At 70.3% G+C, this 57,671-nt stretch carries 45 protein-coding genes, 3 pseudogenes and 2 CRISPR repeat arrays (2 of these 50 cut by a window edge); of the genes and pseudogenes, 25 read left to right on the top strand and 23 right to left on the bottom strand.

The window, feature by feature from the left end; all coding sequences use genetic code 11:
• The 11 genes from ACSU53_RS30195 to ACSU53_RS30145 all read right to left on the bottom strand — a co-directional run.
• Positions 1–234: the start of a hypothetical protein gene (locus ACSU53_RS30195; protein WP_437032934.1), read on the bottom strand. Its footprint begins 276 nt before the window's first position; the window shows 234 of its 510 coding nt (coding positions 1–234); it begins with the start codon at positions 232–234; its stop codon lies beyond the left edge, outside the window.
• Positions 235–255: 21 nt separating this feature from the next.
• Entirely contained in the window at positions 256–1,326 is a 1,071-nt protein-coding gene (locus ACSU53_RS30190) for a MerR family transcriptional regulator (protein ID WP_437032932.1), read from the bottom strand.
• 147 nt (positions 1,327–1,473) lie between these two features.
• Positions 1,474–2,112: direct repeats of the CRISPR family, unit length 29 nt; unit sequence CGGAACACCCCCGCGTCGGCGGGGAGGAC.
• 17 nt (positions 2,113–2,129) lie between these two features.
• The gene (gene cas2e / locus ACSU53_RS30185; RefSeq protein WP_437032930.1) at positions 2,130–2,447 is read right to left on the bottom strand and encodes a type I-E CRISPR-associated endoribonuclease Cas2e; all 318 of its coding nucleotides are present in this window, start codon (positions 2,445–2,447) and stop codon (positions 2,130–2,132) included.
• Positions 2,447–3,382, bottom strand: coding sequence for a type I-E CRISPR-associated endonuclease Cas1e (gene cas1e / locus ACSU53_RS30180; protein ID WP_437032928.1), 936 nt, complete (start codon positions 3,380–3,382; stop codon positions 2,447–2,449). The genes cas2e and cas1e overlap by 1 nt, the downstream gene beginning before the upstream one ends.
• Before the next feature lie 56 nt (positions 3,383–3,438).
• The gene (gene cas6e, locus ACSU53_RS30175; protein WP_437032926.1) at positions 3,439–4,089 is read right to left on the bottom strand and encodes a type I-E CRISPR-associated protein Cas6/Cse3/CasE; all 651 of its coding nucleotides are present in this window, start codon (positions 4,087–4,089) and stop codon (positions 3,439–3,441) included.
• Positions 4,086–4,880 (bottom strand): type I-E CRISPR-associated protein Cas5/CasD, encoded by a 795-nt coding sequence (cas5e, locus tag ACSU53_RS30170; protein WP_192231047.1) that lies wholly within the window; start codon positions 4,878–4,880, stop codon positions 4,086–4,088. The genes cas6e and cas5e overlap by 4 nt, the downstream gene beginning before the upstream one ends.
• Entirely contained in the window at positions 4,877–6,004 is a 1,128-nt protein-coding gene (cas7e, locus tag ACSU53_RS30165) for a type I-E CRISPR-associated protein Cas7/Cse4/CasC (protein WP_382552400.1), read from the bottom strand. Before cas7e ends, cas5e begins: the two co-directional genes overlap by 4 nt.
• Positions 6,001–6,624 carry a type I-E CRISPR-associated protein Cse2/CasB gene (gene casB / locus ACSU53_RS30160; RefSeq protein WP_437032924.1) on the bottom strand — a complete coding sequence of 208 codons (624 nt, stop codon included), beginning with the start codon at positions 6,622–6,624 and terminating at the stop codon, positions 6,001–6,003. The genes cas7e and casB overlap by 4 nt, the downstream gene beginning before the upstream one ends.
• 82 nt (positions 6,625–6,706) lie before the next feature.
• On the bottom strand, positions 6,707–8,302 hold the full coding sequence (casA, locus tag ACSU53_RS30155; protein ID WP_437032922.1) for a type I-E CRISPR-associated protein Cse1/CasA: 1,596 nt from the start codon (positions 8,300–8,302) through the stop codon (positions 6,707–6,709).
• A 142-nt stretch (positions 8,303–8,444) separates the two neighbouring features.
• Positions 8,445–11,264 (bottom strand): CRISPR-associated helicase Cas3', encoded by a 2,820-nt coding sequence (cas3, locus tag ACSU53_RS30150; RefSeq protein WP_437032920.1) that lies wholly within the window; start codon positions 11,262–11,264, stop codon positions 8,445–8,447.
• A gap of 199 nt (positions 11,265–11,463) precedes the next feature.
• Positions 11,464–13,136: direct repeats of the CRISPR family, unit length 29 nt; unit sequence GTCCTCCCCGCCGACGCGGGGGTGTTCCG.
• 475 nt (positions 13,137–13,611) lie between these two features.
• Positions 13,612–13,872, bottom strand: a complete 261-nt coding sequence (locus ACSU53_RS30145; RefSeq protein WP_437032918.1) for a hypothetical protein — start codon at positions 13,870–13,872, stop codon at positions 13,612–13,614.
• 32 nt (positions 13,873–13,904) lie between these two features.
• Here ACSU53_RS30145 and ACSU53_RS30140 point away from each other — a divergent pair, with 32 nt between their 5' ends.
• The 3 genes from ACSU53_RS30140 to ACSU53_RS30130 all read left to right on the top strand — a co-directional run bounded on the left by ACSU53_RS30140 (position 13,905) and on the right by ACSU53_RS30130 (position 15,234).
• Positions 13,905–14,219 (top strand): RNA polymerase sigma factor, encoded by a 315-nt coding sequence (locus tag ACSU53_RS30140; protein WP_437032916.1) that lies wholly within the window; start codon positions 13,905–13,907, stop codon positions 14,217–14,219.
• Between the two features lie 52 nt (positions 14,220–14,271).
• On the top strand, positions 14,272–14,949 hold the full coding sequence (locus ACSU53_RS30135; protein ID WP_437032914.1) for a hypothetical protein: 678 nt from the start codon (positions 14,272–14,274) through the stop codon (positions 14,947–14,949).
• 111 nt (positions 14,950–15,060) lie between these two features.
• Positions 15,061–15,234 (top strand): hypothetical protein, encoded by a 174-nt coding sequence (locus ACSU53_RS30130; RefSeq protein ID WP_437032912.1) that lies wholly within the window; start codon positions 15,061–15,063, stop codon positions 15,232–15,234.
• A gap of 196 nt (positions 15,235–15,430) precedes the next feature.
• Here ACSU53_RS30130 and ACSU53_RS30125 read toward each other — a convergent pair.
• Both ACSU53_RS30125 and ACSU53_RS30120 read right to left on the bottom strand, forming a co-directional pair.
• A pseudogene (locus tag ACSU53_RS30125) lies at positions 15,431–15,973 on the bottom strand (HNH endonuclease family protein).
• Positions 15,974–16,323: 350 nt separating this feature from the next.
• Entirely contained in the window at positions 16,324–17,073 is a 750-nt protein-coding gene (locus ACSU53_RS30120; protein ID WP_437032910.1) for a transposase, read from the bottom strand.
• Between the two features lie 120 nt (positions 17,074–17,193).
• Here ACSU53_RS30120 and ACSU53_RS30115 point away from each other — a divergent pair, with 120 nt between their 5' ends.
• Positions 17,194–17,535, top strand: coding sequence for a DUF6207 family protein (locus tag ACSU53_RS30115; protein ID WP_437032908.1), 342 nt, complete (start codon positions 17,194–17,196; stop codon positions 17,533–17,535).
• Between the two features lie 453 nt (positions 17,536–17,988).
• Here ACSU53_RS30115 and ACSU53_RS30110 read toward each other — a convergent pair whose 3' ends face one another.
• Entirely contained in the window at positions 17,989–23,910 is a 5,922-nt protein-coding gene (locus ACSU53_RS30110) for an RHS repeat domain-containing protein (protein WP_437032906.1), read from the bottom strand.
• 480 nt (positions 23,911–24,390) lie between these two features.
• Positions 24,391–24,573 carry a hypothetical protein gene (locus tag ACSU53_RS30105; RefSeq protein WP_437032904.1) on the bottom strand — a complete coding sequence of 61 codons (183 nt, stop codon included), beginning with the start codon at positions 24,571–24,573 and terminating at the stop codon, positions 24,391–24,393.
• A gap of 212 nt (positions 24,574–24,785) precedes the next feature.
• On the opposite strand from ACSU53_RS30105, the gene ACSU53_RS30100 reads away from it, so the two are divergent.
• The gene (locus ACSU53_RS30100) at positions 24,786–27,809 is read left to right on the top strand and encodes a VCBS repeat-containing protein (RefSeq protein ID WP_437032902.1); all 3,024 of its coding nucleotides are present in this window, start codon (positions 24,786–24,788) and stop codon (positions 27,807–27,809) included.
• Positions 27,810–27,958: 149 nt separating this feature from the next.
• Here ACSU53_RS30100 and ACSU53_RS30095 read toward each other — a convergent pair.
• The 3 genes and pseudogenes from ACSU53_RS30095 to ACSU53_RS30085 form a co-directional block, all read right to left on the bottom strand.
• A pseudogene (locus tag ACSU53_RS30095) lies at positions 27,959–28,060 on the bottom strand (HNH endonuclease); the annotation flags it as partial.
• Between the two features lie 135 nt (positions 28,061–28,195).
• Complete coding sequence (locus ACSU53_RS30090) at positions 28,196–28,699, bottom strand: hypothetical protein (protein ID WP_437032901.1); 504 nt, start codon at positions 28,697–28,699, stop codon at positions 28,196–28,198.
• A 28-nt stretch (positions 28,700–28,727) separates the two neighbouring features.
• The gene (locus tag ACSU53_RS30085; RefSeq protein ID WP_437032899.1) at positions 28,728–29,072 is read right to left on the bottom strand and encodes a NucA/NucB deoxyribonuclease domain-containing protein; all 345 of its coding nucleotides are present in this window, start codon (positions 29,070–29,072) and stop codon (positions 28,728–28,730) included.
• A 1,074-nt stretch (positions 29,073–30,146) separates the two neighbouring features.
• Between ACSU53_RS30085 and ACSU53_RS30080 the strand changes: the two genes are divergently transcribed.
• From ACSU53_RS30080 to ACSU53_RS30070, 3 genes are all read left to right on the top strand, one after another.
• Positions 30,147–30,539: a winged helix-turn-helix transcriptional regulator gene (locus ACSU53_RS30080; RefSeq protein ID WP_437032897.1), complete on the top strand. Its 393-nt coding sequence runs from the start codon at positions 30,147–30,149 to the stop codon at positions 30,537–30,539.
• A gap of 230 nt (positions 30,540–30,769) precedes the next feature.
• Positions 30,770–31,594 carry a hypothetical protein gene (locus tag ACSU53_RS30075; protein WP_437032895.1) on the top strand — a complete coding sequence of 275 codons (825 nt, stop codon included), beginning with the start codon at positions 30,770–30,772 and terminating at the stop codon, positions 31,592–31,594.
• Positions 31,595–32,389: 795 nt separating this feature from the next.
• The gene (locus ACSU53_RS30070) at positions 32,390–33,292 is read left to right on the top strand and encodes an NAD-dependent protein deacetylase (protein ID WP_437032893.1); all 903 of its coding nucleotides are present in this window, start codon (positions 32,390–32,392) and stop codon (positions 33,290–33,292) included.
• Between the two features lie 461 nt (positions 33,293–33,753).
• On the opposite strand, the gene ACSU53_RS30065 is transcribed toward ACSU53_RS30070, so the two are convergent.
• Entirely contained in the window at positions 33,754–33,975 is a 222-nt protein-coding gene (locus ACSU53_RS30065; protein ID WP_437032891.1) for a hypothetical protein, read from the bottom strand.
• 860 nt (positions 33,976–34,835) lie between these two features.
• Here ACSU53_RS30065 and ACSU53_RS30060 point away from each other — a divergent pair.
• Entirely contained in the window at positions 34,836–35,252 is a 417-nt protein-coding gene (locus ACSU53_RS30060) for a nuclear transport factor 2 family protein (protein WP_437032889.1), read from the top strand.
• A gap of 111 nt (positions 35,253–35,363) precedes the next feature.
• Here the strand turns inward: ACSU53_RS30060 and ACSU53_RS30055 are convergent.
• Positions 35,364–35,544, bottom strand: a pseudogene (locus tag ACSU53_RS30055) (transposase); the annotation flags it as partial.
• 456 nt (positions 35,545–36,000) lie between these two features.
• Here ACSU53_RS30055 and ACSU53_RS30050 point away from each other — a divergent pair.
• The 9 genes from ACSU53_RS30050 to ACSU53_RS30010 all read left to right on the top strand — a co-directional run bounded on the left by ACSU53_RS30050 (position 36,001) and on the right by ACSU53_RS30010 (position 46,401).
• The gene (locus tag ACSU53_RS30050) at positions 36,001–37,047 is read left to right on the top strand and encodes an SPFH domain-containing protein (RefSeq protein ID WP_437032887.1); all 1,047 of its coding nucleotides are present in this window, start codon (positions 36,001–36,003) and stop codon (positions 37,045–37,047) included.
• Positions 37,044–37,943 (top strand): hypothetical protein, encoded by a 900-nt coding sequence (locus ACSU53_RS30045; protein ID WP_437032886.1) that lies wholly within the window; start codon positions 37,044–37,046, stop codon positions 37,941–37,943. The genes ACSU53_RS30050 and ACSU53_RS30045 overlap by 4 nt, the downstream gene beginning before the upstream one ends.
• Positions 37,944–38,327: 384 nt before the next feature.
• Positions 38,328–40,775, top strand: a complete 2,448-nt coding sequence (locus ACSU53_RS30040; RefSeq protein ID WP_437032884.1) for an AAA family ATPase — start codon at positions 38,328–38,330, stop codon at positions 40,773–40,775.
• A 71-nt stretch (positions 40,776–40,846) separates the two neighbouring features.
• Positions 40,847–41,638 carry an alpha/beta fold hydrolase gene (locus ACSU53_RS30035; RefSeq protein ID WP_437032882.1) on the top strand — a complete coding sequence of 264 codons (792 nt, stop codon included), beginning with the start codon at positions 40,847–40,849 and terminating at the stop codon, positions 41,636–41,638.
• 297 nt (positions 41,639–41,935) lie between these two features.
• On the top strand, positions 41,936–42,844 hold the full coding sequence (locus ACSU53_RS30030) for an LLM class flavin-dependent oxidoreductase (protein WP_437032880.1): 909 nt from the start codon (positions 41,936–41,938) through the stop codon (positions 42,842–42,844).
• Entirely contained in the window at positions 42,841–44,178 is a 1,338-nt protein-coding gene (locus tag ACSU53_RS30025) for an FAD-binding oxidoreductase (protein WP_437032878.1), read from the top strand. Before ACSU53_RS30030 ends, ACSU53_RS30025 begins: the two co-directional genes overlap by 4 nt.
• A 110-nt stretch (positions 44,179–44,288) precedes the next feature.
• Positions 44,289–44,636, top strand: coding sequence for a DoxX family protein (locus ACSU53_RS30020; protein ID WP_437032876.1), 348 nt, complete (start codon positions 44,289–44,291; stop codon positions 44,634–44,636).
• Positions 44,637–44,823: 187 nt separating this feature from the next.
• Positions 44,824–45,702 carry an LLM class flavin-dependent oxidoreductase gene (locus tag ACSU53_RS30015; protein ID WP_437032874.1) on the top strand — a complete coding sequence of 293 codons (879 nt, stop codon included), beginning with the start codon at positions 44,824–44,826 and terminating at the stop codon, positions 45,700–45,702.
• Positions 45,703–45,882: 180 nt separating this feature from the next.
• On the top strand, positions 45,883–46,401 hold the full coding sequence (locus tag ACSU53_RS30010) for a hemerythrin domain-containing protein (protein WP_437032872.1): 519 nt from the start codon (positions 45,883–45,885) through the stop codon (positions 46,399–46,401).
• Here the strand turns inward: ACSU53_RS30010 and ACSU53_RS30005 are convergent.
• The 3 genes from ACSU53_RS30005 to tap form a co-directional block, all read right to left on the bottom strand.
• Positions 46,374–46,598, bottom strand: a complete 225-nt coding sequence (locus ACSU53_RS30005) for a hypothetical protein (RefSeq protein ID WP_437032870.1) — start codon at positions 46,596–46,598, stop codon at positions 46,374–46,376. The genes ACSU53_RS30010 and ACSU53_RS30005 overlap by 28 nt on opposite strands.
• 250 nt (positions 46,599–46,848) lie before the next feature.
• The gene (gene tpg, locus ACSU53_RS30000) at positions 46,849–47,406 is read right to left on the bottom strand and encodes a telomere-protecting terminal protein Tpg (RefSeq protein ID WP_437032869.1); all 558 of its coding nucleotides are present in this window, start codon (positions 47,404–47,406) and stop codon (positions 46,849–46,851) included.
• A 12-nt stretch (positions 47,407–47,418) separates the two neighbouring features.
• A complete protein-coding gene (gene tap / locus ACSU53_RS29995; RefSeq protein ID WP_437032867.1) occupies positions 47,419–49,725 on the bottom strand; it encodes a telomere-associated protein Tap in 2,307 nt (768 codons plus the stop codon).
• A 558-nt stretch (positions 49,726–50,283) separates the two neighbouring features.
• Between tap and ACSU53_RS29990 the strand changes: the two genes are divergently transcribed.
• From ACSU53_RS29990 to ACSU53_RS29960, 7 genes are all read left to right on the top strand, one after another.
• Positions 50,284–51,471 carry a substrate-binding domain-containing protein gene (locus ACSU53_RS29990; protein WP_437032865.1) on the top strand — a complete coding sequence of 396 codons (1,188 nt, stop codon included), beginning with the start codon at positions 50,284–50,286 and terminating at the stop codon, positions 51,469–51,471.
• 2 nt (positions 51,472–51,473) lie between these two features.
• Positions 51,474–52,214, top strand: coding sequence for an ABC transporter ATP-binding protein (locus tag ACSU53_RS29985; RefSeq protein WP_437032863.1), 741 nt, complete (start codon positions 51,474–51,476; stop codon positions 52,212–52,214).
• Entirely contained in the window at positions 52,211–53,017 is an 807-nt protein-coding gene (locus ACSU53_RS29980; protein WP_437032861.1) for an ABC transporter ATP-binding protein, read from the top strand. Before ACSU53_RS29985 ends, ACSU53_RS29980 begins: the two co-directional genes overlap by 4 nt.
• Positions 53,017–54,111, top strand: a complete 1,095-nt coding sequence (locus ACSU53_RS29975; protein WP_437032859.1) for a branched-chain amino acid ABC transporter permease — start codon at positions 53,017–53,019, stop codon at positions 54,109–54,111. Before ACSU53_RS29980 ends, ACSU53_RS29975 begins: the two co-directional genes overlap by 1 nt.
• Complete coding sequence (locus ACSU53_RS29970; RefSeq protein ID WP_437032857.1) at positions 54,108–55,208, top strand: branched-chain amino acid ABC transporter permease; 1,101 nt, start codon at positions 54,108–54,110, stop codon at positions 55,206–55,208. Before ACSU53_RS29975 ends, ACSU53_RS29970 begins: the two co-directional genes overlap by 4 nt.
• Positions 55,205–56,272 (top strand): alpha/beta fold hydrolase, encoded by a 1,068-nt coding sequence (locus tag ACSU53_RS29965; protein ID WP_437032855.1) that lies wholly within the window; start codon positions 55,205–55,207, stop codon positions 56,270–56,272. The genes ACSU53_RS29970 and ACSU53_RS29965 overlap by 4 nt, the downstream gene beginning before the upstream one ends.
• A gap of 545 nt (positions 56,273–56,817) precedes the next feature.
• Positions 56,818–57,671, top strand: the 5' portion of a protein-coding gene (locus ACSU53_RS29960; RefSeq protein ID WP_437032853.1) for an acyltransferase family protein. Its footprint extends 253 nt past the window's final position; the window shows 854 of its 1,107 coding nt (coding positions 1–854); its start codon is at positions 56,818–56,820; its stop codon lies off the right edge, out of view.

Raw genomic sequence — 57,671 nt, 5'->3', positions numbered from 1 at the left:
GGCGGCGTCCAGGGCCCGGACGTCCCAGGCGAGGGCTTGGGCGGGATCTTGGTAGAGATCCGCCAGGTAGTGAGCGAGGGAACAACGGTGGAGCGGGTCGCCGGTGACGCCGATCGTCGACCACAGGCTCAGAAGCTTCTGGCGGGCGGAAGCGATGTCACCGGTTCGGGCTTCCGTGACGGCTTGGCCGATGGCTTCCATGGTCGGGTCGGGGCTGGCGGGTGCGGTGGTCATGGATGTTCCTCGTCGTCGTTCTCAGGCTGAGTGGTCGGATTTGACGGGCATGGCCAGGGTGGTGAGATCGCCACGGTCGGCGGAGCGGATCGTGACGGGCTGGTCGTTTCCCCTAAGGTCGAGCATCACGTCGGGGCCGATCGCGGTGCTCACGGCGGGATAGAGGGTGGTCAGCTCGAACCAGATCTGGAGGGCCTCGCCCGTCGTGGTGGCTGGGATCGGGATGCCGAGGTGTCCGTTGTCCGCTGACCGGACGTTTACTCCGTGGTCGGCGACGTGCAGCGCGATACGTTCGCCAGGGTGTTCTTCCAGGGCGCGCAGGAGCAGTTCCTTCGAGACCGTCGCGCGGGTGGTGACCTCGCCCAGGGACGCGAGCATCAGCCGATGGTCAGGGAAATCCTCGGACAGCAACCGGCAATGCCGGTCCTCCCGTTCGGCCACGCGGAACCAGATCCCGTGTGGCACCGCTTCGAGTCGGACCAGCGCGCTGCGGCGGATCTCAGCGACCGCGGCCCGCAGATCGTCGCCGTTGACCGTGCCGGCCCACGTCTGCCCCGGCGGCGTCTTCGGCACCAGGGTTCGTATGGAGAGTCGGTACCGGTCAGTCGCAGTCAAGGCGACCGCCTCATGATTCGCCTCGATGTGCAGGCCGGCGAGTACCGGCATCCCCGGCTCATGTGCGGTCGCGGTGAGGACCTGCTCGACCGCATCCGCCAGCACGGGACCCTTCAGCGCCGCAATCGGCAGACCGGGCACATTGCCGAGCGCGGCCTTGATGACAGCAGCCTTCTGCAGTGCCGCTGCCGCATCCCCGACGATCTTCGCGACATGCTCATCGAGCAGCCGGGACGCCTCGTCAGCCCCGGCGTCGAGGACCGCCTCGACAGCAGCGAGGGGCATAGCGATCTCGCGGAGCTGACGCAGCGCGGTCGCCCGTGCCACCTGGTCAGCGCCGTAGTAGCGGTATCCCGAGAGCGGGTCGACTTCGGCAGGGGGCAGCAGCCCGGAGTCGGCGTAGAACCGCAACGCGCTGGAGGTCAGGCCACTGCGTTGGGCAAAGACCCCGATCGGCATCAGCTCAGAATTTGGCACCTCGCCATCATTGAGCTTCAACCAACTCGAAGGTCAACATCAACGTGCGACGTCACCAACCTCATGGCCAGCAACAACTAAGCATGACGGAACACCCCGCGTCGGCGGGGAGGACACGGCCACGGCCACGGCCTGGTCCAGGCGCCGCGGAACACCCCCGCGTCGGCGGGGAGGACACCCTCACCAAGGACCGGGAGCCGGCCCGCGTCGGAACACCCCCGCGTCGGCGGGGAGGACAACGGCGGCACCGTCCGCGTCTTCTCGGGCGTCGGAACACCCCCGCGTCGGCGGGGAGGACTCGGTGGTGCGCAGCAGTTCGGTGCGGGGCTGCGGAACACCCCCGCGTCGGCGGGGAGGACACGACGACACCCGTGCGGAGGCTGCCGCGCAGCGGAACACCCCCGCGTCGGCGGGGAGGACGTCTCGAACCTTGTCGGCTCCGCGTCGTCCAGCGGAACACCCCCGCGTCGGCGGGGAGGACTGCTGCACAGCGACCAGGCCGCCCCGCTCCCGCGGAACACCCCCGCGTCGGCGGGGAGGACGACCGGCCCACGCGACCTCGACCTGGGGGCCACGGAACACCCCCGCGTCGGCGGGGAGGACCGCCGCGTCTTGAGGCCGACTTCCTCGAGCGCCGGAACACCCCCGCGTCGGCGGGGAGGACGGCACGGTCTACCACGCGGCCATCGGGCCCGACGGAACACCCCCGCGTCGGCGGGGAGGACCCACGTTCACTCGGTCATCCCTTCATCGCTGCCGGAACACCCCCGCGTCGGCGGGGAGGACACTTCCTGACCTGCTCTTTAAGAGGGACTTTGCGTTTCCTTTGCTTTGGGTGCGGCGGTCATGCGGATCAGGGTAAGGCCGTCGAAGTCGACGGGGATCCGGCGGCGGGTCCCCGCGGTACGGATGGCGTAGCCCTGTTCTGTGGCGGCGGGGTGAACCAGGAGGGCCGCGCCGTTGCCCACGACGTCGGCGACGGCGTTCCACAGTTCGTCGCGGACGCGGGCTGAGACGCTGCCGACGAAGATGCCGGGTACGACTTCGCTGGTCCATCTGCTGAGGGCGCCGCGCAGGTGGTCGGGGACGGCGGTGGTGGCGATGACGACCATGGAGGGCATCAGGGTTCTCCCCTGGCGTAGTTGACGCCTGCGGGGAGGACTCCGTTTTGGGGGTCCCACAGGTGGACCATGCGTACGTCGCGTCGTTCGGAGTGTTCTTCGTCGGTGTCGGTTGTGGCGGTGCGGGGTGGGGTGAGCAGGGACTGGACGTCCTGGACGATGCGGGGCAGGAGGCGGAGAAGTCGGAGGTCTTCGCGGAAGCGGCGGCGTGCTTGCTGTTCGGGGTTGTCGGAGTTGTGGAGGGCGAGGGGGAGGGTGGTGTCGGCTTTGTAGAGGTCGGCGATGTCGTAGACGAAGGCGTGCTGGGTGCCGGCGTGGACGTAGCCGAGGGCGGGAGAGAGTCCGAGGGCGAGCAGGGCGGCGTGGACGATGCCGTAGAGGCAGGTGTTGGCGGCGGACAGGGCGAGGTTGACGGGGTCCTGGGTGTCCCATTGGTCGGGCCGGTAGTTGCGGCGGAAGCGTCCGATGCCGTGTTGCTGGGCGAGGATTTTGTAGAAGGCCTTCATGCGCTGGCCTTCCATGCCGCGGAGCTGGTCCAGGGTGACGGATTCGGGCAGGTCTGCGTCCTGGAAGCGCATCCGGTACATGCGGACGGCGGTTTGGAGGCGGCGTTCCGGGTCGGCCCAGGTGGCGACCTGCTGTTCGAGCCAGTGGGTGGTGAGGGAGTCCGGGAGGATGCCGGCGTAGGCGCGGACGCCGCCGGATCCGACGCAGACGACGCTGGTGTTGTGGCGGGCGAGGGTGGTCAGGGCCGGGGTGGTGATGGACACCCCGGGGCCCAGCAGCAGGCAGGACAGGGCTGCGGTGGGGAGGTAGACGAGGTCGGTGCGGTGGGCGTCGACCTGGATCTGCGCGCACACTCCGGTGTCGTCCTGCACCACGCGGACCATGTCCAGGTAGAGGAAGGACAGAGAGTCCGCGACGCGCGGGAGCATGGCCAGGGTGGGGGCAGCCAGACGCCTGCGTGCCTGGCCGTCTCGTGGCGGCGGGCTCACGCGGTGGTCGCGGGAGCGAGACTGAGCAGGCCGGCGCCGTAGGGCTTGCCTCTGCCGATGCCGGCCAGGACAGCCTGGGTGAGGGCGTCAGGGTCGGTGACGGTGGCGGTGCCGTCGTAGCGGATCAGGCTGTGCCGCATGCGGGGGGTGTCCCGGCTGCGGGAGCGGGCCGGTTCGATACGGGTGGGGGTCGCGACGTGGAGGCCGAGGCCGGCTTCGGCGGCACGGCGGAGCCACCAGTGGTCGGCGTCGGGGCCGGAGAGCGGCATGATGCGTCCTCGCTTGCCTTTCTCTTGCAGGGGGAGCCGTTCCCGTTTGGCGGGGTTGAGGACGATGCGGTAGCGGACGCCGAGTCCTTTGCGCAGTGCGGAGAACATCGGGGTGAGGCTTTTGATGTCGGCCTGGCCGTAGTCGTCGGGCAGGCGTGCCGGGTCGAGCTGGGCGGCCTGGACGAGGAGGGTGCTGGAGGTGTCGGTCTCCTCCAGGCGGTAGAGCAGTCCGGTCTGTTGTCGGGGGGCGTCGCCGAGGTTGTCGGGGACCATCCGCATGACGGTGCGGTGCATCTGAGTGGCATCGCGCAGGTCCCGCTGCACGTCACGGCTGTGCGGGTTGAGGCGGATACGGGCGAGCGCCGGGTGGTCGTTCATGCGCTTTCCTCGAGGTGGGCGTAGTCGATGAGGCGCTGTATCAGGGTGTGTGGGGGGCCTGTCAGGGAGCGGGGCACTGGTAGCTGGGTGCGGTGGAGGCGGCGGCTGGTGTGGCTGCGGCCGTGCTGGGCGAAGCTCACCGGCACGTCGTTGACGTCGATGACGTCGACCGGCACGGGTGGTTCGGATTGGTCGGCGGGTGGTGGCTGTTCGAGGAGGAATTCCACGGAGATCGTTCCGGTTTGTGGTTCTTCGCTGTCCTCGGTGCGCGGCGCGGTGCGGCTGAGCGGAACCCGGGTGCGGAGTTCTTCTTCGGGGTCGTCGACGTGGCGGCGTAGGAGGAACGGCTCGTCGGGGACGCAGGAGCGGCGGCCCAGGTAGGGCGCCCAGTGGGGGCGGGTCAGGGCGTCGGCGAGGCGGTGGATGGTCTGGTCGGCTGCGGTGACGGCGACGACGAACACCGCGTCGGACAGGTAATGGCGGCGGGTGATGACGGCGGCGCCTTTGTTGCTGCCTTGGCTGGTGGCGGCGGTGCGGTCCTTGGGGAAGCCGCCGCCGGCGGTGTGGTAGTCGATGAGCCGGACGCCGGGCCGGTCCACGCGCACGGTGAGCCGCAGGTCCTGGTAGCGGTCCAGGTCTGCTTCGTCGCGGCTGATGCCTTCGGCCGCGGCGAACATGCCGATCAGTGCAGAGCGGGTCGGGAAGGGCGCGGTGTCCCGCACGGGGGTGAACGCGGAGCGTTCGCCCCAGGATTGCAAGGGGCCGGCCAGACGTAGCAGGAGCCCGCTCACGGCTGGTCCTGCGCTGCGGGTACAGCGGCGTCGACAGCAGCGTCGATGAGCTGGTCGAAGGAGTCGTGGGCGGTGCCGAGCCCGGTGTGTTTTTCTTCGGGGTTGATGACGGTGTGGCCGTGGAAGCGGCGGTTGCGGTTGCCGGTGAGGCGGTTGAGGTTGCCGGCGTAGGTGTCGAGGGCCTGGCGGGAGGGCTGGGAGAAGCCGCCTTGCTGGTCGCTGGTGACGGGGGTCTCGAAGGCTGCGGCCAGGGAGAGCGGGCGGTGTTCGCGCACGGCGAGGTAGGCCAGGTCGGGAACGGTGTGTGGGGCGGTGCTGTTCTTCTTGGCCTGTGGCAGGGAGAGTAGGAAGTGTTCGGCGAAGGAGCTGAGTACGGTGCGGGCGGCCTTGGTGTCGCCGTCCAGGTTTTTCAGCAGGTCGGCGACGTTGACGGTCGCGTAGCGGTAGAAGACGCCGGCGCTGAACTCGGCGGTGTCGAGGTGGCCGCTGCCGGTTTCGGCCTCGCCCAGCCAGTCGTCGACGGCGGTGAAGTAGTCACGCTGTGGTTCGGCGGCGTGCGTGGTGAAGGCGTGGGCGACCTGGGCTGCTCCGTCTACGTTGGCGTCAGGGAGTTCGGCGAGCATGCGGCCCAGCAGGCTGATGGAAGTGGTGCGGCGCTTGAGGATTGTCTCGATCTGCTGGGGCGGCAGTACCTGGCCGGGCTTCTTCTTGCCCTGGGCCGCCTCCAGGTCTTGGCGGTGTTTGGTGCACACGGCGGCCAGTTCGTCGATGGCCGCCTCCGGCAGGAACAGCAGCACCGAGGTGTGGCCGGCCGATTCGGTGCCGATGCCCTTCTTCCCGGCGCTCGCGGCGACCTGTGCTCCGGCGAACGCGGCCAGCTCGGTGGGCCAGCCGGCACTCTCGAGGGCGTGCTGGACCTTCGCCGGCACCAGGCGAGTGCGGGCGGCCTTCTCTCCGAGGTCGCGTTCGACGCCGAGCCGGATGGCCCGCTTCCAGGACTGGCTGGAGACGCGGATGCGGGGGGCGTTGCCGTAGCGGACCTGCTTGGGGGAGCCGAGGTCGTCGCGGTTGAGGTTGGCGGCGGGGACCGACTGCAGGGCGCTCAGGTCCAGGTAGAGGGTCATCGGTCGTTCTCCTCGGCAAGATCAGTGGGGTCGGTGGTGTTGGCGGCGGTGCGGAAGTAGCTCTCCAGCCAGCGGGTGGCGATGCGGTCGCGGCTGCGGTTCCACCAGGCGAGGTCCTCCAGGAGGACCGCCCAGTCGATGGGGATGCCGCCGGACAGTAGCTGGCGGACGAGGGCGGGCAGGCCCGGGTGGATGGCGTCGCTGCTCTGGCGGGCCATCAGGTGAAGAGCGCTTTCGGCGGAGTTCTCCTTCAGCACGCCCTTGACGACGGCCTGGCCGAGCGAGGCGCCCAGGTTGGGCCGCTCGTACCAGGACAGGGGCGTGTTCTGGTCGGGTGCGGTGTCGCGGGCCGAGCGGGGGCGTGCGGCGATCAGCGCCGCCACCGCGTAGTACGCCCGCCGGACATCGCCGTAGTGCTGGTCGTCGTGATCGCGCAGCCAGGGCACCAGGTAGCGGTGCATGTAGGTGCACCGTTCCACGGGCAGCCCGAGTCCGCGCCGCAGGGCGGCGCGGGCCTGGGTGGAGGCGCACATCTGGTGCACGTAGGCGACGAACCGGTCGGAGGTGCGGATCCTTGTGGAGGGTGACGGCGCGGGTGCCGTCGGGGCGGAATCGGTCATGAGACATCCCTGATGCGGGGAGAGAGGGCTGGGGGTGGTAAGCGGCGGCCGCTGTTGTGCGGGGCGCGCGGCCGGGCGGCTGTCAGGCGGAGGCGGCCGGCTGCAGCAGGGCGAGCAGCAGTCCGCGGGCGCGGTGGCGGGCGCGCGCCACCCTGATGTCGGCACGGTTGGCGTGGCCGATGGCTTCGTCGAGAGCGGTGAGGGCCGCGTCGATGAATGGCCTGTCGACGTGGTGTGTGGTGCGGTGGGGGCCGGTGAGCTGCCAGAACTGTTTTTCCGCGGCCGGCCAGTACCGGGTGAGCGCGGCCGCGGCCCACGGTCCGGGCTTGCGGGCATCCAGCTTGATCTTGGCTTTCGGCGATGGGTCGACGCTGGTGTCGGTGGCGATCTTCCAGGCGATCCTTGCGGCGAGGTCCAGCCGGTCGCCGGCCTGCTCCGCGGCCGTGTGGCAGCGCTTGACGTGGTGGGCCATCTCCGCGTCGTTCTCCTCCTGCCACTGCAGGATCTGCGGGCTGGTCGCCCTGAACCAGACGCTGTCCTTTTGCTGGCCGTCCTGGTCGAAGCCGTAGGCGCGCACCCGCAGCTGCGGCAGCAGCCACTGCGGCAGGTGCTCGAGGGCCGGGGGGCGGCGGGCGTCCTGACGGCTGTCCTTCAGCAGCAGGGAGTCCAGGTCCCGCCACAGGGCCCTGGCTCCGTCGGCCTCCCGCGGCTGGAAGTCGCCGTCCCGTCTCCGGTCGAGGATCTGGTAGGGATCGCGCGCCTTGTGCGGCGGCTCGTGCGTCGACCAGGTGAGGTAGGCGTCCGTCACCGTCCGGCCGTCGTCTGAGGGCACGAGCAGCGCGGCATGGCGGAACCGGCCGGTCAGCATCCGGCCCGGCCACGTCAGCGGCGACAGAGCCTTGAGAGGGTTGTGGAGGTCCTCCTCCCACGGGCAGGCGTCTTCTGCTTCCCAGTCGGCTTCGGTCTGAGGGATCGGCACGGCCAGGACGAGCGTGGTGAACAGCTGTGGCCCCCAGGCGAAGTAGGAGACCGATTTGCGCAGCGGGGCGGCGTCGCCGCTGCCGGTCCGTACATCGGTGATCCGGCGGGGTGTGCACTGCCCGGACGGCCCGTAGTACAACTGCGCGATCAGATGCCAGGCGGCCTCGGCAGCCGGTACCGGTACAGGGGCGGTGTCGGTGAAGTGCCCGAACAGCACCGCCCCGTTGACCCCGGTGGGGCGGCCCATCACGAGTTTGTTCACCCCCGACGGGTTCGGTGCCCCCTTCGCGTCCACGCACTCGGTGAGCAGGCGGGGATCCTGCAGGAACGGCCGCTCGGGGTGGAACAGGTCGAACCGGCCTGCCAGGTCTTTCCTGCCGAAGTAGGCATTCACCGCCCGCGGATCGAACCGGCCGGCCTTCAGGACACGTTTGCGCAGGTCGAACCAGTCGTCGATGTCCTCTGCGATGTCCGGATCATCGAGCCGGTCGCCGCCGTCAGCTGCGATCCTCGCCGCGATCGGCGCCAGGATCCGCATCAGTCCCGACGCCGCCGGCGGCACCGGAACGTCCACATCCTCGATCTCATGCGCCCTCTCGAACAGTTCGCATAACCCCACACATGTCTGCTCCCCGGTCAGCAGACGTACCGGAATCCACGGCTCGATCCGCAGGTCGAATCCCCCACTCACCGTCATCCCCCTCCACGTGTGTGACGCACCGGCACAGGCGAAGCCCCGACAAGGTCCAGCTCCGGCACCGTGCGGGCATTCAAACAGTCATCACTGACAAGGTGTCTGGACCTGCAGTTTTCGGGTCAGAGGCGGGCCGTGCCTGGTATCAGCGGCGCACCAGACCGCAGTCCGCGTCCAGGCACAGTGTCTTGCCGCCGACCTTCACCGGCTGTGCGTTTGCGCTGTGCACGGGCTGGTGAAGGACACGCAGGTCGGCGAGCATCGGGTGCTGCGTCCACGACTGCGGCGGGGCGAGACTGTGGGGGTCGGCTTCCTGGAACCAGTCGGCGCGGACCGCCATGGTGCGGCGCATCACCTCCCGCACCAGCGAGACCGGCATCCTGCCGTCCGGCGTGGCCTGAGGAAGCGGCTGCTCGCCCTGCGCATCCAGGGTCACCCGGCCGTCAGGGTGGGCGTAGGCGCACAGCAGTCGCACCGAGTCGGCGCCGAGCCGGGTGGAGATCTCCCACTCGTCTTCCTCGCCGGGCAGGTGGTGCAGGTCGTGCAGCGCGGACACACTCCGCGCGCGGGGGACAGCGAGGAGAGCGGCCATGCTCCGTTCCGCCATCTCCTTGCCCCGGTGAGCGGTCCAGGCTTTGGTCCCGCTGCCGCCCGGGGTGTTCCAGTCGAAGTCCTCACTGTTGCCGTGAACGGCTTCGACCAGGTCCTGCACATCGTCCGGGATGCGGATGCTCCCGCCCTCGATCCCGGCAAGAGTGCGGGAGGTGGTGGCAAGGAGGTGCTCGGAGTACACCTCGCCCCACTGCCGTGGCACCGACCCGCCGCCGGTGATCGGGTCGAGCACCACAAGCTGCGGTCCGCTCGCCCAGGCCGGGCGGCCGCGGCCGCCCGGGTAGCCGTGGCGGGCCCAGTAGCTCTCGTGCCGCCAGCACCGTCCGGCCCGCTGCAGCAACAAAGACAGCGGAGCCAGGTCGCTGATGACGATGTCGGCATCCAGATCAAGTGACTGCTCGACGACCTGCGTGGCGACCACGATCCGGCGCAGCGGACGCGGCCCGGTCCGGCCCAGCCCTTGGGTGACCTTGCGGGTGCGAGCCTCGCGCACGTCGCCGGGGAACCGGGCATGCAGCAGCTGCACGCTTCCGTCCTGGGCGTGACAGCGCTCATCGAAGCGTTCGCGGAGCCTGAGGTAGGTCTCCTGCGCATCGCCCACGGTGTTGCACACCACCAGGGCGGTACCGCCCTGCGCCGTGTACACCGGTTTCAGGAGCTGTTCGATCACCGCCAGCCGGGCCCGGGCGCCACCACCGCTGCCGTGGACGACCGGCTCCACCACGACACCCAGCTCCATACTCCGCGCCCGCGCCTGCTCCTGGCGGCGGGCGGGCGAGATCGCGGTGGTCCGGCCGCTGTTCCCGTCCACATACAGCCACCCCGGATACGGCGCCGGGAACGTCTGCCTGCTCAGGGCGCGCGTCTTGTGGCCGGCGCCCTGCAGGTACTCCTTGACCAGCCGGTCGCTGACCGACGCCGGCAACGTCGCCGACAACAGCACCACCGGCACACCGTAGGCCCCGAGCCAGTTCAGCAGCCGGCCCAACAGAACCTGCATGTACGGGTCATAGGCGTGGGCCTCGTCGACGATGAACGTCTTGCCCGACAGGGCCAGCAGCCGCAACGCGTTGTGCCGCACCGGCAGCACCGCCATCAGAGCCTGGTCGATCGTGCCCACCGCGAACTGCGCGAGCAGCGGCCGCTTGGGCCCGCGCAGCCAGCGCTGCGGCCGCAGGTCCGCCTCCGCCCGCCCGCTGCCCTCCCCCACCTCGTCATCACAGGTCAGCACCCGGTGTGCGTCCAGGTCCTCGTCGGCGTACGCGCTGTTCAGCCAGGCCATGCTGTGCACCAGCGTCAGCCCGGCCCCCTGGCCCGCCTGACGGGACAACGCCGCCGCGACCCGCCCGTGCATCTGATCGCTGGTGGCCATCGTCGGCAGCAAAAACGCATACCCCTGCGTGCCGAACGCCTCGGACAGAACCCGCTCGGCCTCCAGTGCTGTCTCGCTCTTGCCGTCCCCCGGGGCCGCAGTGACCACAAGGATCCCGCCACGCCGCCCCTCACCCACCGCCGGCCGCAGTTCCTCCATCACCGAGCGCTGCAACGGATTGGGCTCCCCTGAGATCCCGTACGCCTGAGCGAACCCCGTACGGTGCAGCCGCACCCGGGCCAGCCCGGCCCTGGCCAGCAGACCGGCAGCGTCCCTCTTCGACCGCTGGAAGTGATCCGCCAGCACCGGCTCAAGTCCGCGCTGCCGTTCTTGGAGGTAGTCCTCCTGGCTGACCAGCCAGTCCGCGAGGATGACCACCCCCGTCACCAACACCGCCGCCGGCGCCCTGAACACACCCGGCGCCTCAGGCGCGCCCAGCACCTCATACACCGCAGCGGCGTGCGCGCTGCGCTGCCGCGCCCAGGAAGCCCCGCCCAGAAACGATCCGGTGACACTGTCCTCAGCACGGTGAAAACGCCCGTGATGACCGCCCACGATCTCCGCCAGCCGCTGCGCCGCCCTCAACTCCCCCTCGGCAGCGAAACCCAGCCCCGCCAGCACTTCCCGCACACTCTGCAAGCCGGCCACATCATGCCCGAACCGCTCCGCGCTCATCGCCGCACGGTCACCGCCCAGCTCCGCGCTCAGATACCGGCTGCCCTGCTGTGAGCAGAACTGAAATCCCGACACTTTCCCAATGTCATGCAGCCCCGCGCAGAGCCCGACGACCGCCCGCGCCCGCCCTGGCTCACCCGCCAGACCCAACCCGTCAGCGATCCGCACCCGCTGGGATTCCGACAAGAACACATCCCACAGGTGCAACGCCATCGCGGCAGCATCCAGCAGATGCCGGATCAGCGGATACGGTGCCAGACCCGGATCCAGCCCCCGCGACTTCCCCCACACCGACTCATCCAGCATCCCCCACTCCCCTTACCGTCCCGCCGACGGCTCCACCCCCGGCTGTCCGAAGCCGGCATTCAACCACCCCACCACCCACAACACACCGCAAACAGCCCGCCCCCGATACAGTCACCCCCATGCAACCCAACCCACCACACCACATCTCACTCGAGGCAAAGGACAAGCAAAGCCCCTCCTAAACCGCAGGTCAGAAAGAGTCCTCCCCGCCGACGCGGGGGTGTTCCGGACTCCGGGGCCAGCAGGACCACACCGGCGCCGTCCTCCCCGCCGACGCGGGGGTGTTCCGCCGGTGCCGTCGGTGGCTTGTCCGGCGAGGAGGTCCTCCCCGCCGACGCGGGGGTGTTCCGGCCCTCGGCATCCGCTCCCCCTCGACCGTGTTGTCCTCCCCGCCGACGCGGGGGTGTTCCGAACCCGCTCGTGTCCATGAGCGGCGAGTGCCGGTCCTCCCCGCCGACGCGGGGGTGTTCCGCCCGAGCCCACCGACCCCCGGCTGAAGGGGCAGTCCTCCCCGCCGACGCGGGGGTGTTCCGCTCGCCGGGGCGGGGGGGGCGCCGTCGCGGTCGTCCTCCCCGCCGACGCGGGGGTGTTCCGTTGTGCCGGGTCAGGGCGCCGCCGAGCGGACCGTCCTCCCCGCCGACGCGGGGGTGTTCCGGTGATGGCGACGGTGAGGGCGGCGGGGTAGAGGTCCTCCCCGCCGACGCGGGGGTGTTCCGCTCGGCGACGCGCACGACTTCGCGATGAAGACGTCCTCCCCGCCGACGCGGGGGTGTTCCGGTGCAGGACATCGACCGGTTCCCCATCGAGGAGTCCTCCCCGCCGACGCGGGGGTGTTCCGTACTCCTCGGCCTTGCTGGGGTCGAGGGCGGCGTCCTCCCCGCCGACGCGGGGGTGTTCCGGTGCGCGCCGTGCTGGCCCTGCTCGGGCCGCTGTCCTCCCCGCCGACGCGGGGGTGTTCCGTCCTCGCTGGGGTAGACCTGGGCGACGCTGACGTCCTCCCCGCCGAAGCGGGGGTGTTCCGCGGCACCGGAACGACGTCGGGTGCACCGTGACGTCCTCCCCGCCGACGCGGGGGTGTTCCGCTGGGCGAGCGGATCGGCCGCGCCGTGGCCGCGTCCTCCCCGCCGACGCGGGGGTGTTCCGCTCTCCGGGGCCAGCAGGACCACGCCGTAGCCGTCCTCCCCGCCGACGCGGGGGTGTTCCGGTCATCAAGGGCGACGTCCGCGCCGTCGAAGGGTCCTCCCCGCCGACGCGGGGGTGTTCCGGCGGGCTTCAACGCGTTCTGCCACAGCCACTTGTCCTCCCCGCCGACGCGGGGGTGTTCCGGCGGGTGATCTCTGCCTCTCGCTCCTGCCGAAGTCCTCCCCGCCGACGCGGGGGTGTTCCGCTGTCCGACCCCGACACCTACTTGAACCCGGAGTCCTCCCCGCCGACGCGGGGGTGTTCCAGCGCCGTCCTTCTCGGCCGCCGGGTTGTCGTCGTCCTCCCCGCCGACGCGGGGGTGTTCCGAAGCAGTCCGCCAACTCCGGACGCCCCTTCTCGTCCTCCCCGCCGACGCGGGGGTGTTCCGACGTCCCGGACCCTGGACAAGGCGCTTCGCGGTCCTCCCCGCCGACGCGGGGGTGTTCCGTGGGAGGCGAGGCGTTCGGCGTCCTCCAGGGTGTCCTCCCCGCCGACGCGGGGGTGTTCCGCAGCGGGAGGCCGTGGTCGCCGCCGTGGCGTCGTCCTCCCCGCCGACGCGGGGGTGTTCCGTACCCGTTCGGCTTCTGGCGCTGGTCGACGTGGTCCTCCCCGCCGAGGCGGGGGTGCTCCGCCGTGCCGCTGCGCCCGAACCAGGAGCGGTGCTCTCCCCGCCGACGCGGGGGTGCTCCGTACACGGCGTGCCTGCACCGGTCGGTCAGCGAGCCGGATACCGGGCGCAGACCAGCTCTGCCTGCGGCCAACTGCTGCGGGTGGGCAGCCGAGCCGAGGTGACGGCTACTGCGGCAGCGGGCTGGCGAGGCCATGACGATGCGCTCGGCAGGACGGTGTAGAGGAGGTCGGCACGGCGCACGCTGTGGTGGGCGCGCCGTTGGGGAGCTGGCGCACGCCGGGTGGAGTGCAGCGTGTGACGCGGAACACGTTCGGTGCGCGGAGGAGTGTTCGCCATCCCGGCAGGGCCGGGTCATGCCTGGTCAGGGCATCACAAAGCGTGACTAGCGGCGCTTATTGAATACGGCACAGTGCTGCCGGGTGGGGACGGCCGGTGATTTTCTGCGGGGCGGCATGAGTGATCGGGCTCGCGAATCACTTAGGTAGAGGACAGGCCCAACGGCCCGTCGGCGCATGCGAGTTCGCGCCGGGTCCCTTACCCCTTAATGGAGAGGAACTCGCTCATGTCCCCGGCTGACGGGAGGCGTTCGTGAGTCACGACGACGCACAGGAACGCTCCGCGCAGGAGCACGGCCTCGGGCTGTCCCAGTCGATGTACGTGCCGCTGGACCTGCCGATCGACTTCGAGGCCTTCTACCTGGCGCACCAGGAGGCTTTCCACGCGTACGCCGAGGTCCGCTTCGGCACCCGCGCGGCCGCCGAAGAGGTCATACACGAGGTCTTCCTGGAGATCCACGCCGGCTGGCTGAGCTGCTGGGCTCCGGCCGCGTGGAACAGGGCGCGTGGGCGATCGTGCGGCGGGCCGTCCGCGACCGCCTGGAGTCCGAGGGGCGCGCGCCGGCGTTCATCATCAACGGTCCCATCGCCCAGGCCCTGGCCGCGACGAAGGACCGGCTGGAGAGGATGCAGTCCACGACCGGCCTGTACGAGGCGATCGCGGAGCTGCCGAACCGGCAGTTCGAGGTGATTGTCCTGCGCTACCTGCTGGGCTACCCCACGACGAGGGTCGCCTGGTTCATGGGGATCGACGAGCGCACCGTCGGCCACCACCTGCGCCCCGCGGCAAGGAGCGTCTGCGCGTGAAACTCGGCCTGCCCGACGAGCGCAAGAAGCCCCAGCACAAGCAGAAGGGGGAATGACCGTGACCACCGCCATCGACGCTCTGCTCAACGAGGCGCAGATCCCCGTCCGCGGCACCGAGCGCTTCGATGTGGCCGCAGCCCTCCGGCGGCTGGCCGCCGACGCCTCCCGCCGGACACCGGCCGTGGAGACCGCCCGCGCCGCCCAGGCCGGGCAGCGCCTGGAGGTGGTGTGCCGGTGGCTGCTGAACGAGCCGGACGCCGCCGCCCACGTCGACAAGATCGCCGACGGTCCGGACCGCGGACCTCTGACCGAGGAGCAGATGGACCTCGACGGCGCGCTCGTCTTCGCCTGCCTGCTGTACCTGACGGGCCACCAGGAATCGGCCCAGTTCTGGTGGCAGCTCGCCGCCGGCGCCGGCAGCCGGGCCGCCGCCTACTGCCTGCACCTGCACCACCTGACCCTGGGCGAGACCCGCGCAGCGTGGCACTGGTTCCACCAGCTCACCCACTCCATGGCCGACACCACCCCGCCCGATGCAGCCTTCCTCGAGGGCCTGGAGATCGTCGCCAGATACGTACGCCACAACGGGTCCCGCGCGCTCGCTCCCAGCGGCCGTCTGGAGAGCGAGGTCGACCGGCTCGCCGCACGCACGCCCGGCTGCTCCGTCATCGTCGCCCGGCCCGACCGCCAGCTGGTCGCCCGACTGGAGGAGTTCACCGCAGGCCGCTGACCAGGTCATCCAGCACAGCAAAGGGGGGAGTTCCGCCCAGGCCACCGGTTCCGAGGCCACCGGCCAGGCGGACTCCCCGCGCAACGCCGCTTCGGAAAGAGGACGTCCGCCATGCACCCTAACCATCAGCCGCCCCGCGCGGGCGGGAAACTACGCACCACGCTTCGGCAGCGGATCGCCCGCCGCCGGCGCATCGCCCTGGCCCACGTACTGCGCGGCGCCTGCTACGGCATCGGCACCGGAGCGATCGGCCTCGCCTGCATCTGGCTGGAGCGTCTGATGTAGCCACCGCGGTCGACACGCCCACCGGTGCCGCGGTGGCCCGAGGCTCGGGGAGCTGACGGAAAACGTCATTCGAGTTGTGCTCGAAAGGGGCCGCTTGCCGCCCTGCCCGGGAAATGCAGATGGCCCCGGCCCTTTGAGGCGGGGGCCAGCTGGGTTCCACTCGGACGCTCAGCCTGGCCGCCGGCCGCCAGGCACATTATGCGGCCGGTTCGTACGTCACGGTCTGGTCCGGACAGTTGGCAGCCGTCTCGTGCAGGGCCGCTACTTCGATCTCGTCGGCCGCGAGGCTCCAGCGGAGCTTCGTTGCCACCCACTCCGAGACGTACCGGCAGTGCACCTCGGCGGCCGGGGGCAGCCACTCGGAGGGGTCCTGGTCGGCCTTGGAGCGGTTCGAGCGGGCGGTGACGGCGACCAGGCTGGCGTCGGCGCCCTGGTCGTTGGAGCGTACGCCTCACGCCGCTGCGCCGTCCACCCCGACGCCCCGCTGTCCCAGCTTTCCGCGAGGGGCACCATGTGGTCGATGTCCAGGCCGGAGGCGGATGTCACCCACACCTGGTCGTAGTACGACGTTCCAGTGGCGGAAGGCGTCCCGGTCGTAGCCGTCGCGGGACTCGGTCTCCACGGGCAGACGAGTAACGGCTTCGGTCAGCGGCAGCGTCTCCACCGCATGAGCAGGCGCAGGGACGGTGAGGGGCAGGAGGGCCAGGGAGGCGGCGGCCAGGCCGGCGCCGCAGAGCAGTGAGCACGGGCCGTTGACAGCGGCCCTCCAGGCGGCGCTGTCAGGCGTTCTTCGAGTGCGCCGCCCGTATGGGCGCAATGGTCGTACCGGCAACCGGACGGCATGGCCTTTCCACGCTTTACCCCGAGCGTGCCCTGCCCTGGCTCCCCCGGCTTCCCTCAGGAGAGCCCTCTGGTCAGGCCCGTCGGGCCGGGTGGTGGGGCCGTGGGAGGCCAGCATGCTCGGTCTTCCGTACCCGGTCCGGGTGACGCTGCCCGGACGGGAGAACTTCAGCAGGCGGGCCAAGCGTCGTGCCGGGTATGAGGCCGATCAACGACGCGCACGTGGCGGAGCCGAGACATGGAGCGTTTTCAGCGCTGCCTCTCCAGGGTGAGGACGGCTTTGGTGACTGACGTCATGCGGTTGGGGCTGATCCGGGACCTTCGGAAGATCCGCCAGGACTTCAGCAGTGCCATGCCCCGTTCGACGGGTGCCCGGGACGGGGCCAGTGCTCGGTTGACCGTCCGCTGTGTCGCAGACAGCTGCCCGCCGGGCGGCCGTCTGCGTCCGGTGGTGACCCAGGGGCCGGCGCCCTGGTAGGCGCGGTCGGCCAGGACGGGGACGCCCTGGCGTTCGCAGATCCGGATGATCCGGTGGGTGCGGGCCGCGGTCAGGTCGTGGCACCGGCCCGGCAAGGCCAGCGACATCCACAGCACGTGCCCGGTCGGGTCGGTCACGACCTGCACGTTCACGCCATGGCGACGGTGCTTGTGCGAGTAGTCGGCCCTGCCGTCGCCCACGCGGTCGCACTCGGCGAGCGTCCCGTCGAGCAGTACGTACTCCGGTTCGTGCTCGCGCAGGGCCTTGAGCAGACCGGGCGCCCGGGCGGCCAGGAGGTCGATCACCGCAGCGGTGTAGGCGTGGGCGGTGCCGACAGAGATGCCGAAGCCGGCGGCGATCTGGGCCAGGGTGTCGTGCTTGCGCAGGTACACCAGACCGACGAGCGCGCGTTGGTGCGGCGGGAGTTTGCAGCGGCGGTCACCCTCGCGGGTGACGATGAGCATGGTGACCCACTCGACCAGCGCATGAGGCAGGTCGAGTGCGGCAGGATAGGAGACCAACGAGGCACCTGGGCTGATGAGTTGAGACTTCGAACACCTCCCTCAACGGCGCGGGTGCCTCGTGCGTTGTGCCCTCGCCGCTGTCACCCCATCGGTGGCCACTCTGAAAACGCTCATGCAGTGGTGGAGGTCGCCGCCGCCGACGACCGGACCACCTTCGCCATCCAGGAACTGCTCGCCGCCCGGTGGGCAACCGCGCCGGCTGACCGCACGGTCCGTGAACCGGGCGAGGCGTACGGCTGCGCTGCTACCTGGACCTGCGGCAGGAAGCCGACCCAGCCTGACCCAGGACGCTACCGTCACCGAGCGGCGACCCAACCGACCGATCACCGACCCATTACAGACATCACTCCGAAGAACAGGCCGAGCATTCCGATAGACATCCAGACCACCCCCAGAAGCCGGGCATTGCCGACGATCTTGGCCATTCTTGTCGACGCCTTCGTCGTGTCACACCGATGAGTCCCTGGAACCCTTCTCCCGAGCAGCAACATAATCCCGACCACAAGGGCGTGAAGTCCGATCGATATGCACAGGAGACGAAAGATCCAGGATATTGCTTCCACGCACACGCATCTCCGTTCACGAGTGACCCGGTGGATGAATAGGCCTACGAGAAGACTGCAAAGATCACTCCGAAGGCGGTCACGAAAGCACCCAGGATGGTCACCATCACACCGACAGCCTTGAAAGTTGCTGGAACCTTGTCATCGCCCGGAGCCAAGTTGACGGGCGATGCCACCATTCGGTCCCGGAGTCCGCGATGGTTCGTGGCCAGTGCCAAGCCGAAGGCGAGACAAGCGAGTCCAAGGAGCAGGGGAACAACAAACATCAAAAATTACCTCTACTGTTCCTGAGTTGGAGGCCGCCGGCCCGAGAGAAACTATTCCCGGACCGGCGGCACAAGGTTCTTCCTCAGCTGCAGCCGAGCCGCATCGAGCATCCCCAGGTGTAGTTGATTCCCGTTTCCACTCCTGCTTCGATGCCGGCTCCGCCACCCACTTCAGTTGCCCACACGGGCTCACCCTTGCTGTTCCTCGCCCATGATCCGTCCGCATTGAATCCGGATTCATGACTGGCAACGGCTCCGAGAATGTAATGCCCGGAGACTTCCTTGTCCCAACCCCAGCCCCTGAGCTGGTCGAGCGAGTCCGCGTTGCTGGTAAGCCCTGTGACGTCAGCCGACAGGCCCCCTCCGATACCGGAGAGAGATGGTGAAACACTCAGACCGACATCCCAGTCCCCATCTGAGTTCCGGCTCACCATGGCGCAGCCCCCTACGCTCCCCATGATAACCACGCCTCCAGAGGCACTAAGGCAAACGCCCCAAGTGTTGGCCTCGGTTCCCACCCCGATAACCTCCAGCACCTTATCGAACCAGCCCGACTTTCCCTTTGCGGTACTGCTGCGGATGTCGTCCTTCTTTCGGCGTTCAGCGTCGGCGCGCTTTTTAGCCTGAGCCTTCACAGCATTGATCTGGTCCCGGTGTGCGGCAGCTTTAGCATCGCGTTTGCGGGCGCGGTTGTCGTCGATGAGGTAGTGGGCGGGATTGGCGCGGTATGCCTTGTATTTTTTCTGGGATGCCTTGTCCTTCTTGGGGGTCTGTTTCCAGACCCATTTGCTGCCCTTCTTGGTGTAGCCGGCGGTCATGCCGCGGTCGTTGGCCCAGCGTTCGTCGTTCATGGAGTGGCCGCCGACGGGGCCGTCGGGGCGCAGGCCGGTGGGGTCGGACTTGGTGATGGGGTTGTTGTGTGCGTAGGAGTAGGCGTTCATCTGGGCCGGGTCGTGGAGGTCGATGATGGGGTCGACGGAGAGGAAGCGGCCCAGGGTGGGGTCGTATTCGCGGGCGCCGAGGTGGACCAGGCCGGTGGGGTCGTTGGTGCCTCCGACGAAGCCGCGGGTGCCGGGGATGGTCTCGCTCTGTTCGGAGCGGGTCTGGCCGAAGGGGAGCTGCTTACGGCGGCTGATAGCGAGGGTGGTCATGGCGACGGCTGCCAGTGAGGTGCCCTGGTGGTCGCCCAGAAGGAAGGAGAAGCCGCTGCTGGTGCGGACGGCGACGGTCTGTCCTTCGTGGGTGTAGTGGCGGACGCCCTGCTTGGTGCCGTCCGGCTTGACTTCGAGTTCGTTGTTGCCGGGCAGGGTGAGGGTCTGGCTGCCGTCGGCGTTCTTGGCGATCAGACGGTCGCCGTCGGCGGTGTAGTAATAGCGGGTGGTCTTGCCGTTTTCGGTGAGGGTGGCGAGGTGGCCCTCGTCGTCCCAGGTGAGGTTCTGGGTGCGGGCGCCGATGGCGCGCTTGGTGGTGTTTCCGGCTGCGTCGTAGGTGAAGGTGCTGGTCTGGCCGTCCTGCGTGCCGCCGGTGACGGTGGCCGATTGCACGGCGTGCGGCAGGCCGGTCTGGGGCTTGTTGTGGTGGTAGGCGGTGACCGTGTCGGTGCCGGCCTGGGCGCCGGTGCCGTGGGTGGTTTCCTCGATGCGGTTGCCGAGGGCGTCGTAGGCGAAGGACTGCCAGTAGGCGTCCGGGCCGCCCACGGTGGTGGCCGACGGCTGGGAGGTGCAGTCGGTCTTCGCTGTCCAGGCTTCGGTCAGGCGGCCCAAGGCGTCGTTGGTGAAGCACTGGGTGTCGATGGTCTTGGCGGCGTCCTGGCCGCTGGCGGTGGTGATGTTGGTGGCGTTGCCCGCGTGGTCGTAGGTGTAGGTGGTGTCGTCGATGCGCTGGGGGGCGAGGTCGCGGTCGGTGGTCTGCCTGATGAGGCGGCCGGTGAACTCGTCATAGGTCTGGGTCTTGTAGACCTTCTTGCCGAGGGTGCCGAACTCGGTGCGCACCGGGCGGGAGAAGACGTCGTGGCGCGTGGCGTTGACCAGGGTGATGGAGCCGACGGTGGTCTTCTGTGGCAGGTTGCCTTCGCCGTAGACGGTGGTCTGGCGTTCGGAGGGCAGGTTGCCGACGGCCGGGTGCCGGATCCACTCGGGCAGGCCGGTGTAGGTGTTGTAGCCGTAGGTCCAGGTGAAGGAGCCCGCCAGGGCGCCTGCCTCTGCGGGGATGGTGACGGTGCTGGACGTGGGCTGGTAGCGGTCGTTGTAGGCGGTCGTGGCGGTGGTGTACTTCTTGCCGTCGATGTAGCGGGTGCTGCTGTCGGGCTGTCCCTTGGCGGCGGTGTCGTAGGTCCATTCAGCCAGCAGTGTGTCGCTCTTCTTCAGCGCTGTCTGGCGGCCCAGGGCGTCGTACGTGCTGGTCAGGGTGATTCCGCGGGCGTCGGTGACGGCGATGGCCCGGCCGAGCTTGTCGAACTGGGTGTGGACGGTGCCCTTGTCGGGGTCGTCGGTGTCAGTCTGCTGGCCTCGGGCGTCGAAGGTGTATGTCCAGGTGTTGCCCGCGGGGTCAGTGACGGTGAGCGGCGTCTCCCACTTGCCGTAGGTGTACGTAGTCGCCTGGTGTGCTGTGCGAGTGGCGTTGGTGTATTCGCGGCGTTCCACGGTACGGCCGTGGGCATCGGTGATCGTGGTGACGGCGGTGCCGCCCTTCGGTGGGATCACCGTGGTGCGGTCGCCGTCGTAGACGGTCCTGGTGCGGTACTTCTCGTCACCGTAGGTACGGGCGATGGCATCGGTGACGCGTCCCTGACCGTCGTGCACGTTCTCGGTCATGGCCGGTACCTGGTTGTCGGCGGCCGTGACCAGCGAGGCCGACGGAGCGCCTTCCGCATAGTAGGGAGCGTAGTTCTTCCAGGCGAAGCCCCGGGTGTCGTACCGGGTCTCGGTGATGATCCGGTGCGGGGTACCGATGGCCGGGGCCTGGGTCTCTCGTTCGCGCAGCAGTCCGTCGTACAACTGGTAGCTGGTGGCGTAGGAGCCGTCGTACTGCAGTGTCTTGGTGGCGACCGCGTTCGCGGCGGTCTTGGAGATGGTGTAGCTGTACTCGGCGGAGGGCTGGTTGGGGTGATCGCTCTTCGTCCAGCCGGGCGTCCATACCTTCAGGGTGCGGCCGAGCCCGTCGTAGGTGGCGTCGGAGCGTTTGCCGTTGGCGTCCTCCACGGCCGTGGCGACGGCGCGGGTGGGGTCGTATGTGCTGGTGGCGGTGTGGCCGAGGGCGTTGGTTTCCTTCACCGTGACGGGTGCGTCGATGGTGAGAGGCGTGTACTCGGTTCGGCTGGTGTTGCCGTCCGCGTCGGTTTCGGTCAGTTCACGGCCGTGGATGTCGTAGGTGTGCTTGGCGGTGGTCAGGTAGCCGGTGCCTTTGGCGTCCTGCTCCTCCAGAGTGGTCACGTCGCCCTTGGTGGGGGTCGTGTCCAGGCTGGTGGCGCCGTCGTAGTAGTACCGGGCGACGGAGACCAGGTCGGCGGGAAGCATCGGGGTCTTGTCACACGCGACTGCGACAGTCCTGGTTTCCTTGACCAGGCCGAGGATGTTGGCGGTGCTGTTGCGTGCGTAGCTGGTGGTGGTGCATTCCTCGTCGCCGGTCTTGGCAGTGTCACCGAGGTCGGATTCGGTGCGGACCATGCCGTACTCGTCGAAGGTGCGCGTGGTCCTTGTGGTGCGCCAGCCGTCGCCGACGGCGGTGCGGGTCTTGTCCTCCAGGTTTCCGGTGATGTAAGCCTTCTGAGCCGGCAGGCCGGTCCGCGTCATCGTGGCGGTGGCTGCGGAGAGCCAGGGGGTGTAGCTGGTGGTGGTCGCCGGCTTACCGTCACGGCCGTCATAGACGGCCTTCTCGCGGGTCATGCCGGCGAAGGCGGGGTGGTCGTCGGCGGCGATGCCCTCGTGGTCCTTCACCCGGGCGCCGGCGATGCCTCGGAAGTAGCGGTACTCGGTCAGGGTTTGCTGGTCGACGGCAGGGTTGCCGCCACGGACCTGGACCCGGCCGTAGCCCTTGCGGTCACCGTATGTACGGTGCTTCGCCTCGGTGAACTCGTCTTCCTCCTTCGCCCAGGCCATACCGTCCAGGTACGTGTAGTCGGTCTGCTTGACCGGCGCGCCGCCGGTATTGTCCGCTTCGAGGACTTGGGTGACGACGTAGGTGTGGAACCAGTCCAGGTAGGGCTCGTAGTCGGCGGCCGGAGCGTCCGGCGGTGACCACATCACGGGGTAGCAGCGGCGTGTGTTGGACGACGGAGTGGGTACGTCGCCGGCCTTGCAGTCGGGACCGGAGTAGGTGACGCCGATGGTGCCGCCGGTTTCGGTGGCGATCTCGTAGACGCGGTAGCGCACTAGGGGCGGCACGGGGTCAGGCTTGCCGCCGGTGGTGGCTCCCTCGACCCGGTTGGCCAACTGCTGCCCCTTGAAGGTGACTGGGGGCATCGTGACGTCGCCGGTGCCGGTGTGACCGGTGCGGGTGATGGATGCCAGCCACAGTGCGGGGTCGGACCCGTCACCCGTCGTCGGGAACTGATGGGCCAGTTTCCAGGTGTCGACCGGTTTGTAGACGCCGCCGCTCAGCACGGAGGTGTCGATCTGTGTGAGGCGCTTGCGGGACCAGAAGGAAGGTGAGTAGCGGTCCTTGCAGTTCTCGCCCGCCTTGCAGTACCGGTCGAAGGGGACGTCGGGCCAGTTTTTGGCGTTCGTGGAGTCGAAGGTCTCGCAGTTGCTCAGGCAGCGTTCGGAGACTGCGAAGTCGACGCGGCCGGCGGCCTTCCGCCCATACATGGTGCTGGAGCGCAGCCCGTAGTCGATGTGGTCCAGGTAGCCGCCCCGGTCGTAGACGGTGGCGGTCGAAGCACCGGTGTCCGGGTTGACGTTGCGCCCGTAGTGGTTGGTCTCCTTGTGCCAGTAGTAGGCCATGGCATCGGAGTGCGGGTCGACGACGTAGTCGAGGTTCCATCGCCAGGCCTGCTGGCACCAGGAGTCCTTGAACGCGCTGGCGTGGCACGGCTCCCCGGTGTGGTTGCCGAACACCGGAACCGTCCAGGTGGAGTTCGTCTCGGGCTTGCCGTCGGCCCAGCCGGGCAGCCGATTGTAGCCGAAGTAGTAGCGGGTGCCGTCCGGTGTGGTCACCCGCCAGTATTCGCCGTTGTTGTCGCCGTTGCCGCGGTTGGAGCTGGTGAGCTTGGCGACTTTGGTTCCGTCGTCGCTCTGCAGGTGCCACTCGCCGGTCGTGTCGTCCTTGACGAGCACGTTGGACTGGCCGCCGAGGTTGAGGACGGCGTTGTCCTTCTTCCAGCACAGGTCGCCGCTCTTGTCGGTGCCGTTGCCGTCCTTGGCGTCGTCGGCACATGACACGTAGCGGCGTTCGATGTAGCCCGGCTCCATGGACCAGCCGTCGCCGATCCAGTTCGCCTGGTTGTTCGTGGCTGCGGTGCGCCCGTCGACCGACTGGGAGGAGTAGGCCAGGCTCAGTTCCGGCTCAACATTGCCGGGTACTTGGGGCGTGTTGATGTCGTAGGTCCAGGAGAAGCCGCCGGTGGAGCCTCCGGCTGACCACGAAGCGGAGGGTGAAAGGGTGGTGGCGGAGAAGTCACCCGAGGGGCCTGAGGCGTTGGCGGTTGCGGCGAGCAGGACGGTGCCATCGCTGGACGCGCTCAGTTTGCGTGAGTCGGAGCGTTTCGTGGCTGAGCTGGAAGACGTCTCGGGGGAGGTGGTCGAGTATGCGGCGGTACTCTTCGGCTCAGGAGCGGCGGGCAAAGTGACCTTGGCCGACAGCGTCGCTTCCCTGACGTCGTTGTCCGTAGCCAGTTCCCGACCACTACGGCAGGACTTGCTGCCGGGGCTGGTCAGCGCGCATGCCGGGAGCTGTCGTACCGTCAGCCTGGACGCCCAGTCACCTCCGACCATATGACGGAAGGACGAGTAGTCGACCTTCAGATCGATGCTGCCCCTGCCTCCCTTCAGGGGGCGAATCGCCAGCACGATTCCGTCAAGATCCAGGGCTTCGGCTGTCTTCTGACTGAGAACATTCACCTGGGCCTTCTCCGGTCCGGCCGAGGTTTTCGCAGTCGCTGAGCCCGCCCGGCCGACGCTCACCGGCGTGCCCTCAGCGGGGACGAAGCCTCGCCTGGACAGATCCACAGTGCTCTGGGAGCTCTGCGGCCAGGCAGATCGAGGAGCCTTCTTCCAGGCATTGCGCTCCGCTTCGTCTGCTTTGCGCTGCTTCCCGTTCTTCACGGGGGATGTCGGAACCGGCTTTGGATTCGTCAGCTTGGCCAGTGACAGCTCTGCTGCCGCGGCCACCGGCCCGCCCAGCAGGCCGGCCAGAAGGTAAGCCGCCAGCAGCGCGGCTGTCCACCGCACGGCCCATGCCCGTCTGACGTTCCTTCTTGCTGGTGGACGCGCGAATCTCGCTCGCAAATCGGACACCTCTCCCCCGCAGGAAGCACACAAAGATGTAGATCATCCGGAACCTAACACCACCGGAAGGAAAGGCCAAAGAATTCCGCCGGTAGCTAACTCACCAAATAAAACAAAACCTTTACCATGGCCCTTCCATGACCATTTGACGCCTTTCGTAAAAATATGGGTGCAGCACACAAACAGGACAAGCGTGGCAGCATCTTGGCAGCTCACCGCAGCCATTGAGGGAACATGAAGGCGCTACGGCACGCAGGACAAACCCTTCGGCGACAAGTGGACTGATATGCCATTCGCTTGTCTTGAAGCGGACGCTGGGCTTGTATGGTCTGTGAAAATATGTGTACATTCTGCAAGGGGGCGTAATGAAAATCCGGCGGTCAGGATGCAGAGGCCGGTTGCGTGACGGTACAGCCCTCACGGCGGTCGTCTCCTCGATGGCGATCGTCCTGTCGACGGCACCCGCGCTCGCAGCGGAGGCAGGCACCCCGCCGAGTGAGGTGGCCACCGCCGAAGGGGAGACCACAGACGACGCTTTGGCGCTCAAGAGGGCCGCTGAGACCGGTGAGCCCGTCGAAGTGCTCTCCCGTCGCACGGAAGCATCACAGGTGTTCGCCAACCCGTCCGGCACCTTCACCGAGGAACGGTATGCAACCGCTCAGTGGGCGCGGCAGGACAACCGATTGGTGGACATCGACACCACACTCCGGCAGGAGAGCGACACGAAGGTGCGCCCGAAGGCCACGACGGTCGGTCTGGAATTCTCCGGCGGAGGAGACGGGCCGTTGGCGACCATCAGACGAGACGGCCGCAGCATCGCCCTGAGCTGGCCTTCGCCGCTACCGAAGCCTGCCGTCTCCGGAGACACCGTCACATACCCGGATGTACTGCCGGATGTGGACCTCAAACTGCGCGCCAGCGCCTCGGGCTTCGCTCAACTCCTCGTCGTCAAAACGGCCGCAGCCGCAGCGAACCCGGACCTGCGGACCGTCTCCTACAAGATGTCCAGCAAGGGCCTGGACGTCTCGGCCGACGAACACGGAAACCTCAGGGCCGTCAACCCTGGCGGCCAGGAAGTGTTCACCGCTCCCACGCCGCGCATGTGGGACAGTTCAGGCGAGGCGGGTACGCAGACGCAATTGCTGCGGACTGACAACCAGCCCGCGGCCGGGTCTCAGGAAGCCAATGAGTTCGAACCGGCTCCTGGTGCCCAGCAGGCTGCCATGCCCGTCGAAATCAATGACGGCCAGCTCACCCTCACGCCCGATGCCGACCTGATGACCGGTGCGGACACGACCTACCCCGTCTACATCGACCCCCATGTCGACGGTTCGCGCCACTCGTGGACCATCGCATACAAGAAGTACCCGAAGACCTCCTACTTCAACGGGGCAGGCTGGAGCGGCTCCACCACGTCGACAGCCCGCGTCGGCTACGAGAACGAGACCACCGGCCTGGCCCGCTCCTACTTCCGCATGAACACCAAGAACCTCTGGAGCACCGAGAAGAAGGTCATCAAATCCACGTTCCGGATCAAGAACACATGGTCCTGGTCATGCAAGGCCAAGCCTGTCGAACTGTGGCGCACGGCAGCGATCACCTCCAGCACTACCTGGAACAACCGACCGACACGACGCGAGAAAATGGCCACGGTGACGGACGCTAAGGGATGGGGTTCCAGTTGCCCTGCGGGCAACCTGGCCTTCAACGTCACCCCTGGCGCGCAGGACGCCGCAGCGAGCAAGTGGAACACCATCACCTTCGAACTTGCCGCCTCCAACGAGTCAGACGTCTACGGCTGGAAGAGGTTCGCTGCCAAGTCGGCCGTGCTGGTGACCGAGTACAACACCTACCCCAAGGCGCCCACCAGCCTGGACACGATCCCCAGCACCAAGAACAGCGCCGGGTGCGGTAACACCGCACCCTACGGGCTGATCGGCAACACCGACGTCTCACTCACCGCCAAGGGAAGTGATCCCGACGGGGGAACGGTCAAGGTCAAGTTTCATCTGTGGGCCACCGGCCACCACCCCAACGACGACCCCAATGGCGTCATGATCGTCAACAAGACGGTGTCCGTCACGTCTGGCACCGTCGCGAAGCTCAAGGTGACCAAGGCTGAGCTGACGCCGCACCTGACGGTGGCGAACGGCAACTTCTCATGGAAGGCCCAAGTCAACGACGGTTCACTCTTCTCCGACTGGACCCCCACCCAGGGTGCCCCGGGCTGCCGCTTCGTCTTTGATCCCACCCGTCCCAGCACTCCGCCCAATGTCGCATCCACCCAGTTCCCCGACGGCAGCGACGGATGGCCGGCCATCACCGGCCGCGTGCGCACTGAGGGCGCTTTCACCATCTCCAGCAACGGTGTCACCGACGTCACCAAGTACGAGTACTGGACCGATGCCGACCCCACCGTGCGTTCGGCCGCACCGAGCAGCTCAGGCGGTAGCGTCAGTGTCAAGGTCACCCCGACCTCAGCCGGAGCCAACCAGCTCTATGCCCGTAGCCTCGACAGGGCCGGCAACAAGTCCGACCCCGTCACCTACCTCTTCTACGTCAACGGTCCCGAGGAAGCCGACAAGCCCGGCGACATCAACGGCGACGGCAACCCCGACCTGTACGGGATCGACCAGGACGGCACGCTGAACCGCTTCTACGGAGCAGGCGACGGCACCGTCGGTCAGGCATCCAGCCCGGCCTCCACCCTCTCCTGGACCGGAGCCAAGATCACCCACCGCGGCGACTGGACCGGCGATGCCTATGAGGACGTCATCTCCCTCAGACACGACACCACCGCGAACGTCGACCGCTTGTGGGTCCACCCCAACACCGGTTACGGCTACGTCTGCACCGACTGCACCGGCGACGACAACGACCAGCGAGAACTTACCGTCTACGACCCGGCCAACAACCATTGGCAGGGAGCCGAGCAGATCCTTGCCATCGGCGACGTGGACGGCGCCATCGATGTGGATAACGACGGCATCGAGGACATCCCCGGCTACCCCGACCTTCTGGTCCGCAACGGCGACCTCCTGTGGCTGTACTACGGAGCGCCCGACAACCGCCTCGATTCCGACCGCGAACCAGTTCTCATCGGTTCCGAGGGCTGGGCGACCATGGACCTGTTCGCCCCCGGCGACAGCGACGGCGACGGGCGCGTCGACCTCGGCGCGCGAGACCGCAGCACCGGCGATGTGCACGTCTACCGCGGCACGAGCGACGACGGTGACGGCCTGACCGACCACACCGCCAAGATTCAGGCCGGCACCAGCTTCACCCCCGCCTCCAACCCGCTCCTCACCTCACCCGGCGACATGGACGGCAGTGGTGCGTTCGACCTCTGGTACACCCGCAGCAGCAACAACACCCTTGTCGCCTACCTCGACCTTGGAACCGGGAACAAGCGCAAGGTCGAAATGACCAGCGACTGGACCGGCTACCAGTCCCTCAGCTGAGTCCTACGTGCCGACCCTGCTGCCCTCCTGTTCTCTCACCCGCCCATCAGAGGCGCCACGGTGGCGAGAAAACAACAAGAGTCCGGACACGCAGACACGCAGGAGGCCCCGCCGTCCCTGGGCGGCGGGGCTCGGTCCGTCAGCCGTGCGGCGGGTTCGTACGTCGCGCTCTGGTCCGGGCAGCCGGCCGCCGTCTCACGCGAGGCCGATGCCTCGGCTTCGTCAGCCGTCAGGCTCCAGCGGAGCTTTGAGGTCCGCGTGCTCACTGAGTCGTGCGGCCGCGCCTGACAGCCTCATCAGACGCCAGGCGTAGGCCATCTTTACAGCTCAGCATGCCTGCCCGCTCACCGTATTCCGGTGAGCGGGCAGGCGTGGCCAGAAGCCTTTCAGTGTGTGCGGACTGACGCCCCGTAGTTGTCGCTCTGACGCCGTACGGTGACAGGTTCGGCGGGGGCCGGCCAGGCTTGGATGAGGTACCACTCGGTGACCTCGTCCGGGGCCAGGTCGACGGCGGTGTCGCGGCCACGGGCGTGCACGCGCAGTCGGTAGTCACCGGGGCCGTTGAACGCCAGGACGGGGAGTTCTTCGTCGAGGTCGTCCATGATGCCGCGGACTCGGAGGTCGCCGGATACGGAGTGTGCGGAGACTTCCACGATGTCCTGCCAGTCTCCTGCATCGGGGTTGGGCGGGGTGTCGTGGAGGGTGACGGTGACGTCGACGTCGCCGGTGTGGATACCGGTCATGACGGTGACAATGCCGTCGGTGACGCGCACCAGTCCGTTGTGGCTGCGGTCGATGTCGGGGCCGGTCGGGCCGTCCTCGTCGCTGATGTCGAACTGGTGGTACTGCACGGGGACGAGTTGGTGGCCTCGTGCCGTGTCGTCGCTCATGTCACAGTCCTCAGCCGACGGTGGTCTTCTACTTGATCCACACCAGGGACCTGTCCTTTTCGATGATGCGGTTATACAGGTAGAAACGTCCCAGGTCCTTGCCGCCTTCCTCGTTCTGGCGACCATCGATCATGCGTCGGCTGAACTTGCCGCCCCCGGTTTTGGCGCCTTGCCAGGTGGATGCGAAGGGGTACTCGTCGCATTGCTTGCCCTTCAGCCGCTTCAGACTGGCGGGGCGCGCCTTGCTCCGGTTCTCCTTGATCTTCTTTTTGTCCGTCAGCCGGGACAGGTAGCTCTTGGTGCCGTGCTTGCCGGGCAGCTTTTTTGGTGTTCTGCGCGTACGCGATGTGTTTGGCGAGTTCCGGGTACTCACCGTTCTTCGCGTAGACCATCTCTGGGATGTGAGGCATCACGCAGCCGGGCTTGGACGTGCTGGGCAGGGCGTTGTCGCACCGCACGGCAGGAGTCGGCAGCTTCATCTGAGTACTGGGGCTGGCCCACGCGGGGTTCGTGAACGTCCATGTCGCCGTCGCTCGTCCGTCGCCCTTCTGTCCCTTGGGGGATGTCTTGATGGTGGTGTCGAGGAAGAACTGGCCGACCGGCTCCTTGCTCTTGCTCATCGCCTGAGAAGGGGAAGGTGCCCTTGGTCACCTTGCACTTGCCCGCGCAGGTGCCGCTCCCGACGGCGCTGCTGCCCTTGGCCACTCCGGCGCTGTTCACTTCCAGCAGTTCGGCTGCGACCTGCGGCAGGGACGGCGACGGCAGCCGAACGTCTCCTGGAGGAACGTGTACTGCTGAGGAAGGCTGAGCGGCAGCGAGCGGCGGTAGCCGCCGGATCCACGGCGACGTCCTGGTGCTTCGCCGCTCCCGGGTGGCCTCGGCGGCGTGCGAGCACGGCGGGTACGACCTGCGAGGTGGAGAGCAGGGGCGGGGTCTCCGCGTCCCCAACGAGTTGAAGGCTGGCGGTGTCGAAGTCAAGTCTCAGAGCCCCGCCACGGAGACTGCCCGCCCACCACCGCCTGGGCTGGCGCCCGTCGAAGCTGTCGCGTCGGGCGAACGCGCCACCGGCAACCGGTTGCCCGCGGCCGGTGCGGATGCTCAGCGAAGCGGCTGCCTCGGCGAGCAGGGTCCCGGGGGACGCAGCTGACGACCGGCCCCCATGGGTGTGGAAGGTGACCTGGTTCGTGCAGGTCGAAAGATGACTGATCAGCATCCAGGTCTTCGGCAGCGGGGTTGGTACGGGTGGCCCTGGAGCGCCAGCGTCCGGCCCTCGTCCGGAACGGCACGCGAGCCCTCGCGTCGGAATACGTCTCGCCGCCGGGCAAGGCTCGAACCGGACGACAGCCGCTGTCCGTCACCGGTTACGGCCCGACAGTGCGGAAGTCGCGCGCACCCGCCGTACGGTATGTAAGGCGCTAACCTTGGATTAGCGAGAAGAGGAGTGGCCGTGCCGTATCAGCGTGATCGCAGTGCCATCCACGACGAGGCGTGTCCGAGCTTCCAGGAGGCCCTTGAGGTGGTCGGCCGCCGCTGGACGGGCTCGATCCTGGTCGCCGCCAGCCGGGGCGCCACGCGATTCGGCGAGTACCGGGCGTCGATCAGCGGCATCTCCGACCGCCTGCTCTCTCAGCGGCTCAAGGAACTCGAAGGTCGTGACCTCATCAGGCGAACCGTGGTGCCGACCACACCCGTCCAGATCACCTACAGCCTCACCCCCGCGGGAGAGTCCCTGATCGACGCCTTGCAGCCCCTGGCGGAGTGGAGCATGCTGAGGGCCGCTCAGGCCGGAGCTGCCACCGCCCGCTCGGGCCCTGGCGACAAGGACAGGCCGGCTCACTGACCGTGCCGATCGCACACCAGGCGCTCCCGTCCTGCAGTACCCCGCGCATGCGGCAAGGTCCCGGCTGTCGCACTCGTCGTCTGCCTTCACCGCCCTCCCGCCGCAGGGCAAGGCGAACGGACGTGGAAGAACTCACCGGCACGTGACTTTGGCTGCCACCGAAGCCACAGGTACCTGTTACCTGTCACGTCACGTGGAAAGCCAACCGGGACGATCTCTAAGGTGACGGGATGACCACACCTGCCGGTGAGACGGCTCTTGAGGCTTTCGACCTGCTGGACGCCCATCTCGAAGCACTGTGGCGCGCTGCGGAAGTCACGCTCCCACCGGAGCCGCCCGGCCTGGCGGCAGTCGAGGAGGGCGACGATGCGCTTGTCTCGTGGGCCCTCGACCGGCTCCGGAGCCTCCCGCGCGAGCCGAGGGCTGTCTTCTGCCGGGAAGTCGGCGGTCTACTGGTGGAGTTCCGCTCCCGCCGCAGCCTCTGGAACGCGGCGGCGCTGCGGCTGCTGGACGACACGTACACCTTCGTGGCCACCGGTCCCCGGCAGCATGAGGACTGGGCACACGATGTTCATGCCGTGCTGCACCGCGAGGTCGCCGATCCCCGCGGCTGGGTGAGGCTGGACTGGGACCGGAGCAACCCCGCCCGCCGCACAGTGCCCGCGTACCCCTTCGACCCGCCGGACCCGGCGCAGATGCACTCCCGTCTGTACTCCCTGGAGACGAACGCGGCAGCGGCCGCGCTGGCCATCATGGCGGAGGAATGGCAGAGCGAGCCGGCTCCCGTCCGCACCCGTGCCGACCGGGACGCCCTGTTGGCGGACGCCCGGCTGCTGCTCGACCGGTACGGACCCGGCGCCCGCTACTGGACCAACGCGAAGGCCGCTGCCGGCAATCCGGCACCCGATTTCCTCGCATCCGGACTGCAGAGCACCGCGTCACACCACTTCCACACCAGCGAGTACATCGCCGGCCTCTTCATCTTCGAGGACCTGGGCGTGATCGCGGTCAACGACGAAGAAGTGGGCGTCTTCTGGTCCTTCGGAGCGTACTGACGGCTCTTCCCTCAGCACCGGACGGTCATTACGTACGCGACCGGACAGCGTCGTGCGCCCCGGCCCGGGCCGTCGACTCCAACCGGCCGGGCCACGCCGCTCCGTGTCGCCCCGCCCGCCTCGTCAGCTTCCGCAGCTCCGCCGGACGGCTTCCATCGCATCGTCCTCCTCAACGAGGTCGACATCATCGATCGCCGAGTTGCCGGTCACTTGTCTTCGCACCCACCGCGCTGCGGCCCCCGCGCCCGGCGGTGCGGTACTCGCGGCTGTCCCGCTTGCCATCGCTCATCGGCTTACCTGGACGGCTGATCAAGAACATGGTGCGACCTGATGGTCGGCAGGAGGCCGGAGCCGTCCTCGACATGCGGCTCGGTTTGGGCGAGCGTCGGGTCGACGCGTACCTTGTGGACGTCCGCGTACGTCGCTGCAGAGGCGTCGTAAGGGTCGTCGAGGGCGTGCGGACGCTGGTGGAACGGTTCGAGGGGCCGAGTCGGATGTGACGCGGGACGGCTCCGGACCATGATCGACGAGGCCGTGCTGTGCAGAGCCTGCCTGGCGCGTTCTGGCGGCGGTGCCCGCCCACGACCGGCCCGGTGGCGTGCCGGGCCACGGTCCCGGCCGACGCCCGCCGGACGGCGTCACCGATGTTCAGGGGGACTGCCATATGCTCGGGCGGACTGCCTGGACGCCCTGGGACAGGGAGCACGACGTGCCGGCGGACGAACGGCACCGGACCGGGGCCCCTGCGCCGGTCATGGCAGCGGGGTGTGCCGCGGCGTTGCGTACCCTGGCCGCATGCGGATGCGTCCCACCCTGAGCTGGACCCCGACCGAAGCTCTGCCGCCGGCCGCCACGGACCCGGAAGCGGTCGCCGGTGCGCTGAGCGATGGCGGTGTGCTGGTGCTCAGCGGCGCGGGCCTCTCCACGGAGTCGGGCATCCCCGATTACCGGGGCGCGGGCGGCAGCCTGAGCCGGCACACCCCGATGACGTACCAGGAGTTCGTCGCCGATGCCGGGGCGCGGCGGCGGTACTGGGCCCGCAGCCACCTCGGCCGACGCACCTTCGTCCGGGCCCGCCCCAACACCGGGCACCGCGCCGTGGCCGCGTTCGCCCGGCACGGTCTGCTCTCGGGCGTGATCACGCAGAACGTCGACGGTCTGCACCAGGCCGCCGGCAGCGACGACGTCGTGGAACTCCACGGCAGCCTGGACCGGGTCGTCTGCCTCTCCTGCGGTGCCCTCAGCACACGGGAGGAACTGGCAGCACGCCTGGATGAGGCCAACCCCGGGTTCGACCCGGTGGCGGCCGCGATCAACCCGGACGGTGACGCCGACCTCACCGACGAGCAGACCAGGGACTTCACGGTGGTGCCGTGCACCGTCTGCGGCGGTGTCCTCAAACCGGACGTGGTGTTCTTCGGTGAGGCCGTCCCTCCCCGAAGGGTCGAGCAGTGCCGCGCGCTGGTACGCCGAGCGTCCTGTCTGCTGGTGCTCGGTTCCTCCCTGACGGTCATGTCCGGTCTCCGGTTCGTCCGCCAGGCGGAGCAGGCCGGCACACCGGTGCTGATCATCAACCGGGACCCGACCCGCGGCGACCGGCACGCCGTCACCCGGGTCGCACTCCCCCTCGGCGCCGCCCTCGCCACCGTCGCCGCCCGGCTCGGCATCCCGCTCGACGACGGGCCGACGGGTACCTGACGCCCCGCGTGGGGCGGTATCGGCGGCGGGAGGTAACAGCCGCCAGCCCGTGCCCCTCCCTCAGTCGCACTACGCCCGGGAAGCCTTCTCGCCGCGACAGCGGGAAGGGGCCGTGGCTCAATGCCTGGCGAACGCGGCACGTACGGCGGCCCTGCTTCGGTCGGGCCGGGCGTCAAAGTGGCGGGGCCCGAAACGGCAACTTCAGTCTGCGGCCGCGGGGACCCCGGGGCCTGGCGCCATGGCCTCCGCGGCCTGGACCGTGCCCGGCCAGCCCAAGAAGACTGCGGTCGCAGCCCTCGAAGCTACGGCCCGTGTGGTTGTCACCTGGTTCACCGCTCGTTACCGTCCGTTATCGCTGGCACGCGGCAGCGGGGGCGCTCCGGCGTCCGGGGTGTCCACTCGTCATCCTCGTCGCACTCCGGGACACCGAAGACACCCTTGAGGCTTTTCGGTTCCCGGCATCAGTGCTGGGCCGACGGGACCTCGGTCTCCTCGTCATGGAGCGGCTGGTGTTCCTCCACCAACTGATCGATCTCCTGCGGAACCTCACGCAGCGCGTCGAGAACCAGACCCCACGCCCGGTCCCGCAACTCCTCCGGCACCTCGTTCTCGATTTTCTCCGCAAGCCTGTCGATCTTGGAGTGGGCGTCGTACTCGGTGCCCGTGGTCGGTGCGGTCACCACTGCCCACACCAGTCGGCCCGCCCCGGCCGCTGCTCGGCCTATGCTGCCGAGCACCGATCCCACATCCATCTGCGCTCCATCCCTTGGCGGTTGGTGTCCTGCCGCAGCGAGAACTGCCTCAGTATGCAGGGCAGGGCAGGCCGGCCGCGTCTCTCCAGGCCGTGGCCTGGTCCGCTCCGTAACACAGCGGCGATCTCTCCCGCGGTGCAGGCCGGAGTTGGTCCGTGAGAGCGACGGCGGCCTCGGCCAACCATCCCATCAGCACCACAACCAGCGCAGGGGAACGCTCAACCAGCCTGACCACCACGCAAATAGACGGCCGCGGTCGACCAACAGACCACACACCCCTCCCACCACGTGCCTGCTCAGCACGTAGCGCCCATGCCGTCATCTCCCCGTCTGCCCGGGGCCACCAACACCAGACACCGCACTGATCAGCCCAAACGGGACCACGGGACATCCTGATCAGAAGAACCACCCGTGAACCGTGAACAAGGCACTCGTCGGCCTTGGACTGGGGTGGGCGGCAGCACGACTGCCACCGGATAGCGCTCTTCCGGCCCTACCCGAGGCGACATCGCCTCACGCGCGTACCTGGTCCACGCCTGAGACTGGCGCGGCGGCACCAGGGCCACGACTCACGGCCGTCGCGGCGCACGGACCAGCAGGAGAAAGCCGGGAGTGCCCCCGGGAGACGCCCCTGGATCGGCCTGGGTCGGGCCGCCAGGCCGCCACAGCACGCCACACAGACGCGGCCGGCGTCCCATCGGGCAGCATGCACCCTGCCGACGGCGGCACGGGTGCGGCGGTCGTTGGCCTGGTGGACGGCGGCGGACTGCCTGCTCCGTTAGATTCGAACCATGAGCGGCACCGCTGGCACACCCCGCACAGGCCCCGACGGCGACCCCGTCCCTGCCCGGCTGACCGTTCTCGCCAAGGACTGGGCGGATGCCATCGTCTCCAACGATGCCTCCAAGATCGGCAGCTTCATGGCCGACGAGTGGGTCATCGTGTCCGAGTCGGGCGTCACCACCAAAGAGCAGTTTCTCTCGCGCGTCGAGTCCGGGGAGTTGACCCACTCGGCAATGACAGACATCAGCAGCCCCAGGATCCGGGTGTACGGCGACACCGCGGTCCTGACGGGGCGCGTGACGAACACAGCCCACTACAAGTACCAGCGCTTCGAAGCCGACGAGTGGACGACGGATGTGTACGTGAACCGGAACGGCCGCTGGCTCTGCGTGCTGAGCCACATCACGGCCGCAGCCCCGAACTGAGATCCACGGTCACCTGGGGCAGTACTGGCCGCGTTCGTTCGCTGGGAGGACGACGGGGTGCGAGAGCGTCGTCCATTCTCGGGTCTCGCGGACCGGCATTGCGGGTCCGCCCCGATCGCAGGTGCCGTCCGCCGACCAGTGGCGATGCCGTTCATCAACGGCTCTCAGTGAGCCGTAGCGTTCCGGCGCACAGGTCACGCCAGGGGACACCAGTCCTGACCCGGAACAGGATCTCGTTGACCACGATGCGGTGGTCATTGCAACGGCCGCCCCGGCCCCTCGAAGGCGGCAGATGCGGCTCCGGTTACGCCCACTCGCGATTTGTCACGTCCCCCGACCCATGACCGGACCAATGAGCGACCGATCGGGACGCCACATGATCCGCCGGACAGCGCCTGAGGGAGCGGGCAGGCCCAGTGGCCCGTCGACGCATGCAGGTTCGCACCGGGCCCCTTACCCCTCGATGGAGAAGACTCGCTCATGTCCCCTGCTGCTCCGCGGGCCGTTGCGGGGACAGAAGTGCGCCGCAGGAAACGGAGCGATCCGGCTGCGCCGTTCTCATCCGGACGGACACGCACCCGGTCGGCCGCCCCGAAGTACCCCTGGAGGCAAGGCCGCGCCGTAACGCCGGAGACCGCCTGTGGCAGCGGCAGCGGCAGGCGAGAAGCTGCTGGCCGACTCCATTTTCGTCACCTTGACGAAAGCGGAATGGAGCGAATATCGTCACAGGGACGAAAAGGGGGATCACATGGCCGACATCACCTCACGCCTCGGCTGGCGTCACCTGCGCTCGGCGCCCACCGCCCATGTGCGGTACCACCGGCACGGACGGCTCGTCCACGACGGACCGGGGCTGAGCTTCTGGTTCCGGGCGCTCACCGCCTCGCTCTCCGAAGTGCCCGTGGACGACCGGGAACTGGCCGTCGCCTTCCACGCACGCACCTCGGACTTCCAGGACGTCGGCGTCCAGGCGACCGTCACCTACCGGATCCACGACCCGGCGACAGCCGCCACCCGGCTCGACTTCTCCATCGACCCGGACACCGGCAGCTGGCGCGGCGCACCCCTGGAGCAGATCGCGACCCTGCTCACCGAATCCGCCCAGCAGCACGCCCTCGACGTGCTGGCCCGCACCCCCCTGGCTGCGGCCCTCGCCGACGGCGTCGCCACGGTCCGCGAACGGGTGGGCAGCGGTCTGGCCGCCGATCCCCGACTGCCCGCCACCGGCATCGAGGTGGTCGCCGTGCGTGTGGTGGCCGTCCGGCCCGAGCCCGAGGTCGAGCGCGCACTGCGCACGCCGGCCAGGGAACAGATCCAGCAGGAGGCGGATCGCGCCACCTACGAGCGGCGCGCGGTGGCGGTCGAGCGTGAACGGGCCATCGCGGAGAACGAGTTGGCCAGCAAGATCGAACTCGCTCGTCGCGAGGAGCAACTGGTCGAGCAGAACGGGACCAACGCCCGTCGCCGCGCGGAGGAGAACGCGGCGGCCGACGCCGTACGGGCGGAGGCCGAGGCCTCGCGGATGGTGCGCCTCGCCCGTGCGGAGGCCGAGGCGGCGGAACGCACCGGCGCGGCACGGGCCGAGACGCAGGCCGCCTGGCTGCGGGTGCACGCAGAGGTGGGTCCCGCCGTCCTGCACGCGCTGGCGGTGACCCGGCTCGCCGAGAACCTGCCCCGCGTCGACAGCCTCACCCTGTCGCCGGATGTCCTCACCGGCCTGCTGGCCAAACTCGGGTCGGCGGCGCCGACGGCGGCCGGGGGCGGAGACGAACCCGTGGCGGAGGCACGGCCGTGAGCCTCGCCCCGCGCGCCGTACTCGTCCACCGCACGACCGAGTACGAGGAACTGCTCGCCCGGCACGGCACCCGCGGGCAGGCGGAGTTCTTCCTCGCCTCACGGGGCCGGAGCATCACCGAGGTGGCCGAACGCCATCACCGCGCGGCGCGGGCCATCGCCGACGTGGCGGCCGCGATACCCCTGACCTGGCGACAGGCCCGCGTCGAACGGGGCGATCTCGACCGGTTCCTCTTCGGTCCGGAGGACGTCGTGGTGGTCGTGGGACAGGACGGCCTCGTCGCCAACACGGCGAAGTACCTCTCGGGACAGCCGGTGATCGGCGTCGACACCGACCCCGGCCGCAATCCGGGCGTACTCGTACGCCACCGACCCGCCGACGCCCGCAAGCTCCTGCGGTCCGCGGCCGCGCCGGGCCCGGCCTGGGACGAACTGACCATGGTGGAAGCGGTCGCCGACGACACACAGCGGCTGGTCGCCCTCAACGAGATCTTCCTCGGGCCGTCGGGCCACCAGACCGTCCGCTACCGGATCGGCCCCGACCGCGACGGCGTCGCCCCGGAGGCCCAGGCGTCGTCGGGGATCATCGTGGGCACCGGGACCGGGGCGACGGGCTGGCTGCGCTCGCTGTGGCTGGAGCGCGGCAGCACCCTGGCACTGCCGGCCCCCGCCGAGCGGCGTCTGCTGTGGTTCGTGCGCGAAGCCTGGCCGTCTCCCGCGACGGGAACCTCCCGGGCGGCGGGCGCACTGTCCGACGGCGAGGGGTTGCGGGTCACCGTCGAGAGCGACCGTCTCGTCGTCTTCGGCGACGGCATGGAGTCGGACGCGCTGTCCCTGACCTGGGGGCAGAGCCTGCGGGCGGGAATCAGTGACACGGCTTTGCGCCTGCTGATCTGACCGGCCTCGGCCTGGTTCGTTCCGCCGATCCGCCGTTCCGCCGATCCGCCGATCCGCTGTTCCGCCCCTCTGTCGCTCTGTCGATTCGTCGTTCGTCGTTCGTCGTTCGTCGCCCAACGCCACGCACGCGGCCCCCGTCACCACCGCACGCAGTTCCGCTCGCCGGCCGGACGGCTGCGGTCACCCGGTCGACGGTTCCGTGGACGGGGCCGTGCCGTCGGCCGCCTCCGGCCCGCCACAGCGGCATACACAGCGGAAGCGGGACGTCGATGACCGCGTCGGCACGGCTGCCCCGCCCCGGGGGCGGTCCACCCGATGACGTGAGGCTCGGAAGACCGGGATCAGGCGGAACGCCCCGAACGGGCGGCGCACTACGATGATCAGGTGGAACCAGTAGGGCGGCGTAGAGAACTCGCCGCGGTGCGGCACCTCGTCGACCAGGCTCTCGCCGGTTCGGGGGGACACCTGCTCGTCACCGGTCCCCCGGGGTCCGGCAAGAGCCATCTGGCGACATACGCCGAGCGGCTCGCCGCCGCTCGCGGGCTGAGGGCACACCGCCTCGCCGCCGCCGGCGAGGATTTCCCGGCATCCGCTCTGCTCAGCGGGCTGGCGGCCGTGACGGGCCGGCCGGTTCTTCCGGCGGACGCCGGGACGGAGGAGATCGACGCGCTGTTCCTCACCGTGGCCGAGGGCTCCCCTTGCCTCCTCGTGATCGATGATCTCGACGCCGCCGCGGGTGCCGGTCCTGTCCTCCCCGGCAGCCTGGTGCCGCCCCCGCACGCCACCGGGGGCACCGATGACGCCGATCTGCCCCTGGACGTCCGTCTCTTCAGCCGGCTGGTCGGACACCTGCCCGCCGGGGCCGCAGCCGTGCTGGCCACCACCCAGCAGCCGACGGGGCTGCCCCATGAACTGCGACTCGGTGGCCTCGACGAGGCCGAGCTGTCGCACCTGGTCGGCGACCTGCCCGCCGACGCGGTAAGAGCCGTCCGACTGGCTTCGGCCGGGATGCCCGGCGCCGCGCTCGCCGCCGCACAACAGCTCGCTGGCGCCGGTAGCGGCAGCGCGGAAGCGGATCCCGTGGCGTACCTCGCGCTGACGACTCCGTCCCGGGCCTCCTTCCTCGATCCCGACACACGGCTGATCCGGCTGCTGGAGGCCGCCGGCACGCGGCCGCTGCCGACGCGCACCCGGGCACGGGTGCTGGCCCGGCTGGCCCGGGAACTGCTGAGCGATCCGAGTGACACGCGCCGGCCCGGGCTGACCGGGGAGGCCCTGTCGCTGGCCCGGCTCTCCGAGGACCCGGGCACCATCGCCGAGGTCCTCGACTCCAGGCTGCACGCCCTGTGGGACCCGGCAGCCGCGCACGAGCGGCTGGAGACCGCGGCCGAGATCATCACCCAGGCCGAGCTCGCCGGTGACATCGCCTCGGAGCGCCGCGGCCTGATGTGGCGCTTCACCGCTCTGATGGAGCTCGGAGACCTCACCGCCGCCGAGGCAGCGCTCACGTCCTACGCCCGCACGGGCGAGCTGTCCGGCGACGCCGAGACCCTGGCGGTGGTCACCGCCCGGCAGTCCATGCTCGCGGCGATCCGCGGCCGTTTCGAGGAAGCCGCCTCGCTGGCGTCCGAGGTGGAGCGGCTCGGCCACAGGGCGGGCCTGGTGGACACCCCGCGGCTGACCGGAAGCCTGCGCGGCGGGATCTCCGCCCTGCGCGGCGACTGGGAGAGCACCCTCGCGCCCTGGCAGGCCCTGGCCCGACGGCTGCCCGGGCACTTCTTCTCGGCCACGGCGGCCCGCGCCCTGGCCGAGAGCGGCCGGCTCGCCGAGGCGGAACTCGAACTGGAGCGGCTGCTGCCGAGCGTCCTGGCGGGTTCCGGCCCCCGGTGGCTGGGGGCTGTCGCGGACCTCGCCGTGGTGGCGTCCCGCTCCGGCACCACCGACGGGGCCCGGCACCTGCACACCGCCCTCCAGCCCTACCGCGGCCGGCTGGTGGTGTGGGGCGGGGCGAACACCGTCACCGGGCCGGTCGACCACTACCTCGGACTGCTGTCCGCCCACCTCGGCGATCTCGACCGGGCCCTCGCCGAATTCGACGCGGCACACACGTGGGAGAGCAGGAACGGAACTCTGCCCTGGCTGGCCCAGACGCTCGCCGCCCGGGCCGAAGCGCTCCTGTCACGCCAGGGCCAGGGGGATGCCGTCCGGGCCGGCGAGGATCAGGACCGTGCCCGGTCCATCGCGCAACGCCTCGGCATGCACGGGCTCCTGTCCGCCCTGGCCCCCGCCGACGATGCATGGCGGTTGACCCGTGTCGACGGCGGATGGCTCCTGGAAGCAGGCAGCGAGTCCGCGCGGCTGAACGACACCCGCGGCATGGGCTACCTCCGCAGCCTGCTCGCCGCCCCCGGACAGGACATCCCCGCTCTCGACCTGGCGGCCGGCGGTCAAGGGCTGCGGGCCCCGGACGGGGATCCCGCCCTCGACGCGGCCGCCCTCGCCGACTACCGGAAGCGGCTCGCGCGGCTGGACCAGGACCTCGACGCCGCCGACCGCGCCGGTGACGTCGACCGGGCACGGGAGGTGCACAGGGAACGCAACGCGATCGTCGCGGAACTCCGCCGTGCCAGCGGCCTCGGCGGACGGGTACGGGCCATCAGCGCCGAGGCCGAGAGGGCACGGGTCAGTGCCACACGGGCCCTGTGGGCAGCGGTGAAGCGCATCGAGGCGGCGGCGCCCCTGGCCGGCGCCCATCTGCGTGCCTCCCTGCGATCGGGCCGCACCTTCTGCTACCGCCCGGCCGCGGGCGGCCCGACCCGATGGCAGGTGTGACCTCGGTCGCACACACCGTGTTCCCGGTCGTGGAACGCCTTCCCTGGGACAGCACGGAAAGGCGGAACACGATGACACTGGGCCAGTACGAACTCCTCGGGCGGCTGGGCGCCCGGGTACAGGGCACGCCGAACGGGAAGGAACCGCCGGTGGTCCTGCTCCACGGGCTCACCTACGACCACCGGCAGTGGGACGCGCTGATCGATGAACTGACGGCGAGGGAACCCCACCGGCTGATCGTCGCCTTCGACCTCCCCGGCCACGGCCGGTCCCCGGACGCGGAGTCCTGTCTCCCGGCCGACGTGGCCCTCTCGTTGCACCGTTCCCTCGACGCGCTCGGGGCGGCAGCACCGATCATCGTCGGGCACTCGTACGGAGCGGTGGTGGCCACGGCCTACGCCGCCGTCCACCCGGCAGCCGGAGTGGTCAACGTCGACCAGCCCCTGCTGGCCGGCTCCTTCGCCAAGCGGCTCAGAGAACTCGAACCCCTGCTCCGCAGCCCGCAGTGGCGGGAGGTCTGGGACGAGCAGCTGGCGGCCATGGGCATCGACGCGCTCCCGCCCCGCGCCCGCGACCTGGTCCGGACGGCAACGGCTCCCCGCCAGGAACTCCTCCTGGCCTACTGGCAGGAACTGCTGGAGGAGTCCACCGAGGAGCTCGCCCGCCGACGCACCTGGCAGCTCCGGGCCATCCGGCACGCCGACGTGGCCTACACCCATGTCGCGGGCAGGGACGTACCACCGCTGTACGCACAGTGGCTCACCGCCCTCCTGCCCAAGGCTCGGATCATCACCTGCCCGGGCAGTGGGCACTTCCCCCACCTCCTCCACCCGGCCGTGATCGCCGACCTCCTGACCGTCTGAATCCGACGGCACCAAGCCCTGCCCTGTCCGCCCCGCTTCCTCCCCGCACGGGAGGGAGCGGGGCGGGCTCGTTGTGTGGGGGGCGGGCTCGTGTGTGGGGGACGGGCTCGCGTACGGGGCGGGCTCGTGTACGGAGCGGGCTCGCGTGCCGGGCGTGCTCGCGTGGAGGGCTTCACGGTTGCCGCCGGCCCTGGGAAAAGGGTGTGCGTCCCCCGCACGCCCTTCACCCTCACTTACCAAACATTAGCTTCTTACCCGCTGTTTCCTCTTTGCCGCCGCCCGGAGGACCGTGGAGCCATGACCGACTACCTACGCCCGCTTTCCTTCGGCGTGCATGCCGAACCCTCCGCCGCGGCATGGCCGTTGACCCGGCTCCTGTCCCGCAGGGCGGACGACTCGGGCCTCGACTGGATCGCCGTCCAGGACCACCCCTACCAGCCCGGTCACCTCGAGGCGTGGACCCTGATCTCCCACCTGTCCGCCCTCACGGACCGGATCTCCTTCCTCACCGATGTCGCCGACCTCCAGCTGCGCCCGCCGGCGATGCTCGCCAAGGCCGCCGCATCCCTGAGCGTGCTCACCGACGGGCGCGTCCAGCTGGGTGTCGGGGGCGGCGGCATCCCCGACGCCATCGCCTCGATGGGCGGCCCGGCTCGGCGCGGGAAGGACATGGTGGCGTACGCCGAGGACGCCCTCGGCGTGCTCCGCACGGCCCTGCCCGGCGGTCCCGTACAGGTCGACAGCTCCTACCACTCGATCGGCGGCTACCAGGCCGGGCCGGTGCCGCCGAAGCCCGTCGGTGTCTGGCTCGGGGCGCAGGGGGCGAGGATGCTCGCCCTGGCCGGCCGGGTCGCCGACGGCTGGATCTCCCCGCTCAACATCTACGTGGCCCCGCAGGAGGTGCCGTCCAAGCAGCGGATCATCGACGAGGCGGCTCTGGGGGCAGGGCGCGACCCGAGGTCCCTGCGCCGCGTCTACAACGTGACCGGTGTGATCGGCTCGCTCGGCGCCCACCGGTCCGGGCACGGGCTCGTCGGTGACGTGCGCCAGTGGGTGGACACCCTCACCGAGTGGGCCGTCGATCTCGGCTTCGACACCTTCGTCCTCTGGCCCGCCACCGATCCGGAACGGCAGCTCGGGCTCTTCTCCGACGAGATCGTGCCCGCCGTCCGCGAGCGCGTCGACGCCGAGAGGAGCGGGCGATGACCAGCACCCTGGGCACCCTGCCGGACGCACTCGCCGGGAAGGTGGTCACTCCGGGCCACCCGCGCTACGCAGCCCTGCGCTCCACCTACACCACCGTGGGCAGCCCGGCTGCCGTTGTCAGGCCGGAGTCGGCGGGCGATGTCTCCGCCGCCCTGCGCCTCGCACGGCGGACCGGGCTGCGCATCGCGGTCCGCAGCGGCGGGCACGGCCTGTCCGGCAGCGGCACCAACGACGGAGGGCTGGTCATCGACCTGGGCGCGCTGCACCGGGTCGAGGTCGTCGACCGTGCCTCCCGCCTGGTCCGTGTCGAGGCGGGCGCCCGGTGGGCCCAGGTCGCGCAGGCGCTCGCCCCGCACGGCCTCGCGGTCAGCTCGGGTGACCACGGGAACGTCGGCGTCGGCGGCATCGCCACCGGAGGCGGGGTCGGCTGGCTGGTGCGGAGCTACGGGCTCACCATCGACCACGTCCGCGCCGTGGACGTCGTCCTGCCCGACGGCACGTTCGTCCGCGCCGACTCCGTCAACGACCCGGATCTGCTGTGGGTGATGCGCGGAGCGGGCGCGGGAGCCGGGATCGCCGTCGCCTTCGAGATCGAGGCCATGGAGCTGAGCCGCGTCGGCCAGGTGCAGCTGGCCGCGGAGGTGGACCCCGCGGGGGAGACGCTGCGGCGCTGGGCCGAGACCATGAAGGAGGCCCCGCGCGAGCTGTCCACGGCAGTGATGCTGGCCCCGTCCGGCACCGGCACCACGGCGTTGATCACCGCCGTGGTCGCGTCCGGGGAACCCTCCGTCGTCCGCGACGCCGTCGGACCGCTGCTCGGCATCGGGGAGGTGACGGCGCAGCGGGCCCAGGTGGCCCCGTACGGGGCGTTGGTCCCGTCCCACCACCTGCACGCCAACACCGGGCAGATGCCGGTCGCGACGACGAACGGGCTGCTCACCGAGATGTCCTCGGACGCGGCCCGCGCGCTGGTCGCCGCGGCCGCCGGACCCCGGCCGATCCTGGTCCAGCTGCGGTCGCTCGGCGGCGCGGTCCACGACATGTCCCCCTCGGCGACGGCGTTCGCCCACCGCCATCAGCACACCCTCGTGATCGGCTCGGCCTTCCCCCCCGACAGCCGGCCGGCGCTCGCCGCGGCCTGGGCGCCCATCGCCCCGCACACCGACGGCGCCTACGTGAACTTCGAGAGCGCGGCCGACGCGGCCGCCTGCGCCCGCGCCTACCCCGGACCGGCCGGCGCCCGCGTCGCCGGACTGTGGCAGCGCTACGACCCGGACGGCCTCCTGCGCCCCGGGCCCCGGGCCGACGCCGGCCCCGAGCAGCGCGTCCCCTGACACCGAGGACCGCCCGCCCGTCGGGAACCTCACGCACCCAGCCAGGCACCCTCCCCGATCTTCCGTGCGGGCCGCTCCCTCAGGACGCCCGCCTCCACCGGAGCCCTTCCATGTTCATCGCCACTGTCATCGTCACCACCCTGTTCGCGCTGGTCCTGTTCCTGTCCGCATACGGCAAGCTCACCCGGGACCCCCAGCAGATGAGGACACTCGAGCACGTCGGATTCCCCGAGCGGCACGTGTCCCTGCTGGCGGTGGCGGAGATCGCCGGCGCCGCGGGGATCCTCACCGGTCTCGCCTCGCCACCCCTGGGTGTGGCCGCCGCCATCGGCCTCATCGCGTACTTCACCGGCGCCGTCGTCTCCCACCTCCGGGTCCGCGACCGGCGCATCCTGCCACCGGGCGCGCTCCTGCTCACGGCCGTGGCGGCCCTCACGCTCCGTCTCGCCTCCCTCTGACCGGCCGGCCCTCACGCTCGGCCTCGCGTTCCTCTGACCGGCCCGCCGGGTCCGCAGAGACGCTGCGGTCCGGCCCTGGTGCCGTCGACGGGACGACGGCCGGTCGCGGCATCCGGTCCGGTACTGCTTTCGTGGTAAGGACCTGCTCGGGACGACCCGGCCGGCCCACCGACCTCAGGAGAGTCCGATGACGACGCGCCCCGCCGACGACGAGCGGTCGGTGTCCGCCTACGGCCACCCGCTGCAGTTCGGGTCCTTCATCACGCCGGCCGGCTCCGACCCGGCGCGGACGGTCCGCCTGGCCGTTCTGTCCGAGCAGGCGGGCCTCGACCTGGTGACCTTCCAGGACCATCCGTACCAGCCGCGGTTCCTGGACACCTGGACGCTGCTGAGTTACGTCGCCGCTCGCACCAGCACGGTGCGCCTGTCGGCGAACGTCACGAACCTGCCGCTGCGCCCGCCGGCTGTGCTGGCCCGCAGTGTGGCGAGTCTGGACCTGCTCAGCGGGGGCCGGGTGGAGCTCGGGCTGGGTGCCGGCGCGTTCTGGGACGCGATCGAGGCGATGGGCGGGCGTCGCCTCACCGGCGGGGAGGGGGTGCGGGCGCTGGAGGAGGCCATCGACGTCATCCGACAGATCTGGGATGCCGAGACGCGCGGCGGTGTCCGCGTCGACGGGGAGTTCCACCGGGTACGGGGCGCCAAGCGCGGACCGGCTCCGGCGCACGACGTCGGCATCTGGCTCGGCGCCTACAAGCCACGCATGCTCGCCCTGACCGGGCGCCGGGCGGACGGCTGGCTGCCGTCGCTGGGCTACCTCGGGCCCGGCGACCTCGCCGCGGGCAACGCGGTCATCGACGAGGCGGCGCAAGAAGCCGGGCGGTCACCGTCGGACGTGCGGCGGCTGCTCAACATCAACGGCCGCTTCGCCCCCCGTGGGCCGCGGCACGCTGCACGGGCCGCCCGAGCAGTGGGCCGAGGAACTGGCCGAACTCGCCCTCGGCGACGGAGTCGGCACCTTCATCCTGGGCAGCGACGACCCGGACGACCTGCGCCGCTTCGCCGGTGAGGTCGCCCCCGCCGTCCGTGAACTGGTGGCGGCCGAACAACGCGCCACCCCGGCGCCGGAGCCGTCGCTGCGGCGGCCGCCCCGGCCGGCGGGGCACCCCCGCCGCGGTCCGGCGTAGCCCGCGAGCCCTTCGCCGTCGTCCCCACCCCGGACGACGGCACCCGCCGCAGCAGCCGCCAGGTGTGGGACGAGTCGACCCGCCCCACCGGCCCCGCGCCCGACCCCGAGCGCACCTGCACACCGCATGAGCAGGCCGGGGGCCGTCACCTGATCGACGTGCACGACGGGCTGCGCGACGAACTCGCCCGGATCCACGATCTCGTCGACCAGGTCGCCACCGGCACCCTGGATGCCGGTACGGCGCGTTCGCACATCAGCACCATGACCATGCGGCAGAACAAGTGGACGCTGGGCACCTACTGCCAGGCCTACTGCCGCGTCGTCACCACGCACCACACCCTCGAGGACCAGTCCCTGTTCCCGCATCTGCGGGACGCCGACCCCCGGCTGGCCCCGGTGATCGACCGCCTGGAGCAGGAGCACCACGTCATCCGCGACGTGCTCGAAGGGGTCGACCGCGCGTTGGTGGCCTTCGTCTCCGGTCCGGACGACGTGGCCGAGCTGCGCAGCGCGGTCGACCTGCTCAGCGACACCCTGCTCTCCCACCTCGCCTACGAGGAGCGTCCCGCCTGCCGTTGAGCGAAGTGCGCCTCGGCCTCTGCTTCGAGCCGCTGCCGCTCGGCGACCGGCGTGGCGTTGATCGCGCGGAGGGCGTCGTGGCACACCTTGCCCATGACGTCAGGCGTCACCCCGTGCTTCCTCATCGCTTCCACGAGTGCGTTCCAGGTGATCGGGTCGAGTTCACACGTCTCCTCATGGGCTTGCGCCTCGCTCACGTTCTGTCGCCTTCCTGCGCGGGCGTGCGGCCCCGCTCCCCGGCAAAGCCGCACGGATCTACGGACATAGGGGACCCATGGACTACGGGTCCACGGGCTCACGGACCCACAGGCTCACGGGCCCACGGGTATGACGTACTGGAGGACGGGCCGCGCACCGTCCAGGTTGGCCCGGCGCCGCTGCACAGCGGTCACGGCCGTCCGGCCGGGGGCTGCGGCCCCGCGTCGCGAGGGCCCATGGTCCGCGCCCTCAGAGGTCGAACTCGATGTGCTCGATGTCCGTGAACCGCACCTCTTCCAGGTTTCCGGCGCGCCGGCCGCCGTCCTGGAAGTAGACCTCCTTGAGCCCTTCCGCCGCGATCTCACGCAGCCGGGCGTCCCCGGCGCCGGCCTCCTGGGCCTCGAACAGGCGGGCGGCGTACTGCGGGGGCAGGGCGACGGTCAGGTGCCGGACGCGGTCCTGGTCCGTCGATCCGACGGGGGCGGTGTAGCCCATGCGGGCGCGGGTGTCGATGACGATGCCGTCGGTGGTGGCCGCCCTGGCCTTGGCCCTGGCCCGGATCTGCGGCTGCCACCGCTTCTTGACCTCGCGTTCCAGGCGGGCGGCCAGGTCCGGGCGGGGCTTCTTGATCTGGTTCTTCACATACCGTTCGACGGTGCGCTGGGAGACGCGGAGCGTCTGGGCAACGGCCCTGGTGCCCTTGAGCTGCCTGACCAGGTAGCGCATCTGTGCGGGAGCGCTCTTGGGTGCCGGGCGGGTGAAGGTCTTCTGCACCGCGGCGTCCAGGCCGTCGCCGAACAGGCTCATGTCGGGCTTCTCCTACTCTCCGCCGTCGGCACCGGTGACGGTGCCGTCCTTGATGTAGCGGGCGAGGTTGAGGTCCGGGGCGTCGAAGCGGTCGCGGATCTCCTCGCCCCACAGGACCGTCTGCGTACCTTCGTGCTTGACCAGGCCCGGATTGACGCCGAGCTTGAAGCCGCCGGGCAGCGGCTTGCCGTCGCGGTAGGGCAGGAAGTCCAGCGGGCTGGTGCCCTCGGTGGCGTAGACGACGCAGTCGGACAGGATCGCGACCGGGTACTGCCCGGTGAACGCCGCGTGCTTGAGGATCTTGCGGTGCAGGTTGATCCGGGTGCGGGAGATGACCGCTGCCCGGATGTCCGGCCGCCACGTCGGCCGGGCGAGGGCGCGCCACGGCTCGCCGGGTCGCCATCCCTCTCCGCGCGGGCGTTCGCGGAGTTTGCCGAGGCCGCCCTTGACGGTCGCCTTGATGGCGGAGACGACGGTCGCCAGCTGGGGGTCGCGTTCCTTGACGCCGTCCATGGCGGCGAGGAAGTCGGCCGGGGCCATGTCCGCGTGCACGCCGAGGTCGGCCATGGTGGCGAGGTAGGCGTCGCGCAGCCGCTGGTACCAGCCGTCCAGGTAACGGCCGTTCTCGTACCGGACCCACGCCTCGACGGGGCGGACCTCGTAGCCCAGTTCCTGTGCGTAGGCGACGGTGGGGCTGGCGTACCAGGCGGCGCCCTGGGGAGCCTCTCCCTTCGGGGTGAAGGGGCTGGGCAGCAGGCCGCCGTCCAGGGACACCCACTCCTTGCCGAGCTTCACCTTCGACAGGTCGACGTGGGAGAGGTCGACCAGCCAGGAGCCGGGCAGCTTGGGGTCGAACACCGGGTTCCTGACGTGCGTCGGTGCCCCGAGGCCGACGGTCAGGCCGTTCGCACCGGCGGCGAACGCCATGTTGACGTCGATGCCGACCAGGTGCCGCAGGGTGCATTCGACTTCGGTCATGGGCCGGGCCCAGTCGTACGCCTCCTCGAACAGGGTCTCGGCCGGGCCGCGGACGTGGAAGCGCGGCAGGTCCTTCAGTACGGGGTGGCCGTCGGGGGCCTCGCACGGCGCCGGGTCGACCGGGTCCTTACCCAGCGAGCCGGGGTTGTGCTCGGAGTGCCGCTTACCGTCGGCGTCGGGCTCCGAGGCCCGGGTCGGCGGGTGCAGGGCGGTCATCAGCTCCAGGCCGGTCACCGCGGTGGAGCCGCGCGGGGTCATCACCCGGGAGGCGTACACCCCCAGCACGCGGGCGAGTTCGCCGGGCGCAAGCCGGCCGGCCGTTCCCCAGTGCCGGGGGTCCAGCGCGTGCCAGGCCGGGATGCACAGCTGTACGCAGGCCCGCTGCGCACCCGTGGCGGGACGGTAGATCCGTGCCCACGGGCCGAAACCGCGCTTGGTCAACTTCCATCCCGCGCGGTGCAGTTGCCTGACCACCCGGTGGTCCTCGGGGATCCGGCCAGCGAGCCGCTCCGCGTCGGTGAGGGCGGTCGGGAGCCCGTAGCGCCGGAGCGCGGCTTCGGTGAGGACGAGCAGCGGGTCGGCGTCCTTGCCCGGGCCGGACAGCTTCGGCTGCCCCAGTTTCGCCTCCGCGAGCGTCCAGTCCACCAGGGCGGGGAGGGACTTGGCGGGTACGTCGAGGACGAGTCCTCCGGTGCAGTACGCCAGCACCTGCCCGTCCTCGTCGGCGTCGACGACGGCGAGCGGGCCGTTCTCGAAGCGCGGATCGGTCGCGCCCGCCCGCTCGCGGGCCGGGTGTGCTTCCCGGGCACCCGGGCGGCGGGACGCCGGTGGCTTCCCGGCGTTGCGTGACTGCCGCGGCCCGCCCTGCGGCGACTCGGCCTGCGGCGGCCCGTCCTGCGGCTGGGCAGTGGGTACTGCCGGGGGCGGTGGGGGCTCCTCGGCGGTGCCGGGCGCGGGAGGGGGAGCGGACGGTGGTCCCGTGGTGACGGGTGCGGGGCTGGGCGCGGTCTGGGCGGCCGGTCCTTCCCGGGGAGTCTGCTCCTGGGACGGCTCGGGACGCCCGGTGGACGGCACCGGCATGGGCAGCGGTTCCGGGGCCGGGTAGAGCTCCGCCAGCTTGTTCAGCAGCCGTGCGTACGCTTCCCGCTCGGGGCCGCGGGGCTCGGTCGTCTTCTTGGCCGACTCCCAGCCGGACACCGTGGCCCGGCGCACCTTCAGCGCGGCAGCGACCTCGTCCAGCGTCAGTCCGTGCGCGGTGCGCAGCCGCTTGCGCTCGCTCGCGGGCGGCAGCGGAGAGCGGGACGCCACCAGTGCGTCGACCGCGTCGAACAACTCGGACATGCAGTACCTCCCGGCCGACACCTTACCCAGTGGACCGTACGCATCGCGGACGCCTCGCATACATTCCGCGTGCGTGTGGACGCGCTCTTTGCTCGTGTCCGTGCGCCGGGGCAGGCGCTGCGAGCCGGAGAGAGCCGAGCGCACCGTGCGGCGCCCACAGGGCGGCGGTGGGTTCGCCCGGCGGGGGCCCTGCGCACGGCGCGGCCGCGGGCGGTGGGTCGACGGGCGTGCGGAGGGTTGCGCCGGATGCGCGGAGGGGCACCTCGCACGGCACCACCGCTCCGCGCGCGTGGCCCGATCACGTCGGTCCGGCGGCGAACTGCGCGGACTCCGGCGGTAGGACGGACGTCGGGGCTCCTCCCCCGGGGATGGGTGCCGACAACACAGTGCGGGCCCGGTACATGGCGGCACTCCACATTGTGGCGTGCAGGTGGCCCACACCACACTGCCGGATGTCGCTCGGGCATGGTGATCCCCTCCACCCCATGTGGGGGGCTCTTCCTGTCTTCTTCTGTCGCCCGGAGCGTTTCAGCCACCGCACCGAGGAGCGTTACGGTCATGCGTAGATCCGTTGTTCTCGCCGCCGCCCTGGCCGGCGTCGCCGCCCTGTCCACCGCAGCCTGCTCGGCCCCCGGCAGTGCCGACGCGTCGAACGGCGGCAAGGAGGTCGAGGTCGCCCTGATCACCTCCACCAGCGGGCCGCTGGCCTCCTACGGGGAGCAGTACCTGCAGGGTTTCGAGGCCGGTCTCGACCACGCCACCGACGGTACGGGCGAGGTCGACGGCATCCGGATCCGGGTGCTGAAGGACGACGACGGCGGGGACCCGGCCAAGGGCGTCTCGCTGGCCAAGCAGCGGATCGGGCAGGGCGTGCCGGTGATCGCCGGCTCCGCGGCCTCGGGGGTGGCCACGCAGATCGCCGCGGTGGCCGGGCAGAACAAGACGCTCTACATCAGCGGGCCGGCGGCCACCGATGCCCTCACCGGTGTCAACCGCTACACCTTCCGCTCCGGACGGCAGACGTACCAGGACGTCATGACCGCGAAGGGCATCCTGGGCGACTCGCCGGGCAAGAAGGTCGTGGTGCTGGCGCAGGACAACGCCTTCGGTCAGGCCAACGCCGATGCGGTGGCGGCCGTGCTGGGCACCGACGGGACGAAGGTCACGTCGGTGCTGGCGCCGCCCAGCGCCACGGACCTGACCCCGGTGGCGCGCAAGGTGAGGGCCGCCGGGCCGGACATGGTGTTCGTCGCCTGGGCCGGGGACACCGCGCAGGCCATGTGGTCCACCCTCGACCAACAGGGCGTCCTGGATGCGTCGACCGTCGTCACCGGGCTGGACAGCCGGGCCAGTTACCCCGTCTTCGGCAAGGCACGCGAGAAGGTCACCCTGCTCGCCCACTACGTGCCCGAAGCCACCCGCACCGCCCAGGCGCAGCACATGCGGACCTACTTCGGCAAGAAGAAGTGGCAGGAGGACCTGTTCACGCCGGACGGCTTCAACGCCGCGCAGATGGTCGTCGAGGCCGTCCGGGCGGGCGGGAAGAGCGGTGACACCGACGCCATGGTCGAGGCGCTGGAGGGCTTCACCTTCACCGGGGTCAAGGGCAGGAACACCGTCCGGGCGGGGGACCACGCGCTGCTGCAGCCGACTTTCCAGGCGAAGTTCACCACGGCCGGCGCGCCGGAGGTCTCCCGGACCTTCCAGCCCGAGCAGGTCGCACCCGCCGAGAAGAAGATCGGTTGATCATGGCACCCGTGCTGCAACTGGACGGCCTGTGCTGGTCCGTCGGCGGAGCCGCCATCATCCAGGACGTGTCCCTGGCCGTCGACGAGGGCGAACTCCTGGCCGTCATCGGACCCAACGGCGCCGGCAAGACGTCCCTGTTCAACCTCATCAGCGGTCTGACCCGGGCCACGGGCGGGAGGATCCGCCTCGACGGGAACGACATCACCGCCCTGTCCCCGCACCGCCGTGCGGGCCGGGGGATCGGCCGCACCTTCCAGTCCTCCTCGCTGTTCGCCACCATGACCGTGGCCGAGCACGTCGAACTCGCCGCCCGCAGCGCCGGCGTGCGCCGGGTGACCGCCTCCGACGTGGCGGGCGTGCTGGCCCGGGTACGGCTGGCCGGCCGTGGCCCGGACCTGGCGGCCGGGCTGTCGCACGGCGACAAGCGCAAACTCGAACTCGCCATGCTCCTGGCCCCCACCCTGCAGGCGGGCGGGGACCGGGCGAGGCTGATGCTGCTGGACGAGCCGATGGCGGGAGTCGCCTCGGAGGAGACCGACGAGCTGACCGACCTCATCCGCACCCTGCACCGCGACGAGGGACGCACCGTACTCCTCGTCGAGCACCACATGGACGTCGTCCTCGGTCTGGCCGACCGCATCGCCGTCATGCACCACGGCAGGCTGCTGGCCGCCGCGTCCCCCGACGCCGTCATGGCCGATGCCACCGTCCAGCAGGCCTACCTCGGAGACGCACTGTGACCCACCCACCCACACCCCCGGCACCGGCGGCCCCGCCCCCGGCGTCGCAGCCGACGACGGAACCGGTCCTCGCCGTGCGCGGCCTGGACGTGGACATCGCCGGCTCGCGCATCCTCACCGGCATCACCTTCGACGTCCCGGCCACCGGGGTGACCGCGCTCCTCGGACGCAACGGCGTCGGCAAGACCACCACGCTGCGCGCCGTCCTCGGTCTGCTGCCCGACGGCGGACGCGTCACCGCCGGCGAGGTCACCTTCACCGGCACGGCCATCACCCGCGAACCCACCCACCGCACCATCCGGCGCGGCATCGGCTACGCCCCGGAGGACCGCGGCATGTTCGCCCACCTCACCGTCGCCGAGAACCTGACCCTGGCCGAGCGTCCCGGCAGTCGCCACCACTACGACCTGGTGCACGACCTCTTCCCCGAACTCGCCGTCCGGCGCACCCAGTACGCCGGCACCCTCTCGGGCGGTCAGCAGCAGATGGTCGCCCTGGCCCGGACCCTGCTCAACGACAACACCCTGGTGATCGTCGACGAGCCCACCAAGGGTCTCGCCCCGCGCGTCGTCACCGAGACCGCCGAAGTCCTCGAACGCGCCGCCCAGCACCTCCCGATGCTGCTCGTCGAGCAGAACCTCGCCGTCGTCCGCCGCCTGGCGGACCAGGCCGTCGTCCTCGACGCCGGCCAGGTCGTCCACACGGGCACGGCGCAGGACCTGCTCTCCGACACCGACCGCACCACCGCGCTCCTGGGCGTCGGCACCCGCACCCGAACCGGCCGCACCCACGGAGCCGCCTGATGGACACCCTCGTCCTGCTCACCCTGACCGGGCTCGGCCTGGGAGCCCTCTACTTCCTCATCGCCTCCGGCCTCGCCCTCATCTTCGGCCTGATGGACGTCCTGAACTTCGCCCACGGCGCGTTCCTGACCGTGGGCTGCTACACCGCCTGGGTCACCGCGGACGCCGTCGGCGGCGTGCCGGGCCTGCTGCTGGCCACCGTCGTCGGCACCCTGACCGGCCTCGTGCTCGCCGTCGTCGTCGAACTCGTCCTCATCCGGCGCCTGTACGGGCGGGTGAAGGAGCAGATCCTCGTCACCGTCGGCCTGTCCCTGGCGATCCCCGCGCTGGTGCAGACCGTGTGGGGGGCCGACGCCCGGCCCTTCCCCGTCCCCGACGCGCTCGCCGGCACCTTCGACGTCCTGGGGGCACGGGTCCCCGTCAACCGCCTGCTCCTGATCGCCGTCGCGGTCCTGGTGCTGACCGGCATCCGTCTCTTCCTCGCCCGCACCCGCTTCGGACTCGTCGTCCGCGCCGGCGTCGAGGACCGCGCCATGGTCACGGCCCTCGGCATCGACGTCACCCGGGCCTTCACGCTCGTCTTCGCCCTCGGCGGGGCCCTCGCCGGACTCGCGGGCGTGCTGGGCGGCCTCTACTTCGGGTCCCTCTCCCCCCACCAGGGGACCTCACTGCTGGTCTTCGCCTTCGTCGTCGTCATCATCGGCGGTCTGCACTCCATCACGAAGGTCGCAGTCGCCGCCCTGACCGTCGGCCTGGTCCAGCAGTACGCCAACTACTACGCGGGCGGGTACGGCGACCTGGCCGCCGTCATCCTCCTCGCGGTCGTCGTCCTCACCCGCCCCGCCCCCCACACCGACACCCCGTGGCAGCGGCTGCGCCGCATGCTCAGCGCTCCCACCGCGACGGCGGCGACGGCCCCGGCCGCGGCCTCCGGAGCCCTCAACGACACCGACACCGTGGGCGGCGTCCGAGCCGCTACCGCCCACACCGAGAAGACCGCGGGCAGTGCACCGGCCGGGGAGACCGCGGGCACTGCTGCGGCCCGCACCCCAGGAAGCGCCGGCCCCCGCGGCAGCGTAGGAGGCACCTCATGACCGCGACCCGTACACCGCCGACCGCCGCGGCCCCGGCCACCCCGGCCGACCGGCCTCGGGCGGACCGCCCCCCGCACCGGCTGCGCCCGCTGGCTCTGCCCGTCGCCCTCCTGGCCGTTCTCGCGCTGCTGCCCTACTCGTCCCTGAGCATCCCCTTCCTGCTCGACGGGCCGGTCAACTCCCCCGGCTCCCTGCAACTGCTCGCGCTCTGCCTCGTCTTCGGTGCCCTCGCCACCGGCTACGACCTCATGTTCGGCCGCACGGGTCTGTTGTCCTTCGGGCACGCCCTCTACATCGCCGGCGGCGCGTACGGCACCCAGCTCGCCATGAGCGAGCTGGGCCTGACGCTCCTGCCCGCGGCCCTGCTCACCCTCTTCCTCGGCACCCTCACCGCCGTCGTCCTGGGAGCCATCTCCCTGCGCACCCTGGCCCTCGGCGGGGTCGGATTCGCCATGGTCACCCTCGCCTTCGCGCAGGCCGGGGCCATCTTCACGGAACGCAACCCCGGCGGCATCACCGGCGGTGAGGAGGGCCTGCCCCTCCACACCGAGACGATCCCCGAGGCACTCCAGGGCGTCGCCAACACGGCCAACCTGTACTGGCTCGCCCTCGGCTACCTCGCCCTGGTCACCGCCATCGTGTGGACGGCGACCCACCGTCCGGCCGGGCGCCTCTGGCAGGCGATCCGCGACAACGAGCCCCGCGTCTCCGTCCTGGGCCGGAACCCCTTCACCCACAAGCTCGCCGCGTTCACCCTCGCGTCGGCCCTCGCGGTCCTCGGCGGCATCTGCCACCTGCTCGTCACCGCCGGGGCCACCCCCCACACCACCACCCCCGAGTTCACCCTGACGCTCCTGGTCATGGCCGTCCTCGGCGGCAGCGGCACCCGTTACGGCCCGCTCGTCGGCGGCATCCTCTTCACCTATCTCGACCAGCGTCTCGCCCAGCTCAACCTGGGCATCGAACCCATGCTGATCCTCGGCACACTCTTCATCCTCGCGGTCCTGTTCAAGACCGGCCGCGCCGGCCGGACCACGATGAAGAAGCAGGCGCCCCGCTCGGCACACCAGGAGACGAAGGAATCCGCCACGCCATGACCGACCACACCAGCCCGGCCGTGCACACCGGCACCCGCACGAGCCACGGCGCAGAGAACCGGCCCGGCGCGAACACGCACACCGGCGGCACGCGCCCCGCCCCGGAGGCGGCCGCGAGCGGTGCTGGCGTCGGCAGCGAGGAGGGAACCGGTACTCGCCCCCGGACCAGGATCCACCGCACCGTCCCGGTCACCGGCGGCGAACTCGCGGTCACCCACTGGCCGGGGGCCGGCCCGCCCGTGCTCGCGCTGCACGGCATCACGGCCAACTCCCTGGCCTTCTCCGCACTGGCCGAGGCCCTCCCCCACACCGACCTCCACGCCCTCGACCTCCGCGGCCGAGCAGCCAGCGCCCATCTCCCCGGCCCCTACGGCCTCACCGCACACATCGACGACGCCCTCAGCGTCCTCGACCGGCTCGGCCGGCAACAGGCCGTCCTCATCGGGCACTCCATGGGCGCGTTCATCGCCGCCCTCGCCGCCGCCCGCCATCCCGACCGGTTCCCCCACGTCGTCCTCGTCGACGGCGGGCTCCCCCTGCCCGTCCCCGCGGACTTCACAGACGCCGGCGGTCCGGACACCGACCGGATCCTCCACCGTCTCATCGGCCCGGCCCTCGACCGCCTCTCCCTGACCTTCGCCTCGCGCGACGCCTACCACGCCTACTTCCGCAGCAACCCCGCCGTGGGCTCGTACTGGGACCACCACTTCGCCGCCTACGCCGACCACGATCTCACCGGCCGGCCCCCCGCCCTGCGCAGCAGCTGCAACCCCGAGGCCGTCCGCACCGACGCCGCCGACATCCTCACCGACACCGACCTGCACCGCGCGCTGCACCAGCCGCACATCCGGGCCACGTTCCTCTACGCCGAGCGCGGCGCCCTCGACCAGCCCGAGCCCTTCTACACCCCGCAGCAGATCACCGGCCAACTCGGTGACCGCCCGCACATCACCACGCACCGCATCACGAACACCAACCACTACACCGTCCTCCACACCCCCACCCCGGAGGCCACCGCCGTCATCGCCGCTGCCCTCGACTCAGGTGGAGGCACGGCGACTTGATGCCGCGCGCCCCGAGCAGGCGCGCGTGTGCCGACGTTCGGGTGTACGCCGACGCCGGGTTTCCGGAGGAGGGAGCGACGTCTCCCGGCCCCGCCGGGTGACGGGCTCCCGGCAGAGGGGCAGCGCTCCCCCGGACAGTCCTCAGCGGCTCTCGTCCAGCCGCTGCCGCACCGCGCGCACGTGGTGCGGCGCGCGACCGTGCACCGGGGGCACGGGCCGGGACGGCCTCGCCGTGCACATGCCTCACTCGTCCGTGGCACGGCCGGCTGCCCGACCACGCATCGCCGGTGGGGCGCACGTCCATGCGGACCAACGGGGGGAATGAGGCCGTCGTCCGCGGGCAGGTGGACCGGATTGCTCCGGAACAACCGTGGATGGGAAGCGATCGCGCGATGGCGCAGGCACCGGACTCGACCACCGGGACAGCAGACGAGTCGGAGACGGGTACGAGAAGTGTCCGCACCGCTGCGAGAGCCGGCGACACGGCCGACGGCGGACGCAGACCCGGTGTCCCACCGGCGGGCGGCCGGGGATTCCCGTCCGCGGTGGCGCGCAGCGGGCGCGTGGACGGACTGGACGGGCTGCGCACGTTCGCCGTGCTGCTGGTCATCGTGTACCACGTGTCACCGGACCTCGTGCCCGGCGGTTCGGTGGCCGTCGACCTCTTCTTCACGATCAGCGGCTTCGTCATCACCCGGCTGCTGCTCGCGGAGTACGCCCGTACGGGCGGCGTCGCGCTGTTCTCCTTCTACCGGCGACGCTGGTTCCGGCTCGTCCCCGCACTGCTGGCGGTGTGCGCGGTCTGCGCGGTGCTGTCCGTGACCACCCCGCTCTGGGGGTTCGACGGCGGCTGGCGCGCCGCCGGGCTGTCGGCGCTGTTCCTGACCAACCTCGTACGGGCCGGGGAGCCCGGGCCGTACTCCGACCTCACCGCTCCGCTGGCGCACACCTGGTCGCTGGGCGTGGAGGAGCAGTTCTACCTCCTCTGGCCCCTGATGCTGCTCGCCCTGCTGCGCTGGACCCGGACGCGCACGGTGCTGCTGTGCACCGCGGCCCTGTGCGTCCTGCCCGTGCTGTGGCGCTGTGTCCTGTGGAACCCCGACGCGGCCCACCGCATCTACAACGGCACCGACACGCGCGCCGACCAACTGCTGGCCGGCGCCCTGGTGGCCGTCGTCCTGGCCCGGCTGCGTGCGGACGATCCCCGGCTGGCCGTCCTGCGCACCTGGGCCGGCCGGCTGGCCTGGCCCGCGTTCGGGCTGGTGCTGCTCGCTGCCTGGCGGATGCCCGTGACCGCTGACATCGGGGTGTGGACGGCCGCGTGGTACACCGTCGGGTTCCTGGGCATGGCGGTCCTGTCCGCATCCCTCGTGGCGGAACTCGAACTGCGGCCCGACGG

Origin of the sequence: Streptomyces sp. enrichment culture, from assembly GCF_964273255.1 — a bacterium.
GTDB lineage: Bacteria > Actinomycetota > Actinomycetes > Streptomycetales > Streptomycetaceae > Streptomyces.
Note: the sequence above shows the minus strand (reverse complement) of the source record. Positions and strands in the feature narration are given on the sequence as shown.

What these genes read in the sequence shown, in the direction of transcription:
- cas2e (WP_437032930.1), bottom strand. Translation starts at nt 2,447, where the DNA reads ATGCCCTCCATGGTCGTCATCGCCACCACCGCCGTCCCCGACCACCTG.
- cas1e (WP_437032928.1), bottom strand. Translation starts at nt 3,382, where the DNA reads ATGCTCCCGCGCGTCGCGGACTCTCTGTCCTTCCTCTACCTGGACATG.
- cas6e (WP_437032926.1), bottom strand. Translation starts at nt 4,089, where the DNA reads ATGAACGACCACCCGGCGCTCGCCCGTATCCGCCTCAACCCGCACAGC.
- cas7e (WP_382552400.1), bottom strand. Translation starts at nt 6,004, where the DNA reads ATGACCCTCTACCTGGACCTGAGCGCCCTGCAGTCGGTCCCCGCCGCC.
- casB (WP_437032924.1), bottom strand. Translation starts at nt 6,624, where the DNA reads ATGACCGATTCCGCCCCGACGGCACCCGCGCCGTCACCCTCCACAAGG.
- casA (WP_437032922.1), bottom strand. Translation starts at nt 8,302, where the DNA reads ATGACGGTGAGTGGGGGATTCGACCTGCGGATCGAGCCGTGGATTCCG.
- cas3 (WP_437032920.1), bottom strand. Translation starts at nt 11,264, where the DNA reads ATGCTGGATGAGTCGGTGTGGGGGAAGTCGCGGGGGCTGGATCCGGGT.
- ACSU53_RS30135 (WP_437032914.1), top strand. Translation starts at nt 14,272, where the DNA reads ATGACCGTGACCACCGCCATCGACGCTCTGCTCAACGAGGCGCAGATC.
- ACSU53_RS30130 (WP_437032912.1), top strand. Translation starts at nt 15,061, where the DNA reads ATGCACCCTAACCATCAGCCGCCCCGCGCGGGCGGGAAACTACGCACC.
- ACSU53_RS30105 (WP_437032904.1), bottom strand. Translation starts at nt 24,573, where the DNA reads ATGGCTGCGGTGAGCTGCCAAGATGCTGCCACGCTTGTCCTGTTTGTG.
- ACSU53_RS30100 (WP_437032902.1), top strand. Translation starts at nt 24,786, where the DNA reads ATGGCGATCGTCCTGTCGACGGCACCCGCGCTCGCAGCGGAGGCAGGC.
- ACSU53_RS30090 (WP_437032901.1), bottom strand. Translation starts at nt 28,699, where the DNA reads ATGAGCGACGACACGGCACGAGGCCACCAACTCGTCCCCGTGCAGTAC.
- ACSU53_RS30075 (WP_437032895.1), top strand. Translation starts at nt 30,770, where the DNA reads ATGACCACACCTGCCGGTGAGACGGCTCTTGAGGCTTTCGACCTGCTG.
- ACSU53_RS30070 (WP_437032893.1), top strand. Translation starts at nt 32,390, where the DNA reads ATGCGGATGCGTCCCACCCTGAGCTGGACCCCGACCGAAGCTCTGCCG.
- ACSU53_RS30060 (WP_437032889.1), top strand. Translation starts at nt 34,836, where the DNA reads ATGAGCGGCACCGCTGGCACACCCCGCACAGGCCCCGACGGCGACCCC.
- ACSU53_RS30050 (WP_437032887.1), top strand. Translation starts at nt 36,001, where the DNA reads ATGGCCGACATCACCTCACGCCTCGGCTGGCGTCACCTGCGCTCGGCG.
- ACSU53_RS30035 (WP_437032882.1), top strand. Translation starts at nt 40,847, where the DNA reads ATGACACTGGGCCAGTACGAACTCCTCGGGCGGCTGGGCGCCCGGGTA.
- ACSU53_RS30030 (WP_437032880.1), top strand. Translation starts at nt 41,936, where the DNA reads ATGACCGACTACCTACGCCCGCTTTCCTTCGGCGTGCATGCCGAACCC.
- ACSU53_RS30025 (WP_437032878.1), top strand. Translation starts at nt 42,841, where the DNA reads ATGACCAGCACCCTGGGCACCCTGCCGGACGCACTCGCCGGGAAGGTG.
- ACSU53_RS30020 (WP_437032876.1), top strand. Translation starts at nt 44,289, where the DNA reads ATGTTCATCGCCACTGTCATCGTCACCACCCTGTTCGCGCTGGTCCTG.
- ACSU53_RS30015 (WP_437032874.1), top strand. Translation starts at nt 44,824, where the DNA reads ATGACGACGCGCCCCGCCGACGACGAGCGGTCGGTGTCCGCCTACGGC.
- tpg (WP_437032869.1), bottom strand. Translation starts at nt 47,406, where the DNA reads ATGAGCCTGTTCGGCGACGGCCTGGACGCCGCGGTGCAGAAGACCTTC.
- tap (WP_437032867.1), bottom strand. Translation starts at nt 49,725, where the DNA reads ATGTCCGAGTTGTTCGACGCGGTCGACGCACTGGTGGCGTCCCGCTCT.
- ACSU53_RS29990 (WP_437032865.1), top strand. Translation starts at nt 50,284, where the DNA reads ATGCGTAGATCCGTTGTTCTCGCCGCCGCCCTGGCCGGCGTCGCCGCC.
- ACSU53_RS29985 (WP_437032863.1), top strand. Translation starts at nt 51,474, where the DNA reads ATGGCACCCGTGCTGCAACTGGACGGCCTGTGCTGGTCCGTCGGCGGA.
- ACSU53_RS29975 (WP_437032859.1), top strand. Translation starts at nt 53,017, where the DNA reads ATGGACACCCTCGTCCTGCTCACCCTGACCGGGCTCGGCCTGGGAGCC.
- ACSU53_RS29970 (WP_437032857.1), top strand. Translation starts at nt 54,108, where the DNA reads ATGACCGCGACCCGTACACCGCCGACCGCCGCGGCCCCGGCCACCCCG.
- ACSU53_RS29965 (WP_437032855.1), top strand. Translation starts at nt 55,205, where the DNA reads ATGACCGACCACACCAGCCCGGCCGTGCACACCGGCACCCGCACGAGC.